General features: G+C 60.4%; 50 protein-coding genes and 2 tRNA genes (1 of these 52 cut by a window edge). 24 read left to right on the forward strand and 28 right to left on the reverse strand.

Going from position 1 to position 56881, the window contains the following annotated elements; genetic code table 11:
• Positions 1–90: 90 nt before the first annotated feature.
• The 3 genes from AACV02_RS00650 to AACV02_RS00660 all read left to right on the forward strand — a co-directional run bounded on the left by AACV02_RS00650 (position 91) and on the right by AACV02_RS00660 (position 1987).
• Positions 91–167 (forward strand) — tRNA-Pro (locus AACV02_RS00650).
• A 166-nt stretch (positions 168–333) separates the two neighbouring features.
• The gene (locus tag AACV02_RS00655; protein ID WP_119736652.1) at positions 334–1068 is read left to right on the forward strand and encodes a cysteine hydrolase family protein; all 735 of its coding nucleotides are present in this window, start codon (positions 334–336) and stop codon (positions 1066–1068) included.
• Between the two features lie 31 nt (positions 1069–1099).
• Positions 1100–1987, forward strand: a complete 888-nt coding sequence (locus tag AACV02_RS00660; RefSeq protein ID WP_177413672.1) for a LysR family transcriptional regulator — start codon at positions 1100–1102, stop codon at positions 1985–1987.
• Positions 1988–2045: 58 nt separating this feature from the next.
• Here the strand turns inward: AACV02_RS00660 and AACV02_RS00665 are convergent, their stop codons facing one another.
• The 3 genes from AACV02_RS00665 to AACV02_RS00675 form a co-directional block, all read right to left on the reverse strand.
• A complete protein-coding gene (locus AACV02_RS00665) occupies positions 2046–3344 on the reverse strand; it encodes an NAD(P)/FAD-dependent oxidoreductase (protein WP_106578600.1) in 1299 nt (432 codons plus the stop codon).
• A gap of 60 nt (positions 3345–3404) precedes the next feature.
• Positions 3405–3578 carry a DUF3094 family protein gene (locus tag AACV02_RS00670; RefSeq protein WP_064450648.1) on the reverse strand — a complete coding sequence of 58 codons (174 nt, stop codon included), beginning with the start codon at positions 3576–3578 and terminating at the stop codon, positions 3405–3407.
• An 89-nt stretch (positions 3579–3667) separates the two neighbouring features.
• Entirely contained in the window at positions 3668–4297 is a 630-nt protein-coding gene (locus AACV02_RS00675) for a DUF1780 domain-containing protein (protein ID WP_106578601.1), read from the reverse strand.
• 100 nt (positions 4298–4397) lie between these two features.
• Between AACV02_RS00675 and AACV02_RS00680 the strand changes: the two genes are divergently transcribed.
• The 3 genes from AACV02_RS00680 (at position 4398) to AACV02_RS00690 (ending at position 5833) form a co-directional block, all read left to right on the forward strand.
• Complete coding sequence (locus tag AACV02_RS00680) at positions 4398–4865, forward strand: FAD/FMN-containing dehydrogenase (RefSeq protein WP_119736528.1); 468 nt, start codon at positions 4398–4400, stop codon at positions 4863–4865.
• Positions 4862–5551, forward strand: coding sequence for an energy-coupling factor ABC transporter permease (locus AACV02_RS00685; RefSeq protein WP_119736530.1), 690 nt, complete (start codon positions 4862–4864; stop codon positions 5549–5551). Before AACV02_RS00680 ends, AACV02_RS00685 begins: the two co-directional genes overlap by 4 nt.
• 66 nt (positions 5552–5617) lie before the next feature.
• On the forward strand, positions 5618–5833 hold the full coding sequence (locus AACV02_RS00690; protein ID WP_003171680.1) for a hypothetical protein: 216 nt from the start codon (positions 5618–5620) through the stop codon (positions 5831–5833).
• Here the strand turns inward: AACV02_RS00690 and yacG are convergent.
• The 4 genes from yacG to AACV02_RS00710 are packed head-to-tail and all read right to left on the reverse strand — an operon-like array spanning position 5830 to position 8718.
• The gene (gene yacG / locus AACV02_RS00695; protein WP_106578604.1) at positions 5830–6030 is read right to left on the reverse strand and encodes a DNA gyrase inhibitor YacG; all 201 of its coding nucleotides are present in this window, start codon (positions 6028–6030) and stop codon (positions 5830–5832) included. The two genes, AACV02_RS00690 and yacG, sit on opposite strands and share 4 nt — an antisense overlap.
• Entirely contained in the window at positions 6027–6650 is a 624-nt protein-coding gene (gene coaE, locus AACV02_RS00700) for a dephospho-CoA kinase (protein WP_119736532.1), read from the reverse strand. Before coaE ends, yacG begins: the two co-directional genes overlap by 4 nt.
• Positions 6647–7513: a prepilin peptidase gene (locus tag AACV02_RS00705; protein ID WP_119736534.1), complete on the reverse strand. Its 867-nt coding sequence runs from the start codon at positions 7511–7513 to the stop codon at positions 6647–6649. Before AACV02_RS00705 ends, coaE begins: the two co-directional genes overlap by 4 nt.
• Positions 7510–8718, reverse strand: a complete 1209-nt coding sequence (locus tag AACV02_RS00710) for a type II secretion system F family protein (protein WP_119736536.1) — start codon at positions 8716–8718, stop codon at positions 7510–7512. The genes AACV02_RS00705 and AACV02_RS00710 overlap by 4 nt, the downstream gene beginning before the upstream one ends.
• Positions 8719–8921: 203 nt before the next feature.
• On the opposite strand from AACV02_RS00710, the gene AACV02_RS00715 reads away from it, so the two are divergent.
• From AACV02_RS00715 to AACV02_RS00725, 3 genes are all read left to right on the forward strand, one after another.
• Positions 8922–9335: a pilin gene (locus AACV02_RS00715; RefSeq protein WP_106578608.1), complete on the forward strand. Its 414-nt coding sequence runs from the start codon at positions 8922–8924 to the stop codon at positions 9333–9335.
• A 64-nt stretch (positions 9336–9399) separates the two neighbouring features.
• Positions 9400–9472 (forward strand) — tRNA-Thr (locus AACV02_RS00720).
• A 153-nt stretch (positions 9473–9625) separates the two neighbouring features.
• Positions 9626–9931, forward strand: coding sequence for a DUF6388 family protein (locus tag AACV02_RS00725; RefSeq protein ID WP_106578609.1), 306 nt, complete (start codon positions 9626–9628; stop codon positions 9929–9931).
• A 43-nt stretch (positions 9932–9974) separates the two neighbouring features.
• Here the strand turns inward: AACV02_RS00725 and nadC are convergent, their stop codons facing one another.
• Positions 9975–10823 carry a carboxylating nicotinate-nucleotide diphosphorylase gene (nadC, locus tag AACV02_RS00730; RefSeq protein ID WP_119736538.1) on the reverse strand — a complete coding sequence of 283 codons (849 nt, stop codon included), beginning with the start codon at positions 10821–10823 and terminating at the stop codon, positions 9975–9977.
• A 247-nt stretch (positions 10824–11070) separates the two neighbouring features.
• Between nadC and AACV02_RS00735 the strand changes: the two genes are divergently transcribed.
• The 5 genes from AACV02_RS00735 to AACV02_RS00755 all read left to right on the forward strand — a co-directional run bounded on the left by AACV02_RS00735 (position 11071) and on the right by AACV02_RS00755 (position 17464).
• Complete coding sequence (locus tag AACV02_RS00735; RefSeq protein ID WP_119736540.1) at positions 11071–13227, forward strand: DUF1631 domain-containing protein; 2157 nt, start codon at positions 11071–11073, stop codon at positions 13225–13227.
• 61 nt (positions 13228–13288) lie between these two features.
• Entirely contained in the window at positions 13289–13852 is a 564-nt protein-coding gene (gene ampD / locus AACV02_RS00740) for a 1,6-anhydro-N-acetylmuramyl-L-alanine amidase AmpD (protein WP_106578612.1), read from the forward strand.
• Positions 13849–14685: a regulatory signaling modulator protein AmpE gene (gene ampE / locus AACV02_RS00745; protein WP_106578613.1), complete on the forward strand. Its 837-nt coding sequence runs from the start codon at positions 13849–13851 to the stop codon at positions 14683–14685. Before ampD ends, ampE begins: the two co-directional genes overlap by 4 nt.
• A gap of 1518 nt (positions 14686–16203) precedes the next feature.
• On the forward strand, positions 16204–16908 hold the full coding sequence (locus AACV02_RS30805; protein WP_372239722.1) for a methyl-accepting chemotaxis protein: 705 nt from the start codon (positions 16204–16206) through the stop codon (positions 16906–16908).
• A gap of 127 nt (positions 16909–17035) precedes the next feature.
• Entirely contained in the window at positions 17036–17464 is a 429-nt protein-coding gene (locus AACV02_RS00755; protein ID WP_119736544.1) for a hypothetical protein, read from the forward strand.
• On the opposite strand, the gene AACV02_RS00760 is transcribed toward AACV02_RS00755, so the two are convergent.
• Positions 17411–18187: a TatD family hydrolase gene (locus tag AACV02_RS00760; protein ID WP_119736546.1), complete on the reverse strand. Its 777-nt coding sequence runs from the start codon at positions 18185–18187 to the stop codon at positions 17411–17413. The genes AACV02_RS00755 and AACV02_RS00760 overlap by 54 nt on opposite strands.
• Positions 18188–18189: 2 nt before the next feature.
• Positions 18190–19185, reverse strand: a complete 996-nt coding sequence (gene cra / locus AACV02_RS00765; protein ID WP_106578617.1) for a catabolite repressor/activator — start codon at positions 19183–19185, stop codon at positions 18190–18192.
• Between the two features lie 294 nt (positions 19186–19479).
• Here cra and ptsP point away from each other — a divergent pair, with 294 nt between their 5' ends.
• The 4 genes from ptsP to AACV02_RS00785 all read left to right on the forward strand — a co-directional run bounded on the left by ptsP (position 19480) and on the right by AACV02_RS00785 (position 26742).
• Complete coding sequence (ptsP, locus tag AACV02_RS00770; RefSeq protein WP_119736549.1) at positions 19480–22338, forward strand: phosphoenolpyruvate--protein phosphotransferase; 2859 nt, start codon at positions 19480–19482, stop codon at positions 22336–22338.
• The gene (pfkB, locus tag AACV02_RS00775) at positions 22339–23280 is read left to right on the forward strand and encodes a 1-phosphofructokinase (protein ID WP_119736551.1); all 942 of its coding nucleotides are present in this window, start codon (positions 22339–22341) and stop codon (positions 23278–23280) included.
• A gap of 11 nt (positions 23281–23291) precedes the next feature.
• Entirely contained in the window at positions 23292–25007 is a 1716-nt protein-coding gene (locus tag AACV02_RS00780; RefSeq protein ID WP_119736553.1) for a PTS fructose-like transporter subunit IIB, read from the forward strand.
• Positions 25008–25200: 193 nt separating this feature from the next.
• The gene (locus AACV02_RS00785; protein ID WP_119736555.1) at positions 25201–26742 is read left to right on the forward strand and encodes an alkaline phosphatase D family protein; all 1542 of its coding nucleotides are present in this window, start codon (positions 25201–25203) and stop codon (positions 26740–26742) included.
• Positions 26743–26874: 132 nt separating this feature from the next.
• Here AACV02_RS00785 and AACV02_RS00790 read toward each other — a convergent pair whose 3' ends face one another.
• Complete coding sequence (locus tag AACV02_RS00790) at positions 26875–29400, reverse strand: PepSY domain-containing protein (protein ID WP_119736557.1); 2526 nt, start codon at positions 29398–29400, stop codon at positions 26875–26877.
• A 136-nt stretch (positions 29401–29536) separates the two neighbouring features.
• Positions 29537–31822, reverse strand: a complete 2286-nt coding sequence (locus AACV02_RS00795; RefSeq protein ID WP_119736559.1) for a TonB-dependent receptor — start codon at positions 31820–31822, stop codon at positions 29537–29539.
• Between the two features lie 207 nt (positions 31823–32029).
• Between AACV02_RS00795 and AACV02_RS00800 the strand changes: the two genes are divergently transcribed.
• Both AACV02_RS00800 and AACV02_RS00805 read left to right on the forward strand, forming a co-directional pair.
• On the forward strand, positions 32030–32710 hold the full coding sequence (locus tag AACV02_RS00800) for a Fe2+-dependent dioxygenase (RefSeq protein ID WP_106578624.1): 681 nt from the start codon (positions 32030–32032) through the stop codon (positions 32708–32710).
• A 1-nt stretch (position 32711) separates the two neighbouring features.
• Positions 32712–33461: a tetratricopeptide repeat protein gene (locus tag AACV02_RS00805; protein ID WP_119736562.1), complete on the forward strand. Its 750-nt coding sequence runs from the start codon at positions 32712–32714 to the stop codon at positions 33459–33461.
• 49 nt (positions 33462–33510) lie between these two features.
• Here AACV02_RS00805 and AACV02_RS00810 read toward each other — a convergent pair whose 3' ends face one another.
• The 5 genes from AACV02_RS00810 to AACV02_RS00830 form a co-directional block, all read right to left on the reverse strand.
• A complete protein-coding gene (locus AACV02_RS00810; RefSeq protein WP_017138295.1) occupies positions 33511–34674 on the reverse strand; it encodes a type III PLP-dependent enzyme in 1164 nt (387 codons plus the stop codon).
• A 477-nt stretch (positions 34675–35151) separates the two neighbouring features.
• The gene (locus AACV02_RS00815) at positions 35152–36309 is read right to left on the reverse strand and encodes an osmoprotectant ABC transporter ATP-binding protein OsmV (protein ID WP_053131666.1); all 1158 of its coding nucleotides are present in this window, start codon (positions 36307–36309) and stop codon (positions 35152–35154) included.
• Positions 36306–36959 (reverse strand): ABC transporter permease, encoded by a 654-nt coding sequence (locus AACV02_RS00820; RefSeq protein WP_027604864.1) that lies wholly within the window; start codon positions 36957–36959, stop codon positions 36306–36308. Before AACV02_RS00820 ends, AACV02_RS00815 begins: the two co-directional genes overlap by 4 nt.
• A gap of 11 nt (positions 36960–36970) precedes the next feature.
• Positions 36971–37867: a glycine betaine ABC transporter substrate-binding protein gene (locus AACV02_RS00825; protein ID WP_106578626.1), complete on the reverse strand. Its 897-nt coding sequence runs from the start codon at positions 37865–37867 to the stop codon at positions 36971–36973.
• Between the two features lie 20 nt (positions 37868–37887).
• Positions 37888–38604 (reverse strand): ABC transporter permease, encoded by a 717-nt coding sequence (locus AACV02_RS00830; RefSeq protein WP_119736564.1) that lies wholly within the window; start codon positions 38602–38604, stop codon positions 37888–37890.
• Positions 38605–38936: 332 nt separating this feature from the next.
• Here AACV02_RS00830 and AACV02_RS00835 point away from each other — a divergent pair, with 332 nt between their 5' ends.
• The 3 genes from AACV02_RS00835 to AACV02_RS00845 all read left to right on the forward strand — a co-directional run bounded on the left by AACV02_RS00835 (position 38937) and on the right by AACV02_RS00845 (position 41392).
• On the forward strand, positions 38937–40520 hold the full coding sequence (locus AACV02_RS00835; protein WP_106578627.1) for a peptide chain release factor 3: 1584 nt from the start codon (positions 38937–38939) through the stop codon (positions 40518–40520).
• A 256-nt stretch (positions 40521–40776) separates the two neighbouring features.
• Positions 40777–41034 (forward strand): hypothetical protein, encoded by a 258-nt coding sequence (locus AACV02_RS00840; protein WP_106578628.1) that lies wholly within the window; start codon positions 40777–40779, stop codon positions 41032–41034.
• A gap of 97 nt (positions 41035–41131) precedes the next feature.
• Positions 41132–41392 carry a hypothetical protein gene (locus AACV02_RS00845; protein ID WP_106578629.1) on the forward strand — a complete coding sequence of 87 codons (261 nt, stop codon included), beginning with the start codon at positions 41132–41134 and terminating at the stop codon, positions 41390–41392.
• Positions 41393–41476: 84 nt separating this feature from the next.
• Here AACV02_RS00845 and AACV02_RS00850 read toward each other — a convergent pair whose 3' ends face one another.
• The 11 genes from AACV02_RS00850 to AACV02_RS00900 all read right to left on the reverse strand — a co-directional run bounded on the left by AACV02_RS00850 (position 41477) and on the right by AACV02_RS00900 (position 56276).
• Positions 41477–42613, reverse strand: coding sequence for a hypothetical protein (locus AACV02_RS00850; RefSeq protein ID WP_119736566.1), 1137 nt, complete (start codon positions 42611–42613; stop codon positions 41477–41479).
• A gap of 254 nt (positions 42614–42867) precedes the next feature.
• Positions 42868–43839, reverse strand: coding sequence for a peptide ABC transporter ATP-binding protein (locus AACV02_RS00855; protein WP_106578631.1), 972 nt, complete (start codon positions 43837–43839; stop codon positions 42868–42870).
• Positions 43839–44807: an ABC transporter ATP-binding protein gene (locus AACV02_RS00860; protein ID WP_106578632.1), complete on the reverse strand. Its 969-nt coding sequence runs from the start codon at positions 44805–44807 to the stop codon at positions 43839–43841. The genes AACV02_RS00855 and AACV02_RS00860 overlap by 1 nt, the downstream gene beginning before the upstream one ends.
• Before the next feature lie 10 nt (positions 44808–44817).
• Complete coding sequence (locus tag AACV02_RS00865; RefSeq protein ID WP_106578633.1) at positions 44818–45729, reverse strand: ABC transporter permease subunit; 912 nt, start codon at positions 45727–45729, stop codon at positions 44818–44820.
• Positions 45730–45739: 10 nt separating this feature from the next.
• The gene (locus AACV02_RS00870) at positions 45740–46750 is read right to left on the reverse strand and encodes an ABC transporter permease subunit (protein ID WP_106578740.1); all 1011 of its coding nucleotides are present in this window, start codon (positions 46748–46750) and stop codon (positions 45740–45742) included.
• 76 nt (positions 46751–46826) lie between these two features.
• Positions 46827–48425 (reverse strand): ABC transporter substrate-binding protein, encoded by a 1599-nt coding sequence (locus AACV02_RS00875; RefSeq protein ID WP_106578634.1) that lies wholly within the window; start codon positions 48423–48425, stop codon positions 46827–46829.
• Positions 48426–48505: 80 nt separating this feature from the next.
• A complete protein-coding gene (locus AACV02_RS00880) occupies positions 48506–49900 on the reverse strand; it encodes an OprD family porin (protein ID WP_106578635.1) in 1395 nt (464 codons plus the stop codon).
• Positions 49901–50070: 170 nt separating this feature from the next.
• A complete protein-coding gene (locus AACV02_RS00885) occupies positions 50071–51615 on the reverse strand; it encodes an ABC transporter substrate-binding protein (RefSeq protein ID WP_371924155.1) in 1545 nt (514 codons plus the stop codon).
• 365 nt (positions 51616–51980) lie between these two features.
• Entirely contained in the window at positions 51981–53609 is a 1629-nt protein-coding gene (locus tag AACV02_RS00890) for an ABC transporter substrate-binding protein (protein ID WP_119736569.1), read from the reverse strand.
• 258 nt (positions 53610–53867) lie between these two features.
• Positions 53868–55469 (reverse strand): ABC transporter substrate-binding protein, encoded by a 1602-nt coding sequence (locus tag AACV02_RS00895; protein ID WP_119736571.1) that lies wholly within the window; start codon positions 55467–55469, stop codon positions 53868–53870.
• 90 nt (positions 55470–55559) lie between these two features.
• Positions 55560–56276: an SIMPL domain-containing protein gene (locus AACV02_RS00900; protein ID WP_119736574.1), complete on the reverse strand. Its 717-nt coding sequence runs from the start codon at positions 56274–56276 to the stop codon at positions 55560–55562.
• 218 nt (positions 56277–56494) lie between these two features.
• On the opposite strand from AACV02_RS00900, the gene AACV02_RS00905 reads away from it, so the two are divergent.
• A protein-coding gene (locus tag AACV02_RS00905) for an ATP-binding protein (RefSeq protein WP_106578640.1) crosses the window boundary here: on the forward strand, positions 56495–56881 show its start. It continues 876 nt past the right edge of the window; the window shows 387 of its 1263 coding nt (coding positions 1–387); it begins with the start codon at positions 56495–56497; its stop codon lies beyond the right edge, outside the window.

Genomic DNA, 56881 nt, shown 5'->3' on the forward strand with positions numbered 1-56881 from the left:
TGAGACCAGTTAACGCTGGGATCAGATCTTAAGATCAGAGGTCAAAAGCCCTGGTCGCAGAAGGCGACTGAAAGGTCGCCTTTTTTTTACCGGGGTATAGCGCAGTCCGGTAGCGCGCCTGCTTTGGGAGCAGGATGTCAGGAGTTCGAATCCCCTTACCCCGACCATATTAAAAATCCTCGTATCGAAAGGTACGGGGATTTTTTTTGCCTGTTGTTTGGCCTCACTTGTGCGAATTCCAAACAGATATTGTGCTGATGGGTGCGTTGGTGCACTGATCGCGGCCTCCTAGACTGGGCCTCGTCAATTCACTCGCCTCAAGGAATCTGCATGATGATCCTCACTCCAACCGCTCTCCCTGTCCGTTCGCTATCTGCTGTACTCAAGTCCACGCTCGTTGGCCTCGGTATGATGGTGGGCCTCGGCCCTTACGCTGTCGCCGCTGAAACAACCACGCACCCGCAGCCGACCATTCGCGCGATGTTGGGGGCAAAGCCGACCGACCGTCTTGACCCGAAAACCACCGCTTTGCTGATCATCGACTTCCAGAATGAATACTTCACCGGCCGCATGCCGATCCCTGACGGCATGAAAGCCCTGGAAAACACCCAGCGTCTGATCAAGTTTGCCGACAAGGAAAGCATCCCGGTCATTCACGTGCAGCACATTGCCCCGGACGACGCGCCGGTCTTCGCCAAGAATGGCAAGACCGTCGATTTTCACCCGCTGATGAAGCCTCGTGCACAAGACAAGCTCGTGCAGAAGACCACGGTCAGCGTGTTTGCCAGCACCGACCTGGATGCGCAATTGAAGAAAGCCGGCGTCAAAACCCTGATTATCAGTGGCCTGATGACTCACGCCTGTGTCGCCGGCGCCGCCCGTGACGCCGCGCCGTTGGGCTATGACGTTGTGGTAGCATCCGATGCCAGTGCCACACGGGCTATTACCCGCGCCGATGGCCGTTCGGTAACCAAGGATGAGTTGCACAACTCGGCACTGGCTGAAATCGAAGACACCTTCGGTTCGGTGCTGACCACCTCGCAAATTATCGCTTTGCCGGTTAACTGATTCCCCTGACCACCTTGGGATCGCTTGCTTGATGAACCAGTTATCTGCCATGCGCGCCTTTCGGTGCATCGTCGAAGCCAAGGGTTTTTCTGCAGCCGCAGAACGCCTGGAGACCACGCATTCGACGATTTCCCGGCAATTGCAGCAATTGGAGATTGAGCTGGGCGCCCAACTGATCAACCGCAACACGCGACGCTTCAGTCTGACGGGGGCCGGGGAGCAGTACTACGCCGCGTGCGTGGATATCCTTGATCGTCTTGACGCTGCATCCCAGGCCATCGCCCACGGGCACCAACGCCCCGAAGGCCTGCTGAGGGTCAGTGTGCCGCTGGTGGTGGGCACACTGGATCTACCGCATTGGCTACCGGGTTTTCAACGACGATATCCGGATATTGAGCTGCAGCTGTGCTGTGATGATCAGTTCGTCGACCTGGTGGCCGACGGGTTTGATGTCGCGATACGCATTGCCAGCGCCCTGGCGGACACGTCATTGATTGCCCGCACGTTGACCCTGTCCAGCCAGGTTCTGGTCGCGTCGCCGAGCTACATCGGCCGCCATGGGTTGCCGCGTTCGGCGCAGGAGCTCAACAACCATCACTTGCTGACTTTCATTGGGGCTTCGTCGGATTGGCAACTGAGCGCGGCGCGTGGCGCGGTGGTTACGGTCACCCCATCGGGGCGGTTCAGCACCAACACCATCAGTGCGTTGCACGCGGCCACGTTGGCGGGGGCGGGTATTGCGTGTTTCACCCAGGCCACTGTGCACAGCGACTTGGCGCACGGTCAGCTTGTGCGAATCCTGCCCAATTATTCATTGGGCGAGCGGCACTATTACGCCCTTTATCCACAGTCCCGGCACTTGGCGCCGAAGGTGCGGGCGTTTGTCGACTACATGGCTGAGTTCTACCAGCAGATTTAGCCCAATAAAAAATCCCCCTATCGTGAGACAGGGGGATTTTTTTCTGCCGTTCAGTCAATCAGTGCAGCTTGAGCCTTGGCTCGGTTCCGCGCCCGATCTTGCTGCCGAGCATCAGCATGGCCGTGCGGAAGAAACCGTACAACGCCATCTGGTGCATGCGGTACAGCGATACATAGAACATCCGCGCCAGCCAGCCTTCCAGCATCACGCTGCCGGTCAGGTTGCCCATCAAGTTACCCACCGCCGAGAAACGTGACAGCGAGATCAGCGAGCCGTAGTCGGTGTACTTGTAGGACGGCAGGTCCTTGCCTTCAATCCGCAGTTTCAGTGACTTGGCCAGCAACGAAGCCTGCTGGTGAGCGGCTTGTGCGCGGGGCGGTACATTGCGGTCGGTGCCTGGTTGCGGGCAGGCGGCGCAGTCGCCAAAGGCGAAGATATTTTCGTCGCGGGTGGTCTGCAGCGTCGGCAACACCTGCAATTGGTTGATGCGGTTGGTTTCCAGACCGTCGATGTCCTTAAGGAAGCCCGGCGCGCGAATCCCGGCGGCCCACACCTTCAAGCTGGCCGGAATGACCTGGCCGCTGCTGGTGATCAGGGCGTCGGCCGTCACTTCGCTGACCGCCGAATTGGTCAGCACGGTGACCCCGAGTTTCTCCAGGGTTTTATGCACCGGCCCGCCAATTCGTTCCGGCAACGCGGGCAATACCCGCGGGCCGGCTTCGATCAGGGTGATGTGCATGTTTTCCGGTTTGATCTTGTCCAGGCCGTACGCTGCCAGCTCGTGGGCGGCGTTATGCAGCTCGGCGGCCAGCTCAACGCCGGTGGCGCCGGCGCCGACGATGGCAACGCTGATCTGTTCAATGGTATCGGTCTGCCCGGCATGGGCGCGCAGGTAGTGGTTGAGCAACTGCTGGTGGAAACGCTCGGCCTGCTTGCGTGTGTCGAGGAACAGGCAGTGTTGCGCTGCGCCCTCGGTGCCGAAATCATTGGTGGTACTGCCGACTGCGATCACCAGGCTGTCATAGCCCAGCACGCGCGCAGGCACCAGTTCGCGGCCTTCTTCGTCAAGGGTGGCAGCCAGCTGAATCTTTTTCTGTTCACGGTCAAGTCCACTCATGCGTCCCAGCTGGAATTCGAAGTGGTTCCATTTGGCTTGGGCGACATAATTGAGTTCGTCTTCAGAAGAGTTCAGCGAGCCCGCAGCCACTTCGTGCAGCAGTGGCTTCCAGATGTGGGTCAGGTTGGCGTCCACCAGCGTAACGCTGGCGGTGCCGCGCTTGCCCAGAGTCTTACCCAGGCGGGTAGCCAACTCCAGGCCGCCGGCGCCGCCGCCGACGATAATAATACGATGGGTCATGGGGATATCTCGCAAGGCTAAAAGAAATCGGAGCAGTTACCCCCGCGAGCGCCAGGCAGCTCATAGCGTCAGGTAACTCAAAAGGCGGCTCAGCAGACCGAGCCCGATCACCGCCACCAGCACCACACCAAGGAGCAGCCACGGCCGGAAAGGCTTGCGCTCGACTCGGTTCTGGGAGAGTTGCAGGTACTCTTCGACATGCTGTTGGTCATCGGGGTTCAGGCGGCTGGTCATAAAGGCCTCGTCAGGTAGACGTTGCAAAAGGGCGCCACGTTACAGTCAGCAGATTGGCGGTGTCGCCACAAGCGTAGCCTGTGCCCGCGTCACAGGCTGATGCCCACGTCGAATACTATGCTGCGGCCCAAGTTGTTGCGCAAGAAATCCGGGGCATCAGGATGAGCGAACAGCACCCGGGCAAAGGTCGGCCCTACCAGCGACAGCGAGCGCCAGCCCTGGCGCAAGTATTCGGTGGGGGGCGGAAAATGGCTGTTGAGGTCCAGCACTTCGCGCTTGAGACTGGTGAAGGCGATGAGGTCCAGCTCGCCCAGGTCAATGCCGCGCTCTTTATAGTTGTGCGCTTTTTTGCGCAGCGTCGGCGCCAGGCGCAACAGGAATTCATGGGCGGGGATACGCCGCGGCTTGGCTTCGCGCCGGACCAACTGGCTCAGGGAAAACGCGCTGCGTCGGCGCAGCAACTCATCGCGCCATTCGTCGTTCAGGCGCCGGCCTTCATCCAATACAAAAAACACCTCGAAACAGGCGTCGCGAAACAACACATCCGGCGGTTCTTGACCGGCGGCATGAAACTCCTCGGCCCGGTAGGGCACATTCAAGCCTTGCAGCAGGCGCTGGCAGACCCAACGCTCACGCTCCCATTTGCGGGCATTGGACAGGAACGCATTGGCTTGTTCGGCCGCTACGGTGAGCAGGCGCAAGTAATCTGAGTCATCCATATTTGCAGCTTAGCGTCCAAATGATGACCGCAGGAAGTCTTGCTTTAAACGGCCGGTGTAGACTGGCTACTCGACCCTCATTCGAATCAAGGAGTCTGCGGTGAAGTTTTTCGTGGTGCTGTTGCTGAGTCTTTTACCGTTGTGGGCCCAAGCCGTTGAGGTGGGTGAGCGCGTGGCGCCATGGACCCTGCTCGACCAGTTCGACCAGGCCTACACCCTGGATGACCAGGCGCAGATTTTGCTGGTAGCCCGCAGCATGGACGCCGCCAAGCAGGTAGATGCCGCGCTGCAAGGCCAGCCCAAGGGCTACCTCGAGGCGCGCCACGCGGTGTTCATCGCCGATATCCAGCGCATGCCCCGGCTCATCGCCAAGCTGTTCGCCGTGCCGGCGATGCAGGCCTACAACTACCGGGTCATGCTGGACCGTGATGCGCGTATTGCCCCGCATTACCCAGGGGCTGTGGATAAAGTGCTGTGGCTGCAACTCGATAGCGGCAAGTTGATTGCGCAGCACGAATACAGCTCCGCCGACGAGCTGCGCCAGGCACTGGAGCAGGTGAAGCCGTGATCAGTGCCGCCGTGCTGGCGCCGGAAACCCTCAGCATCGGCTGGCTGTTGTATGCGCCCGTGGTGATGTGGGCAATCCTGCGCTCGCCATGGGTCGAGCTGTTCGCCGACCGGCGGCGTCAGCATCTGCTGTTTGGTACGGTGTTCGCGCTGTTCATGTTGTGGCTGGTGCGGCGGGATTTCGATACGGGCGTTTCCTACCACTTTATCGGCATGACCGCCGTGACCCTGCTGCTCGACTGGCCTCTGGCAATCGTCGGCGGGTTAGCGGCGCAGTTCGGGCTGGTGCTGCTGGGGCGTCAGGACTTGGCCGCCGTCGGGGTCAATGGCCTGCTGCTGATCGTGTTGCCGGTGCTGGTCACGGAAGGCTGTGCAGTGCTGGTAGAGCGCGCCCAACCCCGCAATCCCTTTGTGTATATCTTCTGCTCGGGCTTTTTCGCCGCCGCACTGTCGGCGCTGCTCTGTTTGCTGGCTGCGCTGGGGTTGCTGTGGTTTGACGGGCGTTTTGCGATGCCGGAGTGGCTGGAAGACTTCATCGGCTACCTGTGGCTGATCATCTTCCCCGAAGCCTTTATCAACGGCATGGTCATCAGCGCTCTGGTGGTGTTTTGCCCGGAGTGGCTTGAGACCTTCAACCGTACGCGCTACCTCTCTGCGCCATGGAAGGACGACGATTCGCGGCGTTGACCCAGATCAAATCCCGGGCGGCCACACAGGCCCATGCTCTGCGAAATTCTTGAAGGAGCGCAGGGCATGAGTGTGTATGAATGGGCACGGCAGGAGTTGCGCAGAAGTCAGGACGCCGCACAGGAAATCGGTTTCGACCCAGGCTTGACCTTGCGCGCCATGCTCAGCGCCGTGGTGCAGCAGAGTAAAGGTGTGCGCAGTTTCGAAGACCTGGCCGACGAGCTGCAATACCTTGCAGAGAACCTCGACGACCAGCAGGAATACGCCTTTATGCGGCCTTAGTGCTTAGGCTGAAAGTCTTCGGAGAACAGGTCGTCTTCGGCATCCGGGCTGACCGGAATCTTGTGCTCCTCTGATGCCCAGGCGCCCAGGTCGATGAGTTTGCAACGGTCCGAGCAAAACGGCCGATTGAGGTTGTCTGTTTTCCATTCCACGGGTGCACCGCAGGTTGGGCAGTCGACGGTCATAGGTTGGCTCATGATCGGCCTCCACACAAAGTAAGGTAAAAGTGGTGCAGTCGCTCGACCTCGCTGTGCAGCCAGGCGAGGTCCTGGTCATTGACCAGCACGTCATCGGCATGGTTCAGGCGGTCTTCACGGCTGGACTGGGCCTTCAGAATCGCCTGCACCTGCTGTTCGCTGATGCCGTCGCGCTGCAGGGTACGCTGAATTTGCAGTGATTGCGGCACGTCAATCACCAGGATGCGCTGGGTCATGCTGTACTGGCCGGACTCGATCAGCAGCGGTGACACCAGGATCGCGTAAGGCGACCGCGCGCGCGCCAGGTGGCTGCGAATCTCCTCGCCAATCAGCGGGTGCAGCAAGGCTTCCAGCCAGCGGCGCTCTTGCGGCACCTCAAAGATCAGTTTGCGCAACGCGGCGCGGTCCAGCTGGCCGTCGGATAACAGCACACCTGCACCGAAGTGCTCGGCGATTTGCTTCAATGCCGGGCGGCCGGGCTCAACCACCCAGCGCGCGGCATGGTCGGCGTCGACCAGGTCGATGCCCAAATCCATGAAGTGCTGAGCGGCCGCGCTTTTGCCGCTGCCGATGCCGCCGGTGAGGCCAAGAATCCAGGGTGTTGCGACAGAAGTGGTCATTTGAAACCGACGGACTGCAAATAGAAGTCGGTTATTTGACCACCCCAGAGCAATGCAATCCAGCCGGCAATCGCCAGACACGGACCAAACGGCATCGGTGCCGACCCCTGGGGCTTGCGCAAGCGCAGCAGGATCAGCCCTGCAAGCACCCCGAGCAACGAAGACATCAGCAGTGTCATCGGCAGAATCTGCCAGCCACCCCAGGCGCCGAGCAAGGCCAATAACTTGAAGTCGCCATAGCCCATGCCGTCCTTGCCGGTGATCATCTTGAACAGCCAGAACACCGTCCACAGGCTTATGTACCCGATGACCGCACCCCAAAGCGCATCCGGCAGCGTTGCCAGCAAGCCCACGCTGTTGAGAATCAGCCCCAGCCATAACAGCGGCAGCACCAGCGCGTCGGGCAGCAGTTGATGATCCACATCGATCAGGCTCATCGCCAGCAACCCCCAGCTCAGCAGCATCACTGCACCGGCTTGCCAGCCGAAGCCGAAATGCCAGGCTACCGCCGCCGAGACCAGCGCGCCGGCAAGTTCGGTGAACGGGTAGCGGGAACTGATAGGTTCACGACAATGGGCACAGCGCCCCTTGAGCAGCAGGTAACTGAGCAGCGGAACATTTTCCCACGCGCGAATCGGATGATTGCACCGGGGGCAGCAGGAATGAGGGCGCACTAGGTTGTAAGCCGGGCCCGCAGGGTCAGCAGGCAAGCCGAGCACTTCCTGGGCCTGGGCGCGCCATTCGCGCTCGAGCATTTTCGGCAGGCGCCACACCAGCACATTGAGGAAACTGCCGACAATCAGGCCCAGCACCAGTGACAGCCCGACAAAAAGCCACGGTTGTTCATTCAGCAACGGGTTCAAAATGCCGACCCCAGCTGGAACACTGGCAGGTACATGGCTATCACCAGTGCGCCAACGATACCGCCCAATACCACCATGATCAGGGGCTCCATCAGGCTGGTGAGGTTATCGACCAGGTTTTGCACATCGGCCTCGTAGTGATTGGCGACTTTTTCCAGCATGCGGTCCAGGGTTCCCGATTCTTCCCCGATGGCCGTCATCTGGATTGCCATACTGGGAAACAGGCGGCTGTTGGCCATGGATTGGTGCAACTGCATGCCAGTGGATACATCGTGACGCATATGCTCGATCGCCTGTTTGAACAACCCATTTCCCACCGCTCCCGCCACGCAATCCAGCGCCTGCACCAACGGCACGCCCGCAGCGAAGGTCGTTGAGAGTGTGCGGGCGTAGCGGGCAACCGCGGTTTTTTTCACCAGTGTGCCTGCCAGGGGCGCGTTCAACAAACCAAGGTCCAGCCAGTGACGAAGACCGGCAGATTCGCGGTAGGCGTGGCGCAGCCCGATAAGTGTCGCGGCCAGGCCCAGTGCCACCATCCACCAGGCATGCTGCAGGAACTCGGACAAGGCTATGACGCTCAGGGTGAAGTCCGGCAGTGTGCCATCGACGCCGGCAAACAGGTTCTGGAACTGCGGCACCACGTGGATCAGCAAGACCGTGCTGACCAGGCCTGCAATCACAATGACGGCGATGGGGTAGGTCATGGCCTTCTTGATGCGCGCCTTGAGCTGCTGGCTTTTTTCCAGATGGATGGCAACGCGCTCCAGCAGCGTTTCCAGGGCGCCGGCGTGCTCGCCGGCGGCAATCAGGTGGCAATACAGGTCATCGAAATAGCGCGGTTGTTTTTTCAGCGCGGCCGCCAGGTTGTTGCCGGCAGCGATTTCCTGTTTCAAGCCCTTGATGAGCTCGCGCATCAGGCGGTTGTCGAAGCCTTCGCCAATGATGTCGAACGCCTGCAACAGCGGTATGCCTGCCTTCAGTAATGTCGCCAGCTGGCGGGTGAACAGGGCAATATCGGCGGGTTTTATCGGCGGGGCGAAGCTTGGCAGGCGTGAGGTTTTCTTGCGGATGCGGCCCGGGCAAATCCCTTGCTCGCGCAGTTGTGCCTTGATCAGCGCCAGGTTCTGGCCTGCGGTTTGCCCGCAGACTCTGCGTCCTTTGCGGTTGATGCCTTCCCAGGCGTAGATCGTTGCAGCGTCATTCATGTCACGTTTCCGCACACAGGTCGTTGAAGATTTATAGCTTAGTCAGGTGAGGGATTCGGACAGGCTGGCGGCGAAGGATAAAATGTCAGATTGTGCGTCTTGCAGGCGATTGGTCGTGCGTGGATGAGTACACTGGCGCCGTTGCACAATGCGGGGCGCAGGACGCGCCTTGTGAGCGATTTTTATTCTGGAGAGTGAATGTGATGCGTCAGAAAGGCTTTACCTTGATCGAGCTGTTGATCGTCGTGGCAATCATCGGCATTTTGGCCACTATCGGTTTGCCCATGTATACCAAGTACCAGGCCAAGGCCAAGTTCACCGCGGGGTTGGCTGAAGTCTCCGCGCTGAAGGCAGGTTTCGAGGACACCCTCAACCAGGGCACCGTACCGACCCTGGCCTTGATCGGCGGCACCAGTCCCACTGCCAATTGCAAGATCGACGTGGCAGGCGATGTGGCCACCGGCGCAGGCTCCATTCGCTGTGAAATTCTTGATGCGCCTGCGCCCGTGCTGGGCAAGACCATCACGTTGACGCGCAGCGCCACCACGGGCTGGACGTGCGCGACCACGGCTGAAGCGCAATACGTTGCCAAAGGCTGCGGCGCCGACGGGGCCTGACGGCCGTCGGGCGGTAGGCGAGTTAGTTGCCGCCTGCCCAATGCGGTGCTAGCTTTAGCCCACCGCCCGTGTAGCTCAGCCGGTAGAGCAGCGCACTCGTAACGCGAAGGTCGCAGGTTCGATTCCTGTCTCGGGCACAAGGCAACACTGTTTTAAAAGGCAACACTGTTTTCAGATGATCCCAGAATGGTTCTGAAGGCCAGACGAGCCAGCATTCATGCTTGCTCTTTCGTATCTGCGCAACCTTGATGACCCAGATGCATCCCCATTCCTCGATCTAAGAGAACAACATGACCACACCAGAAATGACCCAGGAAGCGCGGCACGAAGCAGCCCTCAAAAAGTACGTTGCGGAGTCGCCGGAACTGCTGGATGAGATCAAGGACCTGAGCGCCGATGATCAAAGGGACCAGATCCAATGGTCATTTGAGGATGAGGCCGAGGCCCAGGGCCTGCAGCCATGGGAATTGACCCTCAAGTACACCTCGACGCCGGAAGAGTTCGAGGCTGCACGCCTGGCCTTGCACAAGGAGGCCGCCGAGGTGCTGGGTGTCGACTGGAACGAGTATTGCGGGATGAACAATCTCGCGATCTGAAACACTGTGCAGGCGCCGGCTTGCCGGCGCTTGCATTAAAGCGTCAGATGCTCAGCCGCATCGACAAGTCCACCGCCTTCACATCCTTGGTCATTGCGCCGATGGAGATGTAGTCCACTCCGGTTTGGGCGATGGGCAGCAGCGTGGTTTCATTGATCCCGCCGCTGGCCTCCAGCTTGGCCTTGCCCGCATTCAGGCGCACGGCCTCACGCATGTCATCCAGGCTCAATTCGTCGAGCATGATGATGTCGGCGCCCGCCGCCAGCGCTTCGCGCAGTTCCAGCAGGCTTTCCACTTCGATTTCCACCGGCTTGCCCGGCGCGATCTTGTGTGCGGCGGCAATCGCCTGCGCAATCCCGCCGCACGCCGCGATGTGGTTTTCCTTGATCAGGAATGCGTCATACAACCCGATGCGGTGGTTATGACAACCGCCGCAGGTCACCGCGTATTTCTGCGCCAGGCGCAGGCCCGGCAGGGTTTTGCGGGTGTCCAGCAGCTTGACCTGAGTCGTGGCGACGAAATCCGCCAGGTACTGAGCGCGCGTGGCAACGCCTGACAGCATCTGCAGAAAATTCAGCGCGCAGCGTTCGCCGCTGAGCAGTGAGCGGGCAGGGCCCTCAAGGTGGAACAGCGCCTGGTTGGGACTGACACGCTCACCGTCGGCAACCTGCCAATGCACCGCGACCCGCGGATCGAGCTGGCGGAACACTGCATCGACCCAGGCCGTACCGGCGATGACGGCCGCGTCGCGGGTGATGATCGTAGCCTTCGCCAGCCGTTCGGCCGGAATCAGTTGCGCAGTGATGTCGCCGCTGCCGATATCTTCCAGCAGTGCACGGCGCACGTTGGCTTCGATTTCGGCGGTGAGGTCGGCAAGACGGAGATTCGGCATAACAGGCTCCACAAACAAAGTGCCTCGGATTATAGGGGCAGCGCGGCTGTGAACCCAGACTCAACACTCATTTACACAGCAATGGCAGAGTTTGCTGGCGCAACTACCCTCATTTGCAAGATAATCCCGCGCCTTGCAATTGGCGTCATAGCTTTGACGTCCTGGTGATAACCGGTTTTCGCAGCCCCCATCGGGGCCTGTAGCTGATCGTTCCCCACCCCCAACACCGCCGTTTCAGGAGGCCAGGATGCACATTGACGGAAAGGTGGTGCCAATCAACAAGGCGCACGCCACGCCATCGCCGCTTGCGCGCCTGCCGGTGGTGTTGCTGCAGGTTCGCGACAAGGCTGCCCAACAGTTGCAGCAAGGTCTGCAAGAACTGTTCGATAACGCCGATGACACGCTGTTCGAAATGGCCGACAAGGCTCGCAGTAACGTTGACCATCACATCTTCTTTGAAGCGATGCGTGACTTGCGCCTCAAGCGCAAAAATTTTGAACGCGTGTTCATGGAGCAGCTGTTTGCCGCTTTCGCCAGTCTGGGCCATGCAGAGCCCGGCGAGCCGCATTTGGTGCCGGTGGTGTCGTATGAGGCGGCGCGCGGCACGTCCAGCGACGAACTGGAAAAGGCCGTTGCGCTGGAGGCCATGCTCGGCCGGGTGCGGCATCGCGATGGCCTGGCGCTGGGCCAACTGACCGCGCGCTTGAGTGCATTGCTTGGCAAGCCTCTGAGCGAGCGCGACAACCCGTTGGGTCCGGCGCTGCTGTGTGAATTCTTTTTGCGCGCGGGGCGCAGCCTGGGCGTAGAGATTCGCGTCAAGCTGATCATGCTCAAACTGTTTGAAAAGTACGTGCTCAGTGACGCCGACCAATTGTTCGGCGAAGCCAATCAGTTGCTGGTCGCCACCGGGGTTTTGCCCGAACTCAAGGCGGTGCCCTCGCGTCGGCCTGGCGGGCGTGCCGACCGTGACCAGCAGCGTGAAGGCAACCCGCCAACCATCGACCCGCCTCAGGATGAGAACGGCCAGCAAGCCTTCGCCGCCCTGCAGGTTTTGTTGGCGGCGGTGCGTGGCAGCGTGGCGCCTACCCTGGAAGCCTGCGCCGAACCGCAACCCATTGCCTCGCGCGACCTGCTGCGCCTGCTCTCGCACTTGCAACAATATGTGCCAGAACCTGAAGCCGAAGACGATTTCGACCTGCGTAACCAGCTTGAACAACTGTTGACCCGCGTCAGCGTCAAGAGTGGCAAGTCGCGTGTGGTGGAAGGCGCCGATGAAGATGTGATCAATCTGGTCGCCTTGCTGTTCGAGTTCATCCTCAACGATCGCACCGTGCCTGATGCGTTCAAGGGCTTGATCGCGCGCTTGCAGATTCCGATGTTGAAAGTGGCGGTGCTGGACAAGAGCCTCTTCAGCCGCGCCAGCCACCCGGCACGTCGACTGCTTAATGAAATCGCCTCGGCTGCCATGGGCTGGAGCCCGCACGATGGCTATCAGCGCGACAGCCTGTACCTGCATATTGAGCAAGTGGTGCAGTGTTTGTTGAATGACTTCGTCGAAGACCTGACGATTTTTTCCCAACTGCTGGCGCAGTTCACTGCGTTCACCTCGGATGAACAACGCCGTAGCGCGTTGCTTGAACAACACACCCGTGAGGCCGAAGAAGGGCGCATACGCACGCAAGCCGCACGTGAACGTGTGGCCGATCTGCTCAATCGGCGCTTGCTCGGCAAGGTCTTGCCGCAATCGGTGGTGCGGTTTCTGCAGCAGGCGTGGAGCCAGGTGCTGTTGTTGGCCAGCCTCAAGCACGGCGAACAATCGGTGCAGTGGCAGGCGGGCGTGCGGACCATGGACGAGTTGATCTGGAGTGTGGGCCTGCAGACAGACACCGAGGCCGGCCGGCACCTGCTGGAGCAACTGCCCGGGCTGCTCACGGCGTTGCGCAACGGCTTGACCAGCGCGGCGTTCGACCCTTTCAGCACCCGTGAGTTTTTTGTTCAGTTGCAAGCCATGCATGTTCAGTCTGCCGAAGGCGAATGCATCGACGCGCTGATCAAAGTGCGTGAGCCGTTTTCGTTCAGTGTCGGGTTGCCTGATTCACTGCAACCCTTGCCGAGCGATGACCCGGACCTGCTCAAGGCTCACCAGCTGCGCGTTGGTGGCTGGTTTGAGTTCCAGCAGGACGAAACCACAGCGTTGCGCTGCAAGTTGACGGCGATCATGGCGCCGGCCAACAGCTACATTTTTGTCAGCCGTACCGGGCTCAAAGTCCTGGAGAAAAGTGCCGACCAGTTGGCCATGGCGTTCAAGCGCGGAGCCCTGCGTACCCTGGACGACGGGCTGCTGTTCGACCGCGCGTTGGCGTGCGTGGTGGGCAACCTGCGTCAACTCAATCGCGGCAAGTGATCGCAACCGCAGGCCTGAACGCGGCATACTGGTAACACCTCGTCTCAATCAAGGAACCCGTATGCAGTTGGACCCCACCAGCGGTTGGTGCCAGGGCATTCGCCATTGCCCTTCGCCCAACTTCAACGAGCGCCCCGCCGGCGAGATCTCACTGTTGGTGGTGCATAACATCAGCCTGCCACCGGCACAGTTTGCCACCGGCAAGGTGCATGAGTTTTTCCAGAATCGCCTGGATGTCACGCAACATCCTTACTTTGAAGGCATTGCCGACCTACGGGTGTCTGCGCATTTTCTGATTGAGCGCGACGGCAGCGTGACGCAATTTGTGTCGTGCCTGGACCGCGCCTGGCATGCCGGGATATCGAGCTTCGAGGGGCGCGAGGTGTGTAATGACTTTTCCCTGGGAATCGAGCTGGAAGGGACGGACGAGCTACCGTTTACCGAGGCTCAGTATGTTTCGCTGATTGACCTCACACGACAGCTGCTGGCGGCTTATCCAGACATCACCCGGCAGCGTATTTGTGGTCACAGTGATATCGCACCGGGTCGCAAGACCGACCCGGGCCCGGCTTTTGATTGGACGCGCTTTCGCAGCGCCCTGCAGGATGGAGGACACGCACGATGAGTTTCCTGGTGTTGGTGTTGGCGGTTTGGATCGAGAAGTTCTCGGCCTTGCGTCAGCGGTTACAACGCGACGGTGGATGGTTGCGTGAGCTGGCCAAGCTGGAATCCAGCCCGCGTATGGGGAAGCGGCCCTGGCTGATTCTTGTCCTGCTGGTGTTACTGCCGGTGGCCTTGCTGGCGTTGTTGCTGTTGGTGCTGGAACCAGTGGCTTATGGCCTGCTGGCGCTGCCGGTGCATCTGCTGGTGGTGATTTACAGCCTCGGGCGCGGCGATCTGCTGGCTGGGCTTGGGCCATTTCGCGATGCATGGCGACGCGGTGACCTGCAGGCCGCCGAGCATGTGGCCGAACGAGACCTGAAGGTGGTGGCTGACAATGGCGAGCAACTGCTGGAGCGCGTTCAAGGCCATTTGCTATGGCAGGCCTATCAAAGCTTTTTTGCAGTGATCTTCTGGTACTTCCTGTTGGGGCCGGTGGCGGCGTTGGCGTATCGCCTATTGGCTTTGGCTAGCGAATACAGCCAGAACCCGCAAGTCGCCGAGCGTGCCGGGCAATTGCGTCACGCGTTTGACTGGGTGCCGGTGCGCCTTCTGGCGGCAAGTTTTGCCCTGGTGGGTAACTTTGTCGCGGTTGGGCGCGTGATGTTGCATGAGTTGTTGAGCTGGGACATCAGCGCTGCACAACTGGTAGAAAAAGTCGGCCTGGCGGCGGCTGAAATCCCACCGCCCGTGGTGGGGCCTGAGGGTATCAACAGCCTGGATCGGCTGTGGGAACTGCTGCTGCGCGCGGCGGTGCTGTGGTATGCCGGGTTTGCGATCTGGACCGTACTGCCGTAGCTGGCCAGACGACCGGGTTTTTGTGGCGAGGGACTTTGCTGCCACGCCACAAAAAACCGCTCACCACAGGTCGTTAACCTTACGTTACAAAACTCCCTTTCAAATTGAGCTATACAGACAGAGCGCCAAATAGTGGCTATCTGCCGCTGCGCCCCTGCGCCTCAATAAAAATAATAGAAAGGGAGTTCACCTGTGAAGAGCTTGCTCTATCCCGCCGTCGCGCTGATGAACCGCTTGAGTTTCGGCATGAAATTCAGCCTGATCAGCGTGCTGTTCCTGCTGCCGATGCTGGCCACCAACTATTTCCTGGTGCGTGATTCCTGGTCGCAATGGCAGGGCACTCGCATCGAACTGCAAAGCCTCGATCTGCTCGGCCGCAGCCTGACGCTGCGCCGTGACCTGGAAACCCTCAATAACCAGGTGCAGATCAACGCGGTGCTGGGGCAGTCCGGCAAGGCCGGTGATCTGGAGGGCAAGATCAGTGCGTTGGAACAGAGCGTGTTGAGCCGCCTGCAAGGCCTCAACGCGATGACCGGCGACCCTGAACACACGCGTGTTTTTGATGGCAAGCGCGACGAGATGATCGCCGTATTCAAGGCTCAGCAACAGGAAACCTCGCTGCTGAGCAAAAGCGCGCTGATTGGCAAATTGCTCAACAAGGCCCAGATGCTCAGCCAGATCATCGCCAGCCAGTCCGGCTTGAGCCGTGACCCTCAGGGCGATTTGCGCCAACTCAGCGAGCTGGTCACCAGCGTTACCCCGCAAGTCACCCAAACCCTGGGTGAAGGGCGGGCCATGGGCGCGTACTCCTTGGGCCAGGGGTTTCTGAATTCATCGTCCAGTACGCGCTTTGATGAACTGCTGCAGCAACTGGAAAAACTCCAGGCCGAGTACGCCCTGAAGTTGCAGGACGCACTGGGCGCCAGCACCGCCGCGCATACGGCGCTCGACCCGCTGGCGACGGCCAGCAGCGCGAGTCTCAAGCACGGCAGCGAGTTGTTTGAAGAGCAGGTGGTGATGGCCGAAACCCTCGATGCGCCGTGGCAGGGTTTTTATGAAAGCGTCAGCCAGTTGATGGCTCAAACCTACCAACTCAATGAAACGACCCTGACGTTTCTCGAACGGCAACTTGAGCAGCGTCTGGCTCAAAAACGCACGCACATGGTGGTGCTGATCTCGGCGCTGGTGGCGGTGTTTGTGCTGATCTTTTATTTGTATGCCGGTTTCTATGCGTCGACCCGCACCACATTGCGTCGCCTGGGGGCGATGATGGACAAGGTCGCGGGCGGCGACATGACCGTCAGCTTTGTTGCCCACAGCCGCGACGAACTCGGGGAGTTGGGCCAGGTATTCAACGGCACGGTGGCCAGGATTCATGACTTGATCGAGCGCGTCGGTCACACCGTCTGCCAGGTCGAGTGGCAAGCCGGTCAAGTGCAAGCCGTGTCGGCCCACAGCAACCAGGCGGTTTCCGGGCAGCGCAGCCAGATCGAGCAGGTGGCGACGGCCATGAACCAGATGTCGTCCACCGCCCAGGAAGTGGCGCGCAGTGCGGCGGCGGCGGTCAGCAGTGCCCACAGCGTCAACGACGAAACCGTCAGCGGCCGGGGCCTGGTGCAATCCCAGCAGGGCAGCATCGCGAGCCTGGCGTCAGAGATAGAGGCGTCAGTGCAGGTCATCAACCAATTGGCCACCGACAGCCAGTCGATCAGTGGCGTGCTCGAGGTGATCAAGAGCATCGCCGAACAAACCAACCTGCTGGCGCTGAATGCCGCGATTGAGGCGGCGCGCGCCGGCGAGCAGGGCCGCGGTTTTGCCGTGGTGGCCGACGAGGTGCGCACCCTGGCCCGACGCACCCAGCAGTCCACTGAAGAAATCGAACAGATGATCAGCCGACTGCACAGCGGTGTCGGCGCGGCCGTCAAGGCCATGGGCACCAGCCATGCCATGGCCAATGGCACAGTGGGGCAGTCGGAAAAGGTCCAGCAAGCCCTGGAAAATATCCTGGGCGCCGTCGGTATGATCGTCGATCAGAACCAGCAGATTGCCGCGGCCGTGGAGCAGCAAACCGCCGTTGCCCACGATATCGACCAGAACATCGTTGCCATCAATCGTGCGGGCGAGCATGCCGCCGAGGGCGCGCATCAGACCGAAACGGCCAGTCGGCTGCTGTCGGTGCAAGTCGTCGAGTTGAAGCAATTGATCGGCGCGTTTCGTGTGTAGGGCAGGCGCGTAGGACTTGGCCTTTGTGGGCCGTGGTGCCTGTCCTGATTTCTGTGTGTGCCTTTTTTGAATGCCTGAATGGGTGAGAATTTGTTTCAACCCGTCACGGTTCAAGGGAGGCACAGCGATGGCCACTGCCATGGGGATCAAAGGGCATTGCGCCCATTGCGACATCACGTTTGAACTCAAGCCCTGGCAAGTGAATGCGATTGCCATCCACGAGCCCTTCGAATGCCCCTATTGCCAGCGCACCCTGCAGTTGATATGCCCCAGGCAGTTGCGCCAGTTCAAGGCGCTGGACCACTGGGCCATGGTGGCCCCGAGCATGGTGGTATTGACCTGCTCGGTGCTGATTGTGGCGCTGGTGGCTGAGTGGGTCGGGATGCTCAGCGTTGTCGGGCAGCTCAACGTTTCGCTGGTGGCGGTGCTGATGCACTTTCTCGTGTTGCGTTACGCCCGCCATCGGCAACGGCTGACATTGAACTTGCAGGCGGTCAAACCGCTACCAGTTGAACAGCTCGCGCGCATTGCGTGTGCTCGTCTCGGCCAGCAGTAATGGGCTGATCCCCATGCGTTCGGCCAAGTCGGCGCAGATGTCCGGCAGGTGTTGCGGGCTGTTGCGCTGGCCCGGGTACATGGCGGGCGCCATGTCGGGCGAGTCGGTTTCCAGCACCACCGCGTCTAGGGGCAATCGCGCGAGTACTTTGTGCATGCGCAGCGCCTGTGGCCACGTGGCGGCACCGCCCAGGCCGAGTTTGAAACCCAGCTTGATGTACTCGCGAGCTTCCTCAAAACTGCCGGCAAACGCATGGATGATGCCGCCGCGTGGCAGGCGAATGCGCTTGAGGGTAGCGATCACTGCTGCATGGCTGCGGCGTACGTGCAGCAACGCCGGGAGCTGGAAGTCCACCGCCAGTTTCAGCTGCGCTTCAAACAGGCGCTGCTGGCGCTCGCGGTCCAGCTGTTCGAGAAAGTAATCCAGGCCGATTTCACCGACGGCGCACAGTTGCCGGTGGCCCTTCAAGCGCGTCAGCCAGTCGCCCAGCTCTGTCAGGTCGGCGGGGCGATGCTCATCGAGGTACACCGGGTGCAGGCCGAAGGCGGCGAACAAGCCTTCGTCTTCCTGCACCAGATTCCACAGCCGTTGCCAGTTTTGCTGATACACGCCCAACACCACCATGCGCTGCACGCCGAGTTGGCGGCTGTGGGCGAGGACTTGCCGGCGATCATGGTCGAAGTCCGGGAAATCCAGGTGGGTATGGGTGTCGATCAGCTCCACGCTCAAGCCTCGTGAATACGCTGCTTGAAGGTTCGGCCGATGGCGTGCACGCCCGGTTGGTACTGTTCTTCCTCGATGGCGGCCAACGCCAGGCGCAGGGCAGTGTCGGCAATCAGCTGATGTTGCTGGGCCATGGCGTTGACCGGCAGCGGCAGGAAGTCCAGCAACTGGGTGTCACCAAAAGTGCCCAGGCGCAGCGGCCGGGATTTGAGCGGGAAGTCGTGCAGCGCGTCGAACACACCTTGCAGCAGCACGTATGAAGTGGTCACCAGCGCGTCAGGCAAATGCCCCAGTTGTTGCAGAAGTTGCTCCATCAGCTGTCGGCCACAATCTCGGCTGAAGGCCTCGCCCTGTTCGACGATGACCTCACCCGTGAAGCCTTTCAGCGCTTCATGAAAACCGGCGGCGCGCTCCTGGCTGATGCCCAGCTCGGGACGCGCACCGATCAATACGATCTGTTTGGGCAACGGTTGCAGCAGGCTGCTGGTCAACTGCTGGCAGGCCTGGCGGTCATCACTGACCACCGAGCAAAACTGCTCCGTTTCCATCACCCGGTCGATCGCAATCACTGGCAGGCCTTTGGCTTGCAGCTCACGGTAGCTGTCATCGCTGGCCGGCAGGCAACTGGCCACAAACAGCGCATCGCAGCGCCGCGCGCGGAACAGCTGCAGCAATTGGCGCTCGCTCTCGGCCTCATCGTCGGAGCTGGCGATCAGCAACTGATAGCCGCGCGCCCGTGCGCCTTGTTCCAACAATTTGGCGATCCGTGCGTAACTGGGGTTTTCCAGGTCCGGCAGGATAAAGCCCAAGGTGCGCGTGTGCCGACTGCGCAGCCCGGCCGCCTGAGGGTTTGGGGTAAAGCCATGGGCTTCAACCACCGCGCGCACCCGTTCGACGGTTGCGCTGCTGATGCGTTGTTGCGCGGCCTTGTCATTGATGACGTAGCTTGCGGTGGTCACGGACACACCGGCCAGACGTGCGATATCACTGAGTTTCAAACCGGGATTTCCTTGTTTTTTAGAGCTTGCCCCGACATTTTGTCCAATCGTAACCGATTACTGAACACGACTATTGGCTGAGCTCAAGCGCCGAGTGGCGCTTCAAGCTTGCATAATTAGCGCGTAATCTGCCATAAATTCTAGATTAAACGTTTCAGCCAGCGTATTTTTACGACGTTCGCGACTGAGTGGCTACTGCCAATTGACCACTCAGACAGCTATTTTTGAACGCAGCCCCGCTGATTTATTCAAAACAATACCTAGTGCGCCCACCGCACTAACTAGGAGAACGGCATGCTTGAGCTCACTGTAGAGCAGATATCCATGGGCCAGGTGGCTGTGGATAAATCTGCTGCCTTGCACCTGCTCGCTGACAAACTGGTGGCCGACGGCCTGGTCGCCGAGGGTTACCTCAGTGGCTTGCAAGCGCGTGAAGCCCAAGGCTCGACCTTTCTCGGCCAAGGCATTGCCATCCCTCACGGCACCCCCGAAACCCGCGACCAGGTTTTTTCCACCGGCGTGCGCCTGCTGCAGTTCCCCGAAGGGGTGGACTGGGGTGATGGCCAGATCGTCTACCTGGCCATCGGCATTGCCGCCAAATCCGATGAACACCTGCGTTTGCTGCAATTGCTGACCCGCGCCCTCGGTGAAACCGATCTGGGCCAGGCGCTGCGCCGTGCCGGTTCGGCTGACGCCTTGCTGAAGCTGCTGCAAGGCGCGCCGCAGGAACTGGCGCTGGACGCGCAAATGATCAGCCTTGGCGTGTCCGCCGATGACTTCGAGGAGCTTGTCTGGCGAGGCGCGCGTCTGCTGCGCCAGGCTGATTGCGTGAGCAATGGTTTTGCTGCCGTGTTGCAGCAGGTCGACGCGTTGCCGCTGGGCGATGGCCTGTGGTGGTTGCACAGCGAGCAGACGGTCAAGCGTCCGGGCCTTGCGTTCGTCACGCCGGACAAACCCATGCGTTACCTCGGCCAGCCGCTCAACGGTTTGTTTTGCCTGGCCAGCCTCGGCGAAGCGCACCAGAATTTGCTCGAACGCCTGTGTGCGTTGCTCATTGAAGGGCGCGGCCAGGAACTCGGCCGTGCCACCAGCAGCCGCGCGGTGCTCGAAGTGCTCGGCGGCGAACTGCCGCCTGACTGGCCCAGCGTGCGCGTCACCCTGGCCAACGCCCATGGCTTGCATGCGCGGCCGGCGAAGATCCTCGCGCAATTGGCGAAAGGTTTTGACGGCGATATTCGCGTGCGCCTGGTGGATGGCCCGGTGGGCGCCGTGTCGGTGAAAAGTTTGAGCAAGTTGCTGAGCCTTGGCGCCCGTCGCGGCCAGGTGCTGGAGTTTGTCGCTGACCCGACAATTGCCGGCGATGCATTGCCCGCGTTGCTCGCGGCGGTAGAAGAGGGTCTGGGCGAAGAGGTCGAGCCACTGCCGACCGTAAGTGCCCAGCCCGCCACCGTCGACATCGAACCGGCCATCAGCGCGCCCGCAGCCGGCAGCCAGATCCAGGCCATCGCTGCCGCGCCGGGCATTGCCATCGGGCCTGCACATATCCAGATTCAGCACGTCTTCGATTACCCCCTTCGCGGCGAGTCCTCGGCCGTTGAGCGCCAGCGCCTGCAGAGCGCCCTGGCCGATGTGCGCCGCGATATCCAGGGCCTGATCGAACGCAGCCAGGCCAAAGCCATCCGCGAGATCTTCATCACCCACCAGGAAATGCTCGACGACCCGGAACTGACCGACGAAGTCGACACCCGCCTCAAGCAGGGCGAGAGCGCCGAAGCGGCGTGGATGAGCGTGATCGAGGCCGCCGCCAAACAGCAGGAGTCGCTGCAGGATGCCTTGCTCGCCGAGCGTGCCGCCGACCTGCGCGACATCGGCCGTCGGGTACTGGCGCAATTGTGCGGCGTCGAGACCGCCCAGGAGCCGAGCGAACCCTACATTTTAGTGATGGACGAAGTCGGCCCCTCCGACGTCGCGCGTCTGGACCCGGCCCGTGTCGCCGGCATTCTCACCGCGCGTGGCGGCGCCACGGCGCACAGCGCCATCGTCGCGCGGGCCCTGGGCATTCCCGCCTTGGTAGGCGCGGGCGCGGCGGTGTTGCTGCTCGCGTCCGGCACGCCATTGTTGCTCGATGGCCAGCGCGGTCGCCTGCATGTCGACCCCGATGCCACCACCTTGCAACGCGCCGGCGTTGAGCGCGACACCCGCGAACAGCGCCTGCAAGCGGCTTCGGCGCAGCGCCACGAACCGGCGTTGACCCGTGACGGTCATGCCGTGGAAGTGTTCGCCAATATCGGCGAGAGCGCCGGTGTTGCCGGCGCGGTGGAGCAGGGCGCCGAAGGCATCGGCCTGCTGCGCACCGAGCTGATTTTCATGGCTCACCCACAAGCGCCGGATGAAGCCACTCAGGAGGCCGAATACCGCCGCGTACTCGACGGCCTGGGCGGCCGCCCGCTGGTGGTGCGCACCCTCGATGTTGGGGGTGATAAACCGCTGCCGTATTGGCCGATCGCCCAGGAAGAAAACCCCTTCCTCGGTGTGCGCGGTATTCGCCTGACCTTGCAACGCCCACAGATCATGGAAGCGCAATTGCGTGCGCTGCTGCGCTCGGCGGACAACCGACCGCTGCGCATCATGTTCCCCATGGTCGGCAGCGTCGATGAATGGCGCGCGGCCCGGGACATGACCGAGCGCCTGCGCCTGGAAATTCCGGTCGCCGACTTGCAGCTGGGCATCATGATCGAAGTGCCGTCCGCCGCCTTGCTCGCGCCGGTACTCGCCAAGGAAGTCGACTTTTTCAGCGTCGGCACCAACGACCTGACCCAGTACACGCTGGCTATCGATCGCGGCCATCCGACGCTGTCGGCCCAGGCCGACGGCCTGCACCCGGCGGTGTTGCAACTGATCGACATCACCGTGCGTGCTGCCCACGCCCATGGCAAGTGGGTCGGCGTGTGCGGCGAATTGGCGGCGGACCCGCTGGCAGTGCCGGTGCTGATCGGGCTGGGGGTAGATGAGTTGAGCGTGTCGGCCCGCAGCATTCCTGAAGTGAAGGCGCGGGTACGCGAATTCAGTCTGAGCGAGGCCCAGAGCCTGGCGCAAAAAGCCCTTGCGGTGGGTTCGCCCGCGCAAGTGCGAGCCCTAGTGGAGGCCGTGTAAATGGCAAAGATTCTGACCCTGACGCTGAACCCGGCGTTGGACCTTACGGTACGCCTGGCACGCCTGGAGCCGGGGGCGGTCAACCGCAGCGAAACCCTGCTGACCCACGCCGCCGGCAAAGGTGTGAATGTCGCCCAAGTGTTGGCGGACCTTGGCCATCACGTCACCGTCGGCGGCTTTCTCGGTGAAGACAATCCGCAAGCTTTCGAGGCGTTGATTGCCCGGCGTGGTTTTGCCGACGCGTTTATTCGCGTACCGGGCGAAACCCGCAGCAACATCAAGATCGCCGAGCAGGACGGCCGGGTCACCGACGTCAATGCGCCGGGGCCGCAGGTCAGTGAGCAGGCCCAGCAGGCGTTGCTCAATCAACTGACGCTGATTGCGCCGGGGCACGACGCGGTGGTGGTTGCCGGCAGTTTGCCGCGCGGCATCAGCGCGCAGTGGTTTCAGGGCCTGCTGGTACACCTGAAAAGCCTCGGTTTGAAAGTCGCCCTCGACACCAGCGGCGAAGCCTTGCGCGCCGGTTTGCAGGCGGGCCCGTGGCTGATCAAGCCCAACACTGAAGAGTTGGCCGAGGCCTTGGATTGCGCCACGGACTCCATCGCGCAACAGGCCCAGGCCGCCGAGCGGTTGCACGCTCAAGGCGTGGAACATGTGGTGGTGTCCCACGGTGCCGACGGCGTGAACTGGTTCAGCCCGGGCACCGCGCTGCACGCCACGCCGCCCAAGGTCAGCGTCGCCAGTACGGTGGGCGCCGGCGATTCGCTGCTGGCCGGGATGCTGCACGGTTTGCTCAGGGTTGATCTGCCGCAAACCACCTTGCGGCGCGCCACGGCAATTGCCGCGATGGCCGTCACACAGATCGGGTTTGGCATCAGCGATGACGCGCAGTTGGCGCGTCTCGAAAGCGGCGTCCATGTGCGCGCGCTGACAGAACAATAAGAGGGTTTGTGATGAAGTTAGCCATTGTTACCGCCTGCCCGAACGGCATGGTCACCAGTGTGCTGTGCGCCCGCTTGTTGGACGCCGCCGCGCAGCGCCAGGGCTTGCACACCAGCGTCGAAGTGGTGGACGTGCAGCACCCGGAGCGCCAGTTGTCCCAGGCCACGCTCGATGACGCCGATTGGGTGTTGCTGGTCAGCAGCACGCCGGTGGAGATGCAGCGGTTTGTCGGCAAGCGCGTGTTCCAGAGCACGCCGGCCCAGGCGTTGGCGGATGTAGACGCAGTATTGCGTCGCGGCGCCGCAGAGGCTGAGGTCTATGTGGCGACGCAGCAGGCAGCCAGCACCGCGCCGCGTATCGTCGCGGTCACTGCCTGCCCCACCGGCGTAGCGCACACCTTTATGGCTGCCGAAGCCTTGCAGCAAACCGCCAAGCGCCTGGGCTACGACTTGCAGGTCGAGACCCAAGGCTCGGTGGGCGCGCGCACGCCGTTGAGCCCGGAGGCCATCGCCAATGCCGACGTGGTGTTGCTGGCGGCCGACATTGAAGTGGCCACCGAGCGCTTCGCCGGCAAGAAGATTTACCGCTGTGGCACTGGCATTGCCCTCAAGCAATCCGAAGCCACGCTCAACAAAGCCTTGGCCGAAGGCACAGTGGAAAGCGCGGCCGGCAGCGCGGTGGCGAAAAAATCGGAAAAGACCGGCGTGTACAAACACCTGCTCACCGGCGTGTCGTTCATGTTGCCGATGGTGGTGGCCGGCGGGTTGCTGATCGCCTTGTCGTTTGTGTTCGGCATTCATGCCTTTGAAGAAAAAGGCACCTTGGCGGCGGCACTCAAAACCGTCGGCGACCAGGCCTTTATGCTGATGGTGCCGCTGCTGGCGGGCTATATCGCCTACTCGATCGCCGACCGCCCCGGCCTCGCGCCGGGCATGATTGGCGGCCTGCTCGCGGGCACGCTGGGCGCGGGGTTTATCGGCGGGATTTTCGCCGGTTTCCTCGCGGGTTATTGCGTCAAGTTGATCACCCGCGCGGTGAAATTGCCGCAGAGCCTGGAGGCGCTCAAGCCGATCCTGATCATTCCATTGCTGGCGAGTTTGTTTACCGGCCTTGCAATGATTTATCTGGTTGGCCCGCCGGTCGCACGGCTGCTCACCAGCCTGACCGACTTTCTCAGCACTATGGGCACCACCAATGCGGTGCTGCTGGGCATCCTCCTGGGCGGCATGATGTGCGTCGATTTGGGTGGGCCGATCAACAAGGCGGCGTATGCGTTTTCCGTCGGCTTGCTGGCCGCTTCCAGCGGCGCGCCCATGGCCGCGACCATGGCCGCTGGCATGGTGCCGCCGATTGGCATGGGCATCGCCACGTTCCTGGCGCGGCGCAAGTTCGACCAGACCGAACGCGAAGCCGGCAAGGCCGCGATGATTCTGGGCCTGTGCTTTATTTCCGAAGGCGCGATACCGTTTGCGGCCAAAGACCCGCTGCGCGTGATCCCGGCCAGCATCGCCGGTGGCGCCTTGACCGGCGCGCTGTCGATGTACTTCGGCTGCAAACTGGCGGCGCCTCATGGTGGCCTGTTTGTGCTGGTCATTCCGAATGCGATGAACCATGCCCTGCTGTACTTGCTGGCGATTGTTGCCGGCAGCCTGCTGACTGGGTTGGTGTATGCGTTGATCAAGCGCCCTGAGGCGGTGGAACTCACCGTAGCTGCAGGAAAGGCCTGACACCGGTCAAAAATGTGGGAGCGGGCTTGCTCGCGAAAGCAGTGTGTCGGTCAATGCAGTCGTTGGTTGACACTGCGCTTTCGCGAGCAAGCCCGCTCCCACATTTGGCGCTCCGCAATTGCCGAGTCGGTGTCACATCCGCTTCATCCCCGCGTGCTTTAGTTGACCTTTTGATACTCAAGAGGGCACCTGCATGAGCCACTTCGATCTCGGCCGTCGCCGCGTGATGCAAGCCGTCGGCGCCGGCCTGCTGCTGCCGGGCCTGGCGCCGGCGGTGATCGCGTCGGTCAAGGACCGGCCGCAACTCACCGATGGCGTGCAGTCCGGCGACCTGCTGGGCGACCGCGCGATGATCTGGAGCCGCAGCGACCGCCCGGCCAAGATGGTGGTGGAATGGGACACCCGCAGCGTGTTCAGCAACCCGCGAAAATTCATCTCGCCACTGGCCGACAGCCGCACCGACTTTACCGCCCGCGTCGAACTCACCGGGTTACCGCTCGACCAGGCGATCTTTTACCGCGTGCATTTTGAAGACGCCCAGACCGGCGTCGCCAGCGAGCCGTGGTTCGGCCACCTGCGCAGCGTGCCGCAACAACGCCGTGACATCCGTTTTGTGTGGAGCGGCGACACCGTCGGCCAGGGCTTTGGTATCAACCCGGACATTGGCGGCATGCGCATCTACGAAGCGATGCGCCTGCGCCTGCCGGACTTCTTTATTCACAGCGGCGACACCATCTACGCCGACGGCCCGGTGCCGGCGCAGTTGAGCGTTGAAGACGGGCGCATCTGGCGCAACATCACCACCGAAGCCAAGAGCAAAGTCGCCGAAACCCTGGATGAGTACCGCGGCAATTACCGCTACAACCTGCTCGACGAAAACGTGCGCCGCTTCAACGCCGAGGTGCCGCAGATCTGGCAGTGGGACGATCACGAGGTGGTGAATAACTGGTCGCCGAGCAAGCAACTCGATGAGCGCTATCAGACCAGGGACATCGACACGTTGGTGGGCCGCGCACGTCAGGCCTGGCTGGAGTATTCACCGATGCGTCGGCAAAGCGCCGATGGCGGCGGGCGGATCTATCGCAAGCTCAGTTACGGCCCGTTGCTGGATGTGTTCGTACTGGACATGCGCAGTTACCGTGGCCCCAACGACGACAACCTGGGAGGCGAAAAACCGTTCATGGGCCGTGAGCAACTGGACTGGCTCAAGCGCGAACTCAAGGCCTCAACGGCGCAATGGAAGGTCATCGCCGCCGACATGCCCATCGGCCTTGGCGTGCCTGACGGCGAGGTCAGCCCTGGCGTGCCGCGCTGGGAAGCGATTGCCAACGGCGACCCTGGCCCGGCCCAGGGCCGTGAGCTGGAGATTGCCGAACTGTTGGGGTTTTTGCGTGCCCAGCAGGTGCGTAACCATGTGTGGCTGACGGCGGATGTGCATTATTGCGCGGCGCACCATTACCACCCTGACCGGGCGGCGTTTCAGGATTTCGAGCCGTTCTGGGAGTTTGTGGCCGGGCCTTTGAATGCAGGGAGTTTTGGGCCCAACCCGTTGGATAAAACCTTTGGTCCGCAGGTGGTGTTCGAGAAGGCGCCGCCTGCGCAGAACACCTCGCCGCTGGCCGGGTTTCAGTTTTTTGGTGAGGTGCAGATTGATGGGCAGACGGCGGAGTTGACGGTGATTTTGCGCGACTTGGATGGGGTCTCTGTGTTTGAGCAAAAACTGCAGCCGGCCTGATCTGCAATGCACTTAAAAACGGTGGGAGCTGGCTTGCCTGCGATTGCATCACCCTGGTGTCACTGATACACCGAGGTGCCTGCATCGCAGGCAAGCCAGCTCCCACATTTGATCCTCGGTGTTTATGAGGGCTTAGTACACATCCCGGCGATAGCGCCCTTGCTCGATCAGGCGCTCGACTGCTTCGCTGCCCAGCACCTCATGCAACACCTGGTCCACGCCCGTTGCCATGCCCTGCAAACTGCCGCAGACATAAATGGCCGCGCCGTCTGCCAGCCATCGACGCAGCACGTCCGCCGACTCGCGCAGGCGATCCTGTACGTAGATTTTTTCTGGCTGGTCGCGCGAAAACGCCAGGTCCAGCAGGGCCAGATCGCCGCTGGCCAGCCAGCCTTGCAGCTCGTCCTGGCACAGGTAGTCGTGGGCAATATTGCGCTCGCCAAACAGCAGCCAGTTGCGCTGCTGGCCAGCGGCAATGCGTGCCTTGAGCAAGCTGCGCAGGCCGGCAAGGCCGGTGCCGTTGCCCAAAAGGATCAGCGGCACTGGCGCCTCTGGCAGGTGGAAACCACTGTTGCGACGCAGGCGCAGGCTGATGCTTGAGCCGAGGGCGGCGTGTTCGGTCAGCCAGCCGGAACCCAGGCCCAGGCTGCCGTCGGGGTGACGTTCCTGGCGCACGATCAACTCCAGCACGCCGTCGCTGGCAATCGAGGCGATGGAGTATTCGCGCATGCCCAGGGGCACCAGGGCGTTCACCAGTGCCTGGGCGTGCAGGCCGACCAAGTGCGCGCGGTTGTCCGGCAGTTGGCGGGTGGCCAGGGCTTGGTTGAGGGTTTGCGCAAGGCCGTCGATCAACACGCCGTCGCTGCCGGCCAGGCCCAGGCCGGCAAGGAAGTGTTCGATGGCCCACGGGCAATTGCGCGGCAGTATTTCCACCAGGTCGCCGGCCAGCCAGGTGTGTGACGAAGGCGGTGTGAGGCCGAGCAAGTAAATGTCCGAGCCGACGCTGTCGCGGTTGAGCAGGGTGCGTCGGGTCAGGGTCCAGTTTTCGTACTGGGCGGTCTGCCAGGCGGATGCCGGCGCATGCCCGGTGAGCTGGCCCAGTTGCTGTTGCCAGGTCAGCAGCGCTTCGGTGTCGCCGCTGTCGACTTCCACAGGCGCGAACAACGGGTTGCCGCCTTGATGGGTCAACCAGAAATGCAGGCGCCGGGCAAAGCCGCAGAAGTGTTCGTACTGGCGGTCACCCAGGGCCAGCACCGAGTAGTTAAGGCCTTTGAGCGACAGGTCCTGGCCGAGCACGCTGCGCTCGAAACCACGGGCGCTGTCGGGCGCTTCGCCGTCGCCGAAGGTGCTGACTACAAACAGTGCATGTTCTGACTCACACAGGTCTTGCTGGCTGACACTGCCCAACGGCTGCACCTTCACCGGCAGGCCGGCGGCCTGTAATTGCCCGGCTGTCTGCCATGCAAGCTGTTCGGCAAAGCCGCTTTGGCTGGCAAAGCCGATCAGCCACGCCGGGGCGTCGCTGTGGCTGGCGCCGAGGCCTTTGCGGGCATCGCGGACCTGGCGTTTTTTACGGCGGCGGTCGAGGTAGAGCAGCCAGCCGGTAATAAAGAACAGCGGCATGCACAGCGCACTGACGGTCAGAATGATGCGGCCTACCAGCCCGAAGTAGCTGCCGGTGTGCAGCGCGTAGACACTGGTGAGCAATTGCGACTTGAAGGTCTTGCTCGCGTAGCGGTCATGGGACTTGACCTCGCCGGTGGCCGGGTCGAGGTTGATCTGGTTCAGCGCGCGGTCGTGCGGCGATGTTTTGAGCAGGTAATACACAATGGCCGGCTGCCCGGCGACGGCCGGCATACGGATGTTGTAGGCGCTCAAGCCGGGGCCGGCGTTGGCGTAGATGCTGCTCCAGATCGCGTCGTAGTTGGCCACGGGCGCCGGGCCTTCGGGCGGCGGGCCGCGCTTGCGCATGCGTTCATTTTGCGGGGCGTCGGAGAGCAGTTTGGTTACGCCCTGGTTGTACCAGTCATACGACCAATACAGGCCGGTGAGCGCGGCCAATAGGTAAAACAGCAGGCACCAGGTGCCGAACACCGAGTGCAGGTCCCAGTTGAAACTGCGGCCCTTTTTGCGCCAGTCCAACGTCAGCCAGGCGCGCCAGCTTGCCACCTGGCGCGGCCAGCGCAGGTACAGGCCCGACAGGCAGAAGAACACCAGGATCAGCGTGCAGGCACCGGTGATTTGCCGGCCGGTATCGCCAGCCGCCAGGAAGCGGTGCAGCTGCAAGATGAAACCGAACACGTCCTGGCCGACGGCGTCGCCCATGTAGTTGCCGGTGTACGGGTCGAAGTAGCGCATCTGGCCACGCCGCTCGCCCGGTGGTGCGGTGAAGAACACGCGCGCGGCGTTGCCGCTGTCGCTTTCTACCCACAGCATCGACACGGTCTTGCCTTCGGTGGCCTCCAGCTTGCGCACCAGTTCGGCAGGCGGCAGCACGCCGGCTTCGCGTTTTTCGACGCTCAAGACGGTCGGATTGAGCGCGCGCAGAATTTCATCCTGAAACGAGACCGCAGCCCCGGTGATCCCCATCAATGCCAGCACCAGCCCGGCGGTAATGCCGAAGAACCAGTGCAACTGGAACAGGGTTTTCTTCAACACGTCGGACCGCCTCGCTCATCTGGATATATAAGTCACGGCGCGCATTATGCCGTGGGCTAACGAGAAATATTCTGTTTTACACGCAAAAGCCCCACGCATCCGATGCGTGGGGCTTTGGGCCAGAAGTTGGCCGCGTTTAGAAGTGGAAACTGGTGGTCAACAACGCCGTACGACCGGCCGCCTGGTTGGCGAAGTGCGCCGCGTAAGCTTTGTCGTAGTAGGTCTTGTCGGTCAGGTTTTGCACGTTCAGTTGCAGGTCGACGTTCTTGGTCAGCTTGTAGCTGGCCATGGCGTCGTAGCGCGTGTACGACGGCACGTAAACGGTGTTGGCCGCGTCGCCGTAAACCTGGTCGACGTAGAACGCGCCGCCGCCGATGGTCAGCTTTGGCGTGATGTCATAGGTGGTCCACAGGCTGAAGGTGTTTTTCGGCGTGTTGGGCATTTGGTTGCCCTTGTTGGAACCGGCAGTGACGACACCCTGGCGGTTGCCGTTTTTGCCGGGGTCAACCAGCTCGCTTTTCAGGTAGCTGTAGCCGGCGAACACTTGCCATTGTTCGGTGAGCTTGCCGCTGGCGGACAGTTCGATGCCGTCCACTCGCGATTCGCCCGCGGTTTCGTAGGTGTTGGAGTCCACCAGAATGCGCGTGTTTTTCTTCTCGGTACGAAAGATCGCGCCGGTCAGGGACAGGCGGTTGTGGAACAGGTCCCACTTGGTGCCCAGTTCGTAGTTGACGGTTTCTTCGGGTTTCAGGTCGCTGGTGTTGATGCCGGTAACGAAGCCGTTGGTTTCCTGGCCTTCACCGACCATGCCGCCGGCAGGCGATGCCGAGGTGGCGTAGGAGGTGTAAATGCTGCCGTTCTCCAGCGGCTTCCAGACCAGGCCCGCCTGCCAGTTGAAAAACTGGCTGTCGTCCTTGATTTTGCTGCGCCCCGCGGCGGCGTTGGTGTTGGCTTCGGTGTCGAAGGTGTCGTAGCGCAGGCCGAGGTTCAACAGCCATTTCGGGTCCAGCTCAAGGGTATCGAACACGTAGGCGGCGCGGCTGGTGGCCTTGGTGTTGGTGCCGTAGTAGTTGCGCGCGACGCTGCCGGTCCAGGCGTCATCCGGCGTCGGGTTGCTCAGCGAGGTGCACTGCCCGCCCAGGCTGCCTTTGGCCACGGTGCAGGTCGGGTTGGCGTTCGGGCTGACTGTGTAGCCGCTGACGCGGGTTTCTTCGCCGGTGAATTCCAGGCCGGTGGAGTACGAGTGCTTCATGCCCGCCAGTTGGAAACTGCCGAACAGGTCGGTCTGGTTGGTGGTGGTGTCGGTGGTCGACACTCGCGTGTTGGCACGGCGCCACACGGTGCCGAAACGGCTGACGTTGCGCTGGCTGTCGTCCGGCTGAGTGAGCACGTAGTCCTGGCCGGTGCTGCCATGGCGCAGGGTGTTTTTCAGCGTCATGTTGTCGTTCAGGTCGTGCTCGATGGAGAACGTGCTGATATCGGCGCGGGTCTTGCGGAAGTCGCGGTCTTTCAAGCCGTAGAAGTTGTTGCTGTCGCCGCCATCGGTGGGTTTGTCGTGCCCGTGGGCAGTGGCGGTCGGCGAGCTGTAGCCGTAGGGAATGCCCGAGTCCGGCAGGTCGTTGCTTTCCATGTGGTAGTAGCTGAAGTTGACGCGCGTCGGCGTGCCCAGGCCGAAGGTCAGCGACGGCGCAACACCCCAGCGGTCATAGTCGATGACATCGCGGCCAGCCACGTTCTGCTCGTGGCTCATCAGGTTCAAGCGGAACGCGGCGTTGTCGAGGAACTGGCGGTTCACGTCGAGCACGTAGCGGCGGGTCTGGTCGGAGCCGTAGGTGAAACCACCGTTGGTGAAGTCGCGCGCCTGTGGCGTTTTGCTCACCAGGTTGATGCTGCCGCCAGCCGAACCCCGACCGCCGAACGAGGAGTTCGGGCCTTTGCTGACTTCGATCGATTCGATGTCGAAGATCTCGCGGCTCTGGCCGCCGGTGTCGCGCACGCCGTCCAGGTAAGTGTCGCCCTGGGCATCAAAACCGCGAATGAACGGACGGTCGCCCTGAGGGTTACCGCCTTCACCGGCACCGAAAGTAATGCCCGGTACAGTGCGCAAGGCGTCCTGCAACGAGGTGGCGGCGGTGTCCTTGAGCACTTGTTGCGGCACCACGGTCACCGAGCGCGGGGTGTCTACCAGTGGCGCGGTGTACTTTTGCGAAGCGGCTTTTTCCACCTGGTAGGACGTGTTGTCCTGCTCCTGGCCGGTAATACTGGTGGCGCCCAGGGAGATGCTGTTGCGCTCGCCTTTCTGTTCAGTGCTTTCGGCCGCTTGCGCCAATTGGGCGGCAGAGCTGGCGCTGAGTGCTACGCCGATGGCCGAAGCCAGCATGCGTGGTGAACTGGCTGATGTTTTTAGCAGTGTGCGCGACATTGACGTGTCCCTTCCCCAAGGTTGTAAGGCCGCGGAATATAGGGTCAACAAGAGTTTCTATCAATTGCGATACATTACTATTCGCACTGAATTTACATTCTTTACACTTTTTGCTTACGGTTTTTACGAACTCGTTCGTCTCCCGCGTTTTACAGGGCGGATAAGAATCAATACCATTGGCGCCTCTCTGCCTTCAGGTACCGCCCCATGCTGCTGCACATTCCCGGCCTGTTCTCTCGCGAGGAAGTGCTGCGCATTCGCCAAGCCTTGGAAAACACCGAGTGGGCCGACGGTAAAATCACCGCCGGGCATCAGTCCGCCAAAGCCAAACACAACCTGCAATTGCCCGAGGGCCACCCGCTGGCCAAGGAAATTGGCGCGGCGATGCTCGAGCGTTTGTGGAAAAACCCGCTGTTTATGTCAGCGGCGTTACCGCACAAGGTCTTTCCGCCTTTGCTCAATTGCTACACGGCCGGTGGCAGTTTCGACTTCCACATCGACAACGCCGTGCGCCAGGCGCGGGGCAGCCATGAACGGGTCCGGACCGATCTGTCGTCCACACTGTTTTTCAGTGATCCGGATGAATACGACGGTGGCGAGCTGGAGATCCAGGACACCTTTGGTCTGCAGCGGGTCAAGCTGCCGGCCGGCGACATGGTGCTGTACCCAGGTTCGAGCCTGCACAAAGTCAACGCCGTAACCCGTGGCGCGCGTTACGCTTCGTTCTTCTGGACCCAAAGCCTGGTGCGTGAAGACAGCCAGCGCACCTTGCTGTTCGAGATGGACGGCGCCATCCAGCAACTGACCCGCGATGTTCCTGACCATCCAGCGCTGATCCAGCTCACCGGCACGTACCACAACCTGTTGCGCCGCTGGGTCGAGGTCTGACATGGGCTTTTTTTTGCGCCGTGAAGAAGTGCTCAACGTCGAGCAACTGCAAAGCATGCTCGACGATTCCCCGGTGCGCGCCGCCCAGGCGATTTTGATGGCAGCCAAGGCGGGCGTGGTTGATGCCCAGGCCTTGCTGGGACAAATCCTGCTGGAAGGGCGCGGCATTGCGCGCGATGAAGCGCTGGCGCTGCGCTGGTTCCGGATCGCCGCCAACGGCGGGCAGTTGATGGCACGCAATATGGCCGGGCGTTGCCTGGAACATGGCTGGGGCTGCGCCGTAGATGAGGTGGCAGCTGCGCGAGAGTATCGCCTGGCGGCAGAGGCCGGGTTGGATTGGGGCCAATACAACTATGCCAACCTGCTGGCCACCGGTCGTGGTGTCGACGAAGACCGACCGCAAGCGCTGGGCTTTTATCGGCTGGCTGCAGAGCAGGGCCACGCCAAGTCGATGAACCTTGTGGGGCGTTATTTGGAAGACGGCCACTATTGCCCGAGGGATTTTGAGGCGGCTGTCGAGTGGTATCGGCGCTCAGCCGAAGGCGGGGATTTTCGCGGGCAGTTCAGTTATGCCGCGATAGTGGCTGACCGAGGCCGAATCGACGAGGCATTGGCGTGGCTGCGCAAGGCGCTGGCGGGCGGCAATCTGAAGTTTTTGCGAACGGCCCACGCTGCGTTGGCCGCAGCCACTGACCCACAGGTTCGTGCAATGGCCGAGGCCTACCAACAGCGCGCCGCGAGCCTTTGCTGACCGATAAAAAAACCCATGACATGTCATGGGTTTTTTGTGTGCGAATTGCTTACACGTAGTAAGACTTCAACGGTGGGAAGCCATTGAATTCCACGGCGCTGTAGCTGGTGGTGTACGCACCGGTCGACAGCCAGTACAAACGGTCACCAATCGCCAGGTTCAGTGGCAGGCCGTACTTGTAGTTCTCGTACATGATGTCGGCGCTGTCGCAGGTAGGACCGGCGATGACCACTTCTTCCATCTCGCCTTTCTTCTCGGTCCAGATCGGAAACTTGATGGCTTCGTCCATGGTTTCGATCAGGCCGGAGAATTTGCCCACGTCGGTGTATACCCAACGCTCGACGGCGGTGCGGGATTTACGCGCAACCAACACCACTTCGCTGACCAGGATCCCGGCGTTGGCGATCAACGAGCGGCCCGGCTCCAGGATGATTTCCGGCAGGTCGTCGCCGAAATCTTCCTTGAGGAAGCGGATGATTTCTTCGGCGTAGGTTTCCAGGCTGTTGGTGCGGGTGATGTAGTTGGCCGGGAAGCCACCGCCCATGTTGATCAGCTTGAGGTGGATGCCGTCTTCTTCCTTCAGGCGTTCGAAGATCACTTTGACCTTGGCAATCGCCGCGTCCCACACGCTGATGTCGCGCTGCTGCGAGCCAACGTGGAAAGAGATACCGTATGGCACCAGGCCCAGGTCGCGGGCGAGGATCAGCAGGTCCATGGCCATGTCGGTCTGGCAGCCGAATTTGCGCGACAAAGGCCAGTCGGCCGTGGTCGAGCCTTCGGTGAGGATACGCACATAGACTTTCGAGCCCGGCGCGGCCTTGGCGATGTTGCGCAGGTCGGCTTCGGAGTCGGTGGAGAACAGACGCACGCCCTTATCAAAGAAGTAGCGAATGTCCTTGGATTTTTTGATGGTGTTGCCGTAGCTGATACGGTCGGGGCTGACGCCACGGTCCATGACCTTGTCCAGCTCGTAGATCGAGGCGATGTCGAAGCTCGAACCCTTGTCTTTCAACAGGTCGATGATCTCGACGGCAGGGTTGGCCTTGACCGCGTAATAGACTTTGGCGAATTCGAAACCGGCGCGCAGGTCATCGTAGGCCTGGCTGATCATCGCGGTGTCGATCACCACGAACGGGGTTTCTTGCTTGTCGGCGAACGCCTTCATTTTGTCAAAAGTGGCGCGCGCGAAATAATCTTCGACGTTGATCGACATGCTGGGAACTCCTAAGGGCAAACTAATTTGATCAATGGGTGCAAATGAACGTCCTCCGTATCCCCACTTTGGTTCGCCTACTTCCCAAGGCATGTCGCCGAAAGCAAAAAGGCCATGGGAATAAACGCTTCCCTTGGCCTTGCTGTCTCGTCGTCAGTACTTGAGCCGGATGGATCGTTTCCAGCATGGACGTTCGGCGCGAACTTTAGGACGTGAGGGGCCATAGATCAACTAAAAATGTCGCGTTTTTGCACGCGTTCGTCGCAGGACCGCGTGCAGCTACTTATGTAACCGACCGGTGTGACGGATTGATGTTCCCCGGGAGGACCAAATCGGTGGGATTTCCCTGACTCACCAACGAGCAAATGTGGGAGGGGGCTTGCCCCCGATGGCGGTGTGTCAGTCACTTCATCAGTCACTGATCCACCGCTATCGGGCGCAAGCCCCCTCCCACCTGTTGCACTGTGTTATTTCAGGTCAGGCCAGCGCAGTCTCGGCAGGCGAGACAATACTGGTCTTGCCCCCACGCGACTTACCGGAACTCAAGTACTCGGCAATCGACTCCTGGGTCACTTCACCGAGGAACACGCGCTCCGCGTCCATCACCGGCAACCACGAGCGGTTGAACTCGTACATGCGCGACAGCAGGATGCGCAAGTGCTCGTCGTACGCCGCCGTGGCGTTGAACTCGCGCAGGTACTGGCCGCACGTACCGGTCTGACGGTGCAGGTCGCGACGTCGTACATAACCCAGCGCCTTGTTCTCGGCACAGGTGACCACCACGTAGCGACGGTCCGTTTCGTCCATCAGCTCCAGGGCCTCGGCCACCGGGGTTTCCGGGCTCACCGACGGGGCGTTGTCCGCCGCGTCTTCGGCTTTCACCAGCAGCAGGCGCTTGAGGGTGCTGTCCTGGCCGACGAAGTTGCTGACGAACTCGTCAGCCGGATGCGCCAGCAGCGTGTCCGGGTGGTCGATCTGCAGCAGCTTGCCGGCACGGAAGATCGCAATCTTGTCGCCCAGCTTGATCGCTTCATCGATGTCGTGGCTGACCATGATCACGGTCTTGTTCAGCGCGCGCTGCATCTCGAAGAATTCGTTCTGGATCATCTCGCGGTTGATCGGGTCGACCGCGCCGAACGGCTCGTCCATCAGCAGCAGCGGTGCATCGGCCGCCAGCGCACGGATCACACCGATGCGCTGTTGCTGGCCGCCCGACAGTTCACGCGGGTAGCGATGCAGGTATTGCTTGGGTTCCAGCTTGATCATGCTCATCAACTCGCGGGCGCGGTCGTGGCATTTCTGCTTGTCCCAGCCGAGCAGCTTGGGCACCACCACGATGTTTTCCTCGATGGTCATGTTCGGGAACAGGCCGATCTGCTGGATCACATAACCGATGTTGCGACGCAAGGTCACCTCATCCAGGTCGGTGGTGTCTTCGCCGTTGATCAGGATCTTGCCCGAGGTGGGCTTGATCAGGCGGTTGATCATTTTCAGCGTGGTGCTTTTGCCGCAACCCGAGGGGCCGAGGAACACGCAAATCTCGCCTTCATTGACGGTCAGGCTTACGTCGTTCACGGCAGATACGGTTTTGCCGTTGCTTTGAAAAGTCTTGGTCAGGTTTTGAAGTTCGATCATTTGAGCAGTCCTTTTGGAGTCAGCGAGCGTTGCAGCCATTGCAGAAGCAGGTCGGCGAAGATGGCCAGAAGACTGACCAGCACGGCGCCAACGATCAGCATCGACATGTCGCTGCGGCTGATGGAAGCCAGAATAAGTACACCCAGACCACCGGCGCCGATGGTGGCGGCAATGGTCATTACGCCAATGTTCATCACCACGGCGGTGCGCACACCGGCGAGGATCACCGGCACGGCGATGGGCAGTTCAACCATGCGCAGGCGCTGGCCGAAGGTCATGCCGATGCCTTTGGCGGCTTCGCGAATGCCCGGTTCCACGCCCGTCAGGGCCAGGTAGGTGTTACGCATGATCGGCAGCAGCGAGTAGAGGAACACCGCGGTGATCGCCGGCATTGGCCCCAGGCCCTGGCCGAACTTGGAGTAGAAAGGCAGCAGCAGGCCGAACAGCGCGATCGACGGCACGGTCAGCAGCACGGTGGCGCTGGCTTGCAGCGGGCCGGCCAGGGTCGGGAAGCGCGTCATCAACACGCCCAGCGGCACGCCCACGACGATTGCCAGAATGACGGCAATGCCGACCAGGGTGATGTGCTGCCAGGTCAGGTGCAGGACCTGGGCCCAATCAAGATGGGAAAAGGCGTTCAGAAATTCCATGTCTTCTCCTCTTATTGGCTGATGGGATGTTGGCGCAGGAAGTCTGCGGCCACGGCGGACGGGCTTTCATGGTCCACGTCGACCCGCGCGTTCAGCTGGCGCATGGTTGCGTCGTCGAACAGCGCGGCCAATGGTTTCAGGTCGGCGGCCAGTTCAGGGTGAGCGTCGAGATAATCCTGACGCACCACCGGCGCGGCGGTGTAGTCCGGGAAGTAGTGTTTATCGTCTTCCAGCAGCTTCAATTTGAAAGCGTTCAGGCGACCGTCGGTGGTGTAGACCAACCCGGCAAACACCTGGCCATTACGCAGCGCGGTGTAGACCAGGCCGGCGTCCATCTGCCGGGTGTTTTTGCGCGTGAGGTTCATGTCATACAGCTTGACCATGCCGGCCATGCCGTCGGAACGGTTGGCGAACTCGGTGTCCAGGGCCACCAGGCGCGTGCCTTTGGTTTTCTCGGCCAGGGCTTGGGTCAGGTCGCTGATGCTGTTGATCTGCGGGAATTCCTTGGCCACGTTTTCCGGCAACGCCAATGCGTAGGTGTTGCTGAATTTCGACGGAGAGAGCCAGACCAGGCCTTTTTTCGCATCGAGTTCTTTGACTCGGGCGTAAGACTGTTCGCTGTCGAGCTTCTCGTCCACATGGTTGTAGGCCACCAGCGACACGCCGGTGTATTCCCAGATCAGGTCCAGTTGCCCGCTTTCCTGGGCACTGCGCGCCAGGTTGCTGCCCAGGCCGCCGGTCACGCGGGTGTCGTAACCCTTGGTGCGCAGGTACTGGGAGGTGATTTCGGCGAGCAGCGTCTGTTCAGTGAACACGCGGGCGCCGATGCGGATGACGGGTTTTTCGGCGGCTTGCGCAACACCTGCCAACAGCAGGACGCAGCCTAATATCAAGCTTAACTTTTTCATGTCGATTCCTTTGCCAAGCCTTAAGACGGACGCAACCCGCGTTCCAGCCAGAGGCGGCTGGCCATGGTCACCAGACCGTCAAGCAGCAATGCCAGCAGCGCGGTGCACGCGGCGCCGAGCAGCAATTGCGGCTGATTGTTCAGGGCGATGCCGGGGAAGATCAGGCTGCCCAGGCTGTTGGCACCAATCAGGAACGCCAGCGGTGCGGTGCCGACGTTGATCGCCAGGGCCACGCGCACACCGCCGATGATGATCGGCACGGCGTTGGGCAATTCCACGCGAAACAGCACCTGGCGCGGCGTCATGCCGATGCCGGTGGCGGCTTCTTTCAACGAGCCTTGAACGTTTTTGATGCCTTCGTAGGTGTTGCGCACAATGGGCAGCAACGAGGCGAGGAACAACGCGAAGATGGCCGGGCCACTGCCGATGCCGAGGACGCCGAGGGCGATGGCCAGTACGGCCAGGGGCGGGACGGTGTTGCCGATGTTGAAGATCTGCATGAAGCGTTCTGCGCGCCCGACCATGTTCGGTCGGCTGAGCAGGATACCGGCGGGGATGCCTACAACGAGGGCTGCCAGCATGGAGACAAGAACGAGGATCAGGTGTGCTTGCAGGTAAAACAACAAATCGTCGCGGTACAGTTCGATCGTGTTGATGCCGATCCAGTGGACCAGCAGGGCCAGGAGAGCGACGACAACCGCTCCTCCTATCAGCCCTTTGCCATAGCGAATAGCCACAGGCGGACTCCTTTTTTTCTTCTGTCGGCGTCCACATTTCCGAGCGGCAATGCCATTCCTGGCTGTCGGCGAATGTGGTCGCGAAATGCAGCTTGCCAATGCCGGTTAGACGACATGAGGTCAAGCCATGAGCGCAGCCTCGTCAGGCTAACTTGCTGATTTTTCAGCCCCTGGTACGAGTGCGATAGCAGGGGAGTGGACGTCTCTACCTTTTAAAAGGTTCCACACTTGGCAGCATTTAGCCACCCCCAATCGGGTGAACGGTGGTCTGGCTCCCTGGGTTTGCGCTATACTCGCCGCCCTTTTTTGACTCACCTGCCAGGCGATTTCCCATGACCCACCAGGCCGCCGAAGTCGCGAAACGCCGCACTTTCGCCATTATTTCCCACCCCGATGCCGGTAAAACCACCATCACCGAGAAGCTCCTGCTGATGGGCAAGGCAATCGCAGTGGCCGGCACGGTGAAATCCCGCAAATCGGACCGCCATGCCACCTCCGACTGGATGGAAATGGAAAAACAACGGGGTATTTCCATTACCACGTCGGTCATGCAGTTCCCGTATCGCGACCACATGGTCAACCTGCTCGACACCCCGGGCCACGAAGACTTCTCCGAAGATACCTACCGCACCCTGACGGCGGTGGACTCGGCCTTGATGGTCCTCGACGGCGGTAAGGGCGTTGAGCCACGTACCATCGCGCTGATGGACGTTTGCCGCCTGCGAGACACGCCGATCGTCAGCTTCATCAACAAACTCGACCGCGATATCCGCGACCCGATCGAGTTGCTCGATGAAATCGAAGCCGTCCTGAAGATCAAGGCTGCGCCGATCACCTGGCCGATCGGTTGCTACCGCGACTTCAAGGGTGTGTACCACCTGGCCGACGACTACATCATTGTCTACACCGCCGGCCACGGCCACGAGCGCACCGACGTCAAGATCATCGAGAAGCTCGACTCTGACGAAGCCCGCGCCCACCTGGGTGACGAGTACGACCGCTTTGTCGATCAACTGGAACTGGTGCAGGGCGCCTGCCACGCGTTCAACCAGCAGGAATTTCTCGACGGCCAACTGACCCCGGTGTTCTTCGGTACGGCGTTGGGCAACTTCGGTGTCGACCACGTACTCGACGCCGTCGTGAACTGGGCGCCGAAGCCTCTGGCCCGGGTTGCCAATGAGCGCACGGTGGAACCGGTTGAAGAAAAATTCACCGGCTTTGTGTTCAAGATCCAGGCGAACATGGACCCCAAGCACCGCGACCGTATCGCCTTCATGCGTATCTGCTCCGGCAAATACGAAAAAGGCATGAAGATGCGCCACGTGCGCACCGGCAAGGACCTGCGCATCGGCGATGCCCTGACGTTCTTCTCCTCCGAGCGTGAACAGCTCGAAGAAGCCTACGCCGGCGACATCATTGGCTTGCATAACCACGGCACCATCCAGATCGGCGACACCTTCACCGAGGGCGAAGTGCTGGGCTTCACCGGTATCCCGCACTTCGCCCCGGAACTGTTCCGCCGCGTACGCCTGCGCGACCCGCTCAAATCCAAGCAACTGCGCCAGGGCCTGCAGCAATTGGCGGAAGAGGGCGCCACCCAGGTGTTCTTCCCCGAGCGCAGCAACGACATCATCCTCGGCGCCGTCGGCGTGCTGCAGTTCGATGTGGTCGCCAGCCGCCTGAAAGAGGAATACAAGGTTGAATGCTCCTACGAGCCAATCACCGTGTACTCCGCGCGCTGGATCGATTGCAGCGATAAGAAGAAGCTGGAAGAGTTCTCCAACAAGGCTGTGGAAAACCTGGCAGTGGACGGCGGTGGTCACCTGACCTACCTGGCCCCGACCCGGGTGAACCTGGCGTTGATGGAAGAGCGCTGGCCGGATGTGAAATTCCGCGCGACCCGTGAGCACCATTAAGGTCTGAGCGGTACAAAAAGGGCGAAGCTATCATGGCTTCGCCCTTTTTTGTGGGCGCCGATATTCTAAGTGTGGGAGCGGGCTTGCTCGCGAATGCGGTGTATCAGTCAACATATTCAGTGACTGACACTCCGCATTCGCGAGCAAGCCCGCTCCCACATTTTGATCTCCACAAGGCGATGAATTGGCGAGATATCCGCATCCGGTCTAGCGTTTCAAATAATTCACCCATTCACCGACGGATCTGGAGGCTACCTTGCGTATAACTCAACGGGCTATCTGGTTGGTGCTTTTTGGCACCCTGGGTGTGTCCACCGCCTTGGCATGCACCTCGGCGCTGGCCGACACCGGCACGCCCCAATGGAAAGACACCGGCCCGGTGACCAAGAAAAAGCAGAACGAGGTCAACTCCGGCAGTTGGCAACCCCAAGCCCAGCCCGCGCCCAAGGAGGATGCGGAAAACCCCTATAACGAAGGCGAGGACAGCGACACCTACGACGATGGCGACACCTGAAGCCTGGCGCAAACCCGGCATTGGGACTAGCTTCTAACCTGGCGACGGTAAAACGCTGTCGTGCAGGATTCATCTACTGACTGGACGGAAATCGACCATGAGTATTTTTCAACGTGTAGTGCTGTTGATAAAAGTGCTGGTGCTGTTGTCGTTGGGGATGTCGACGGCCTGGGCGCATAACCCGGTGCAGGGCAGTCAGACGGGCTTTTCGGCGGTGCAGACAGCGCAGGGCAAGGGACTGCAACTGGCCAAGTCGGAAGCCGAGCCAGGCGATGAGGACCAAGGCGGTTCCAAGGATGATGACGACCAGCAAGCCCCGGATGACGATGATAGCGATCAAGGTGACAGCGATACCTGAGTCGGCCTGAAGTACAGTCCCACCCGTCAGGTATGCACCGCCTGACGGGAAGGCTGTATACCGTTAAACCCGCCCCCCTTTGAATCATGCGATATCGTTGAAGTAGTCGCTGTTCACTATCTTGTCTATTGAAAGTCCCTTTCCTGGCAGGTAATCGGTACTGCTCGCTGCGGTGAATTTCATATCACTGCTGCCCTTGGTAATGCTGCGCTCACCGGCTGTGGACGTACGGGTGGTGTAGACCGTATTTCGCATCGCCACGTACCCGCTCAAATCATTATTCATTTTGGTAAGACGGTCATTAATCTGACCGGGCGTGAGGTTGAGTTTCTTTTCCAGGCGCACCCCCCATCGCGTCAGGCAAGTTTCTGCAAAGTGACGAACAATCTCGCCGGGTTCGGCATATACCTTTGCACCCTGGTTTCCGTCGGGGGCTGCATTACCCACCAAGGTCGCGTGGCGCCCGGGCATTGGATAGATATGAACATGGGTGTTTGTATCAAAGGTGGGTACGACACAGGCGAATCCGGAGGATCGCTCGTCCCTGGCGTAAAAACCGACGTACTCTTTAACGTTGCTGCCGAGCGTTACTCGACTGCTCTGGAAGTTCAAGAGCCCGGGAACCGGGTCGACAGCGAAGATATTGACCGGCACATTCTTCAAGACGCTGTCATTGAGCATGGCGTTGGCCAGCATGTGGCAGCTGATCCCGCCGCGGCTCCAACCGACCAGGTTGACGCGCGTGGGAATGATCCCGTCTTTTCGAAAGGTCTTGATGATCTGCTCTTGCAACTGTTGCTGCGTTACTTTGCGCGTACCGTAATCGTAAGTGCGCCAATACCAACTGCCGGTGACTTTGACGTCTTCAATTGGAATGCCGGCTTTTTGCAGTTGGGTGTAGTTTTCCTCAGTCAGTTTTTCGCGCTGCCAGGTAAACGTGCCCTTCATGATGTTAACCGCGTGAGCCACATTTTCTTCCCAGCCAGAGCCCAGGGCGGTGCCCTTTAACTGAAGATAATTGCCAGACTCGGAGAACATTTCATCGGCTTGCAAGTTGCCGCTGCCGGGGCCGTCGATAACAATCCATTCGGCAAACTCCTTACTGACGCTTTGAGTGTTTTGCGCCAGCGTGGAAATCAACTCACCGTTCCAATAACTGGCGTGAGTATCGTCAAACTTGGTTGAGCCAGTGCCGCAGAAAAAAACAGTGAATGTTGTCATGAGCGATTACCCGTCCATTGGATAAAGGGGGTGAGCTCATAACAATGCAAAAGGCCGTGGCTGGCTACTGTGAGAACTGACAGGCAGTTAGATTGGTTTCGAATACTGAAGGGGATTTGTTGATCAAATGCGGGTGGTGATCAGCCAAAAAAAAGCCCCTCCCAACAGGCTGATGCGCAACCTGATGGGAAGGGCTTGTAGAACACCTGTCATGCCCTGGCGTTATCGCCAGGGCATTTTTGTTGCATGCAGGCTCAGGCCACGAACTGCTCCGCGTAGTGGCAAGCCACTTGGCGGTTATCCAGCGGCCGCAACAGCGGCTCCTCGCTGCTGCAACGCGCTGTCGCGTACGGGCAGCGCTTGTGGAACGCGCAGCCAGATGGCGGGTTCAGCGGGTTGGGCAGTTCGCCGACGATCTTGATCTTCGGCTTGTTCGGGTCTGGGTGGATGGTCGGGGTGGCCGACAGCAGCGCCTGGGTGTACGGGTGCAGCGGACGAGCGTAGATGTCTTCCTTGGGGCCCACTTCCACCGGGCGGCCGAGGTACATCACCATCACGTCGTCGGCAACGTGTTGCACCACTGCCAAGTTGTGGGAAATGAACACGTAGGCGGTGTTGAATTCCTGCTGCAGGTCCATGAACAGGTTAAGTACCTGGGCCTGGATCGATACGTCGAGTGCCGAGGTCGGTTCATCCGCCACCAGCACTTTAGGTTGCAGCATCATGGCGCGTGCCAGGGCAATACGCTGGCGCTGGCCACCGGAGAACATGTGCGGATAGCGCTGATAATGCTCGGGGCGCAGGCCCACTTGCTTCATCATCGCCTGCACTTTTTCGCGGCGTTCGGCGGCGGACAGGTTGGTGTTGATCAACAGCGGCTCGCCGAGTTGATCACCGACTTTCTGCCGAGGGTTCAGCGAGGCGTACGGGCTCTGGAACACCATCTGCACGTCTTTGCGCAATTGCTTGCGCTGGGCCTTGTCGGCACCGGCGACTTCCTGGCCGGCGATTTTCAACGAGCCGGACGACGGCTCTTCAATCAGCGTCAGCGCGCGGGCCAGGGTGGATTTGCCGCAACCCGACTCGCCTACTACGGCGAGGGTCTTGCCAGCTTCCAGTTCAAACGACACACCATTAAGCGCGCGTACCAGCGCGTGGCCCTTGAACAGGCCACGGGAGACTTCGTAGTGACGGGTCAGGTCGCGGGCGGTAAGAACGACGGCCATTACGCCACCTCCTGGTTCAAGGGGTAGAAGCAGCGCGCGAGGCTGTTGCTTTTCGGGTCAAGGCCAGGCCGCTGGGCACGGCAGGATTCCTGCACATACGGGCAACGTGGCGACAGCAGGCAACCCTGCGGGCGGTCATAACGACCGGGAACGATACCCGGCAGCGTGGCCAGGCGCGTGGCGCCCAGGCTGTGCTCGGGGATCGCCTTGAGCAGCGCTTCGCTGTACGGGTGCGCCGGGATGTCGAACAGTTGCGGCACCTGGCCGACTTCCACGGCCTGGCCGGCGTACATCACGCACACGCGCTGTGCGGTTTCAGCCACCACGGCCAGGTCGTGGGTGATCAGCACCAGGCCCATGTTCTGCTCTTTCTGCAGGGCCAGCAGCAGCTCCATGATCTGCGCCTGAATGGTCACGTCCAGCGCAGTGGTCGGTTCGTCAGCGATCAGCAGTTTCGGCTCGCCGGCAATTGCCATGGCGATTGCGACACGCTGGCTCATACCACCGGACAGTTGGTGCGGGTAGGCATCCATACGGCTGGCCGCGCCCGGAATTTCCACTTTTTCGAGCAGTTCGATCGCACGTTTGCGCGCTTGCTTGCCGGACATTTTCAGGTGCAGGCGCAGCACTTCTTCGATCTGGAAACCCACGGTGTAGCTGGGGTTCAGCGCGGTCATCGGGTCCTGGAACACCATCGCCAGGTCTTTGCCGACGATTTGGCGGCGCTGACGGTTGCTCAGCTTGAGCATGTCTTTGCCATCAAAGTTCAGGGCGTCGGCGGTGACGATGCCCGGGTGCTCGATCAGGCCCATCAGCGCCATCATGGTCACGGATTTACCCGAGCCCGACTCGCCAACGATCGCCAGTACTTCGCCTTTGTCGACGGAAATGTCGAGGCCATCGACCACCGGCACGGCGGTCGCGTCGCCAAAGCGTACGTTGAGATTCTTGATTTCTAACAGTGACATGGGAATCTCCTCAGGCGGCGTTCTTGAGTTTCGGGTCCAGCGCATCGCGCAGGCCGTCACCCATCAAGTTGATTGCCAGCACGCTGAGCAAAATGGTCAAACCCGGCAGGCTCACGACCCACCAGGCGCGTTCGATGTAGTCACGGGCCGAAGCCAGCATGGTGCCCCACTCAGGGGTTGGCGGTTGTACGCCAAGGCCAAGGAAGCCCAGGGCCGCGGCATCGAGAATCGCCGAGGAGAAGCTCAAGGTGGCCTGTACGATCAGCGGCGCCATGCAGTTGGGCAGCACGGTGATGAACATCAGGCGTGGCAGGCCGGCGCCAGCGAGGCGGGCGGCCGTCACGTAGTCGCGGTTCAGTTCGCCCATCACCGCAGCGCGGGTCAGACGCACATACGAGGGCAGCGACACGATCGCAATGGCGATCACGGTGTTGATCAGGCCAGGGCCGAGGATTGCGACAATGGCGACAGCCAGCAGCAACGACGGCAGGGCCAGCATGATGTCCATCAAGCGCATGATGGTTGGGCCGAGCATGCGCGGGAAGAACCCGGCGAACAGGCCCAGCAGGATGCCCGGGATCAGCGACATCACGACCGACGACAAGCCGATCAGCAAGGACAGGCGCGAACCCTGGATCAGGCGCGAGAGCAGGTCACGGCCCAGTTCGTCGGTGCCGAGCAGGAACTGCATCTGCCCGCCCTCCAGCCAGGCTGGAGGGGTGAGCAGGAAGTCGCGGTATTGCTCGCTTGGGTTATGCGGCGCAACCCAAGGGGCGAAGATCGCGCAAAACACCACCAGCAACATGAACAGCAGGCCGGCAACGGCGCCTTTGTTCTTGGAAAAGGCTTGCCAGAATTCTTTGTACGGGGACGGGTACAGCAGGCTTTGATCGACTGCTACCGCGGAAGTAGGTGTGGTCATGGTCATGATCTCAGCGCTGGTGACGGATGCGTGGGTTGGCGAAGCCGTAGAGGATATCCACCACGAAGTTCACCAGAATCACCAGGCAGGCGATTAACAGGATGCCGTTTTGCACCACGGGATAGTCCCGAGCGCCAATGGCTTCGATCAGCCATTTGCCGATGCCGGGCCACGAGAAGATGGTTTCGGTCAGGACCGCACCGGCCAGCAGCGTGCCCACTTGCAGGCCGACCACGGTGAGTACCGGGATCAGCGCGTTACGCAGGCCGTGGACGAATACCACGCGCGCCGGCGACAGGCCTTTGGCCTTGGCGGTACGGATGTAGTCTTCGCGCAGGACTTCGAGCATCGACGAACGGGTCATCCGCGCGATCACCGCCAGCGGGATGGTGCCGAGCACGATGGCCGGCAGGATCAAGTGGTGCAGGGCGTCGAAGAACGCATCGGGCTCGTCAGCCAGCAGCGTGTCGATCAGCATGAAGCCGGTGCGCGGCTCGATGTCGTAGAGCAGGTCGATACGCCCGGAAACCGGGGTCCAGCCCAGGCTGACCGAGAAGAACATGATCAGGATCAGGCCCCACCAGAAGATCGGCATCGAATATCCCGCGAGGGAGATGCCCATCACCCCATGGTCGAACAGGGATCCTCGTTTCAAGGCCGCGATCACCCCGGCCAACAGGCCCAGGACACCGGCGAACAACAGGGCGGCCATGGACAGTTCCAGGGTCGCAGGGAAGAGGGCGGTGAATTCGGTCCACACGCTGGTGCGCGTGCGCAGTGACTCACCGAGGTCGCCGTGGGCGAGTTTGCCTACGTAGTCCAGGTATTGCGCGTACAGCGGCTTGTTAAGGCCGAGGCGTTCCATTGCCTGTGCGTGCATCTCGGGGTCGACTCGTCGTTCGCCCATCATGACTTCGACAGGGTCGCCGGGGATCATGCGAATCAACGCAAACGTCAGCAACGTGATGCCGAAAAACGTGGGGATCAATAACCCCAATCGGCGGGCAATAAAACTAAACATCTTGTTGTGTACCTCAATCAGCCGGTTAGGCAGGTTCGGCACCGTCAATGGCGACGGTGCCGAGCGTCTTCTCTTATTACTTCACCTGGGTGGTGGCGAAGTTATTGGTCGTCAGAGGGCTTTGGGTATAACCCTCGACGTTTTTGCGCATGGCGGTGAACATTTTCGGGTAAGCCATGGGAATCCACGGTTGATCCTTCTCGAAAACGTCCAGTGCTTGTTCATAGAGTGCAGCGCGCTGGGCCGGTTCAGCGATAGCGCGTGCCTTGTCGATCAAGTCTTGAAACTCTTTGTTACACCAGCGGGCGTAGTTTTCGCCGTTTTTGGCTGCATCGCAACTCAGGTTTGGTGTGAGGAAGTTATCCGGGTCCCCGTTATCCCCCGCCCAACCGGCGGACACCATGTCGTGCTCACCGTTTTTGGCGCGCTTGAGCATTTCGCCCCATTCCATGACCTTGATGTTCACTTTCAGGCCGATCTGCGCCAGATCCGCCTGCATGCGCTGGGCGCCGAGCATCGGGTTGGGGTTGGTCGGGCCGCCGCCGTTACGGGTGAACAGGGTGAACTCAGTGCCTTCCGGCACGCCGGCTTCCTTGAGCAGGGCGCGGGCCTTGTCCAGGTCGCGCGGTGGGTTTTTCAGCTTGTCGCTAAAGCCCAGCAGCGTTGGCGGGTACGGGCCGGTGGCGTCGACAGCGTTGCCTTTGCCGTACAGGGACTCGTTGTAGCCTTTTTTGTCGAACGCGATGTTGATCGCGTGGCGCACGCGCGCGTCGCTCATGTACTTGTGGGTGGTGTTCAAGGCGGTGTAGCTGGTGGTCATCGCCGCCAGTTCCGCGACTTTCAGGTTGGGATCAGCCTTGGCGCTCGGCACATCATCGGGCTTGGGGTACAGCGCGATCTGGCATTCGTTGGCCTTGAGCTTTTGCAGGCGCACGTTGCTGTCGGTAGTGATGGCCAGGATCAACGGGTCAGCCGGCGGCTTGCCACGGAAGTAGTCCGGGTTGGCCTTGAAGCGCACCTGGGCGTCTTTGGCGTAACGGTTGAAGATGAACGGGCCGGTGCCGATGGGCTTGGCGTTCAGGTCATCGGTCTTGCCGGACTTGAGCAACTGGTCGGCGTATTCGGCGGAGTGAATCGAGGAAAACGCCATGGCCAGGTCGGACAGGAACGGTGCTTCAGGACGGGTCAGGGTGAAGACCACGGTGTGGTCATCGGTCTTCTCTACGCTCTTGAGCAGTTCCTTGAAGCCCATGCTTTCAAAGTACGGGTAGCCCACGTTGGACTTGTTGTGCCACGGGTGATTCGGGTCCAGCTGGCGCTGGAAGCTCCAAAGCACGTCGTCGGCATTCATGTTGCGCGTGGGTTTGAAGTAATCGGTGGTGTGGAACTTGATGTCGTCACGCAGGTGGAACGTGTAGGTCAGGCCATCGGCGCTGATTTCCGGCAGGTCTTTGGCCAGGGCAGGCACGACTTCGGTGGTGCCGGGCTTGAAGTCCACCAGGCGGTTGAACATGGTTTCTGCCGCGGCGTCAGCGGTGACGGCGGTGGTGTACAGGACCGGGTCAAAACCTTCCGGGCTGGCTTCGGTGCAGACCACCAACGGTTTGGCCGAAACGCCGATCGCAACGCTCAATAGCGCAGCGGCAATGGCAGCTTGTAACGGGAGCATTTTCATTCAGAGCCCTCTGCAATCGAGTGAACCAGACAAGCGTAGACAGCGGGCCCGTCCTGAGCCCGCCGTTTACCTGGCGCTAATTAAAGAATGTTGAACGGGATGGTGGTGACCAGGCGGAACTCACGCAGGTTGCCGTCAGCCTGGTTGGCGCTGGCGCGGTGAGTCACGTAGGTACCACGAATGGTGGTGGCCTTGAGTGCACCGCTCTGGATGGCGTACGAAGTACCTACGCCGTATTCCTGGTGTTTCTCGCCGTCTTGGGTCTGGATACCGTTGTAAGCAAAGCCTTTCACGCCGCCGTCGCCGGTGTAGTGAGTGCCGTCGATGCCCCAGCCGCGAGCCGAGTAGATGTTGAACTTCAGGCCTGGCACGCCGTATTCGGCCATGTTGATGCCGTAGGCGATCTGGAACGATTTCTCGTTCGGGCCGTTGAAGTCGGACGTCAGGGAGTTGGCCAGGTAGATGCCGTTGGTTTCGTGCAGGTAGTCGAAGTACTCGTTACCGTTCACTTCCTGGTACGAGAAGGTCAGGCTGTGAGCCTGGTGAGTCAGGCCGAGCGACAGCGAGTAAGTGTCGTTGTCGATCTTGCCCATCAACTTTTTGCCTTCGTCGACGGTTTTGTAGTAGTTCAGGCCAGTGGTCAGGCTCAGTTGCTGGCTGTCACCCAGTTCATGGGTTGCGCCGAAGTAGTACTGGTTCCAGAAGTCTTTGACTTGAGCGCCGAAGAAGCTGGTTTTCAGGCTCTTGAACGGCTGGTAGTTCACACCGGCGGTGTAGACGTGATCCGCTTCCTGGCCATTGCCGTATTCGCTGCGGAATTTCGACAGGCTCTGTTCGGTACGTGGCGACACGCGGTCGAAGTAAGCGCCCTGGAACGACAGGTTGCTGAACTCTTCGCTGTTGAGGGCAAAACCTTCAAAGCTCGACGGCAGTGCGCGGTTGCCGATGGTGTCGATAATGCCGCTGCTGAAGTTCTGGCGACCGGCGGTCAAGGTGGTGTTGGACACACGGAACTTGACGTTGGCCAGGCCCAGTTTGCTCCACTGGCCTACGGCATCGCCGTCGGAGTCGGCCAGGGTACGGTTGGAACCGCCCTTGATGTCACGCTTGCTCTGGTCGAGCGCGATGACGTTGTAACCCGCTACTTCGGTTGCTACCCCAACAGTGCCTTGGGTGAAGCCCGAGGAGTAGTTAAGGATGGTGCCTTGCAGCCAGTTGGTACGGTAGGCGTCGGTGCGAGCCTCGCCGTGCTTCTGGTAAGTGAACTTGCTACCACGGAAACGCTGCTCGTTGGAAAACCAGTTACGGGTAGTACCGCCCAGGCTTTGACCGTCGATAAAGCCTTTGGCCTCGCTTTGGGCGCTGGTGCCGGCCAATGTGGTCGGAACGAAGTCCTGGCTCTGGGTTTCAGCGAAGGCGGTCGCCGTGATGCTGCTGATGGCCAGGGCCAGAAGCGCTTTGCTGCTCAGTTTCATGGGTGGAGCTCCTTTGGTTCTCTTTTTAATGCCGGTCTTTTTAGGTGAACCGGCTATTGGGTGTGTAACTCGTTCAAGCCTTTGCAAACGTTTGCCGTAGGAAATTTCCCAACAAAAGGCTGCACGTTTGCCAGGGAGCCAACATCGCTCCCTGCAATCCGGTTATTTTTTTATGGGTTGATACTGACGCCCGAGAACACGTTGCGGCCGAAGGGGCTCACTTTAAAACCTTCGACTTTGGCGCTTAACGGCTGGTTGACCGTCGAGTGGGCGACGGGCGTGATCGGCACCTGCTGCTTGAGCAGTTGCTGCGCCTGTTTGTACAGAACAGTCCTTTGTTCGCGGTCGGTCACGACCTTGGCTTGCTTGATCAGCTTGTCGTACGCCGGGTCACACCACATCGAGTAGTTGTTCCCGCCGATGGCGTCGCAGCTGTAAAGAGTGCCCAGCCAGTTGTCCGGGTCACCGTTGTCGCCGGTCCAGCCGATCAGGCTGATGTCGTGCTCACCGTTCTTGGTGCGCTTGATGTACTCGCCCCATTCGTAGCTGACGATCTTGACCTTGAGGCCGATCTTGGCCCAATCGCTTTGCAGCATTTCGGCCATCAGCTTGGCATTGGGGTTGTAAGGCCGTTGCACCGGCATCGCCCACAGGGTGATCTCGGTACCTTCCTTGACGCCGGCGGCCTTGAGCAATTCCTTGGCTTTTTCCGGGTTGTAGGCAGCGTCCTTGATGGTGTCGTCGTAGGACCACTGGGTCGGCGGCATGGCGTTGACTGCCAGTTGGCCGGCGCCCTGGTACACGGCGTTGAGGATGCTTTGCTTGTTCACCGCCATGTCCAGCGCCTGACGCACTTCGAGCTGGTCGAAGGGTTTGTGGCGCACGTTGTAGGCGATGTAACCCAGGTTGAAGCCGGGTTTGGTCAGCAGTTGCAGGTTCGGGTCGGCCTTGAGGGCGTCGACGTCGGCCGGGCGCGGGTGCAGCGTGATCTGGCATTCACCGGCCTTGAGCTTCTGTACCCGCACCGACGCATCGGTGTTGATGGCGAAGATCAGTTGGTCCAGCTTGACCCGGCTTGGGTCCCAGTACTGTTTGTTACCCACGTAACGGATCTGCGAGTCTTTCTGATAACGCTGGAACACAAACGGACCAGTGCCAATCGGCTTCTGGTTGATGTCGCTGGGCTTGCCTTCCTTGAGCAACTGCTCGGCGTACTCGGCCGACAGAATCGAGGCAAAGCTCATGGCGATATTTTGAACGAACGCAGCGTCGACCGTATTCAAAGTCATCACCACGGTGTGCGGGTCGGTTTTCTCGACCTTGGCAATGTTCTTGTTCAGGCTCATCCCGTTGAAGTACGGAAACTCGGTGGGGTAGGCCTTGCGAAACGGGTGGTCGGGGTCAAGCATGCGGTTGAAGGTGAACAGCACGTCGTCGGCGTTGAAGTCGCGCGTCGGCTTGAATTCCTTGTTGCTGTGGAATTTCACCCCTTCACGCAAGTGAAAGGTGTAGGTCAGGCCGTCTTCGGAAATATCCCACTTGGTTGCCAACCCAGGTACCACATTGGTCGCGCCTTTTTCGAACTCAACCAAGCGGTTGTACAGCGGCTCGGCCGCATCGTTGTCGGTGGCGGTGGTGTACTGCGCGGTGTCAAACCCGGCCGGGCTGCCTTCAGAGCAGAACACTAGGCTCTTCTTGTCGGCGGCTTGGCCCATCGTGGCCACAGCCAGCAGGCTGGTGCCAAAAATTGCGGATAGAACAGTGGTATGGCGCATGACGATCCCGATCCTTGTTTGTAGTTGTCATCAGCGAGCAATCACCCAGGCTCGAAGCCTGGGAGACATCACTGATCCCACATACGGCAGGTGCCTTTCCGATATTGGTGCCTCTGCTGTCGTACGACGGTATGGGCCGTAGACTTCGCAGTAAATGCGCCAAAACGGATTGACCTTGTAGGCAACAGACGCACCTATCGCAGTTCGTTGCCGTAGGACGGTAACGGTTGCAAAGGTGGTCTGATTCCTACGGTCCAGGCGGATGCAATAACGGCGACGTTATGAAACGTCGCCGTTATTAATCCTTACTTGCCGCTTACGCTCACGCCGTAGAAGGAGTTCAAGCCAAACGGGCTGATCTTGAAGTCCTGCACGGTGTTGCGCATGGGTTGATACACCGTCGAGTGCGCGATAGGTGTGTAAGGCAATTCATGTTTCAGGAGTTGTTGCGCCTGCTTGTACAGTTCGGTGCGCTTGGCCACATCAGTGGTCGACTTGGCCTGACTGATCAGGTCGTCATACTGCTTGTTGGTGAACTTGGAGAAGTTGTTACCGTTCAAGGCCGAGGAGGCAAAGAGGGTACCCAACCAGTTGTCCGGGTCACCATTGTCACCGCTCCAGCCGATGATCATCGCCTGGTTCTCGCCGCCTTTGGAGCGCTTGATGTACTCGCCCCACTCGTAGCTGACGATGTTGACCTTCAGGCCGATCTGTTTCCAGTCGCTCTGCAGCATCTCAGCCATCAGTTTGGCGTTCGGGTTGTACGGACGCTGAACCGGCATGGCCCACAAGGTGATCTCGGTGCCTTCCTGGATACCGGCTTCCTTGAGCAGTTCCTTGGCTTTGGCCGGGTCGTACTTGGCGTCTTTGATGGTGGTGTCATACGACCATTGGGTCGGCGGCATGGCGTTGACGGCCAGTTGTCCTGCGCCCTGATACACGGAGTCGATGATCTGCTGCTTGTTGACCGACATGTCCAGCGCCTGGCGAACCCGCAGGTCTGCCAATGGGTTTGGCGTGGTCTGGCCCTTGAGCACAGGCATGACGTTGTAAGCGATATAACCCAGGTTGAAACCCGCCTGGTGCGGCATCTTCATGTCCTTGTCCGCTTCCAGTGGCTTGATGTCCGCTGGGCGAGGATAGGCCGTGATCTGGCACTCATTCTTCTTGAGTTTTTGAATGCGTACCGAGGCGTCAGTGGAGATCGAGAAGATCAGGTTATCAACCTTGACGTCTTCAGGCTTCCAGTAGTCCTTGTTGCCGGTAAAGCGGATGTTGGAGTCTTTCTGGTAGCTCTTGAAGACGAACGGACCGGTGCCGATTGGCTTCTGGTTGATGTCGCTGGCTTTGCCTTCCTTCAACAGCTGGGCAGCGTATTCGGCCGACTGGATCGACGCGAAACTCATTGCCAGGTTCTGGATGAAAGCCGCGTCCACGGTGCCAAGGGTGAACTTGACGGTGTGGTCATCGACTTTTTCGATGTTCTTGATGTTCTTGTCCATTTCCATGTCCGAGAAGTACGGGAACTCGGTTGGATAGGCTTTACGGAACGGATCGTCCTTGTTGATCATGCGATTGAACGTGAACAGCACGTCATCGGCATTGAATTCACGAGTCGGCTTGAAGTACGGGGTGGTGTGGAACTTGACGCCTTCACGAAGGTGGAAGGTATACGTCAGGCCATCCGGGGAAACGTCCCAACTGGTGGCCAGGCCAGGAACAACGGCGGTGCCGCCACGTTCAAATTGGCTCAGGCGGTTGAACACGGTTTCGGCCGAGGCATCGAAGTCTGTTCCGGTGGTGTACTGGCCTGGGTCAAAACCGGCCGGGCTCCCTTCGGAGCAGAACACCAGGTTAGTCGCCGCTTGGGCGAAAGGGGCTGCGGCCATAAGGCCAGCGCTAACTAAAAGCGGAAGGACTGCGTGTTTAAGCATGTTGGCCTCATGATTTGTTGTCATTTTTGGTGTTGAGGGCGACCTCGTGAGTCGGCCTGCGGATACTTATGCAGGGGCCATACCCATTGCAAGATGCTGAACCGTCGTGAGGGCCAAACAGTGGTACGAACGTACAGGAATGTCGCATTTATGAAAGTTTGTACATAAATGCATATATATAGAGGGTTTTTTCGGTGCATTTGACGCACCAAAAAAGCCCAACCGAGGCGTCTGGCGCACTCGGTTGGGGCGCAGCTGTTACTTATCTAGACTGACACCATAAAACGGCGTCAGGCCAAAAGGACTGATCTTGAAGTCCTGCACTTCTTTTCGAATTGGCTGGAAAACCGTCGAGTTTGCGATAGGCGTTATAGGTACTTGTTCCTTAAGTATTTTTTGTGCCTGTTGATACCACTTGATGCGCTGGTCGCGGTCACTGCTGACTTTGGCTTGCTGCACAAGCTTGTCGTAGGCCGGGTTACACCATTTGGCGTAGTTGCTGCCTTTGACCGCGGCACAACTGTAGAGCACGCCGAGCCAGTTATCCGGGTCGCCGTTGTCCCCGGTCCAGCCGTAAATCATCGCGTCATGTTCGCCATTTTTCGCGCGTTTGATGTATTCGCCCCATTCGTAGCTGACTATGTTGGCTTTGATACCCACCTTTTCCCAATCCTGCTGAATCATCTGCGCCGACATTCGCGCGTTTGGATTGGAGGCGCGCTGCACGGTCATCGCCCAAAGATTGATGGTGGTACCTGGTGCAACCCCTGCTTCTTTTAGTAGCGCCCGCGCCTTGGTCGGGTCGTAGGGAGCGTCCTTGATGGTGGGGTCATAAGACCACTGTGCGGGTGGCAATGCGTTCTGCGCCAATTGCCCGGCGCTCTGGTACACGGCCTTGATAATCGCCGGTTTGTCGATGGCCATATCCAGGGCCTGGCGCACTTTGAGTTGGTCAAGCGGCGGGTGAGTCACGTTGTAAGCAAGAAAGCCCAGGTTGAAACCGGCTTGTTGCAGCACGCGCAGGTGAGGGTCCTGTTTCATCACTTCGATATCGGCCGGGCGTGGGTAACCGCTGACCTGGCATTCGCCGGCCTTGAGCTTCTGCAAGCGCGAAGCAGCGTCCGGAGTGATGGCAAACACCAGGTTGTCGAGCTTCACATCCTCGGGTTTCCAATACTGTTTATTGGCGACGTAACGGATCTGCGAGTCTTTCTGGTAGCGCTTGAACACAAACGGCCCGGTGCCGACGGGTTTCTGGTTGATGTCTTCAGCCTTGCCCTCTTTCAACAGCTGGGCGGCGTATTCGGCTGACTGCACCGAGGCAAAACTCATGGCCAGGTTCTGCACGAACGAAGCATCGACATTATTCAGGTTGAAACGCACGGTGTGATCGTCGAGTTTTTCGACGTTTTTGATCGTGGTGTTCAACCCCATGTCGGTGAAGTACGGCGACTCGGACGGGTAAGCCTTACGAAATGGGCTGTCGGCATCCAGCAGGCGGTTGAAGGTAAACAGCACGTCATCCGCGTTGAAGTCGCGGGTAGGGATGAAGTAGTCGGTGGTGTGGAACTTGACGCCATCGCGCAGATGGAAGGTGTAGCTCAGGCCGTCATTGGATACCTCCCAGCGCGTTGCCAGGCCGGGTTCGACTTCGGTGCCGCCACGCTTGAACTGGGTCAAGCGGTTGAACACGGTTTCGGCGGAGGCATCAAAATCGGTGCCGCTGGTGTACTGACTGGGGTCGAAGCCGGCAGGGCTGGCTTCAGAGCAGTAGACCAGGGTGCTGGCCGCCTGGGCCATCGGCATGAACGCCAGCAGGCTTGCGGCCAGGAGTAGCGGTTTGAAAGCGGTTCTTTCCATGGAAACTCCTGAAGTGGCAGGCCTATACAGCCGCCCAAACGAAAACGGCGGCAACCGAGGTTACCGCCGTTCAGGTTTGTCAGGTAGAGGTCACTGCATCTGTACTTCGATCACGCCGTCTGCGCTCATGTTGACCTGGCTGGTGCCGGCTTCCACTTGCGGGGTAGGTGCCGAATCCGCCATGGCCGCTTTCATCATCATCCCGCCGTTGCGGGTGTAAGGCATTGGGTAGCCATTGGTGTTGAAGTTCAGGTTGACGATCTTGTAGCCCTTGCCGCCCAGTGCATCGGTGGCCAGTTGCGCACGCGCCTTGAAGGCGGCGACCGCGTCTTTAAGCAGTGCATCTTCGCTGGACTTGCGCGTGGCGTCGGCAATGGCGAAGTCCATGTTTTCCATTTTCAGGGTGTTCAGCAAATCGCCGGTGAGCTTGGACAGCGCCGGGAAATCCGCGCTTTCCAGGCGCAGTTCGGCACGCTCGCGCCAGCCGGTGATCTTCTGGTTCTTGTTGTCGTAGATCGGGTAGCTGTTGCGGCTGCCCTGGCGCAGGGTCACGCCTTTGACTTCGCGAGCTTCGCCCAGGGCCTTGTTCAGGGTGGTGGTGATTTCGGCGGCGAGCTTGGCCGGGTCGGTGTTTTGTGACTCGGTATAAAGGGTGACGATCATCTTGTCGCGAGCCACTTCCTGGCTGACTTCGGCACGCAGGGAGATCTGGTTGTAATGCAGTTCATCGGCGGCCATGGCCGGCAGGCTGGCCAGGGCGCTGGCGCTGAGAGTGAGGACAGCTGCGCTGCGAGTGAAACGAGACATGGAAGCTCCTTGGGATGGTCGTGTTGGGATAGCCGTGTTCGGTAAGACTGTAGACGGTGCTATCGGGTTCTTCGGGTTTACACATTCGCTACAAGTGGCCGAGTGCCGACGAACGGTCATCTGCCCGGCCTGCGTCAAAGAGCCACACGCGCCGTGCCAGCGGGTCTGCTTCGTTTATACTCCTGCCGATCCGCCTGCAGCGCTCACCGGGAGAGCTCATGCTCGCCGCCGTAAAACTGACTTCCGCCACCCGCCAGAACCTCTGGCGCCTGACGTTCATTCGTACCTTGGTACTGGCCGCACAGGCCGGCTCCGTCGGGCTCGCGTATTGGTTCGACCTGCTGCCGCTGCCGTGGCTGCAGTTGGCCGTGACCCTGGGTTTTTCCATCGTGCTGTGTGTGTTCACCGCCATTCGGCTGCGCACCACGTGGCCGGTGACAGAGCTGGAATACGCGCTGCAGTTGGCCTGCGACCTGTTCATCCACAGTGTGTTGCTTTATTTCTCCGGTGGTTCCACCAACCCGTTCGTTTCTTACTACCTGGTGCCGCTGACCATTGCCGCCGTGACGTTGCCATGGCGCTATTCGGTGGTGCTGTCGGGCATC

The organism is Pseudomonas sp. Larv2_ips, from assembly GCF_963879675.1.
Lineage (GTDB): Bacteria > Pseudomonadota > Gammaproteobacteria > Pseudomonadales > Pseudomonadaceae > Aquipseudomonas.

What these genes read in the sequence shown, in the direction of transcription:
- AACV02_RS00755 (WP_119736544.1), top strand. Translation starts at nt 17,036, where the DNA reads ATGGCCACTGCCATGGGGATCAAAGGGCATTGCGCCCATTGCGACATC.
- AACV02_RS00875 (WP_106578634.1), bottom strand. Translation starts at nt 48,425, where the DNA reads ATGAAAATGCTCCCGTTACAAGCTGCCATTGCCGCTGCGCTATTGAGC.
- AACV02_RS00855 (WP_106578631.1), bottom strand. Translation starts at nt 43,839, where the DNA reads ATGGCCGTCGTTCTTACCGCCCGCGACCTGACCCGTCACTACGAAGTC.
- AACV02_RS00810 (WP_017138295.1), bottom strand. Translation starts at nt 34,674, where the DNA reads ATGTCGATCAACGTCGAAGATTATTTCGCGCGCGCCACTTTTGACAAA.
- AACV02_RS00890 (WP_119736569.1), bottom strand. Translation starts at nt 53,609, where the DNA reads ATGCTTAAACACGCAGTCCTTCCGCTTTTAGTTAGCGCTGGCCTTATG.
- ampD (WP_106578612.1), top strand. Translation starts at nt 13,289, where the DNA reads ATGCAGTTGGACCCCACCAGCGGTTGGTGCCAGGGCATTCGCCATTGC.
- AACV02_RS00665 (WP_106578600.1), bottom strand. Translation starts at nt 3,344, where the DNA reads ATGACCCATCGTATTATTATCGTCGGCGGCGGCGCCGGCGGCCTGGAG.
- AACV02_RS00820 (WP_027604864.1), bottom strand. Translation starts at nt 36,959, where the DNA reads ATGGAATTTCTGAACGCCTTTTCCCATCTTGATTGGGCCCAGGTCCTG.
- ptsP (WP_119736549.1), top strand. Translation starts at nt 19,480, where the DNA reads ATGCTTGAGCTCACTGTAGAGCAGATATCCATGGGCCAGGTGGCTGTG.
- AACV02_RS00805 (WP_119736562.1), top strand. Translation starts at nt 32,712, where the DNA reads ATGGGCTTTTTTTTGCGCCGTGAAGAAGTGCTCAACGTCGAGCAACTG.
- pfkB (WP_119736551.1), top strand. Translation starts at nt 22,339, where the DNA reads ATGGCAAAGATTCTGACCCTGACGCTGAACCCGGCGTTGGACCTTACG.
- AACV02_RS00835 (WP_106578627.1), top strand. Translation starts at nt 38,937, where the DNA reads ATGACCCACCAGGCCGCCGAAGTCGCGAAACGCCGCACTTTCGCCATT.
- AACV02_RS00895 (WP_119736571.1), bottom strand. Translation starts at nt 55,469, where the DNA reads ATGGAAAGAACCGCTTTCAAACCGCTACTCCTGGCCGCAAGCCTGCTG.
- AACV02_RS00670 (WP_064450648.1), bottom strand. Translation starts at nt 3,578, where the DNA reads ATGACCAGCCGCCTGAACCCCGATGACCAACAGCATGTCGAAGAGTAC.
- coaE (WP_119736532.1), bottom strand. Translation starts at nt 6,650, where the DNA reads ATGACCACTTCTGTCGCAACACCCTGGATTCTTGGCCTCACCGGCGGC.
- AACV02_RS00870 (WP_106578740.1), bottom strand. Translation starts at nt 46,750, where the DNA reads ATGTTTAGTTTTATTGCCCGCCGATTGGGGTTATTGATCCCCACGTTT.
- AACV02_RS00845 (WP_106578629.1), top strand. Translation starts at nt 41,132, where the DNA reads ATGAGTATTTTTCAACGTGTAGTGCTGTTGATAAAAGTGCTGGTGCTG.
- AACV02_RS00675 (WP_106578601.1), bottom strand. Translation starts at nt 4,297, where the DNA reads ATGGATGACTCAGATTACTTGCGCCTGCTCACCGTAGCGGCCGAACAA.
- AACV02_RS00780 (WP_119736553.1), top strand. Translation starts at nt 23,292, where the DNA reads ATGAAGTTAGCCATTGTTACCGCCTGCCCGAACGGCATGGTCACCAGT.
- AACV02_RS00655 (WP_119736652.1), top strand. Translation starts at nt 334, where the DNA reads ATGATCCTCACTCCAACCGCTCTCCCTGTCCGTTCGCTATCTGCTGTA.
- AACV02_RS00795 (WP_119736559.1), bottom strand. Translation starts at nt 31,822, where the DNA reads ATGTCGCGCACACTGCTAAAAACATCAGCCAGTTCACCACGCATGCTG.
- AACV02_RS00880 (WP_106578635.1), bottom strand. Translation starts at nt 49,900, where the DNA reads ATGAAACTGAGCAGCAAAGCGCTTCTGGCCCTGGCCATCAGCAGCATC.
- AACV02_RS00865 (WP_106578633.1), bottom strand. Translation starts at nt 45,729, where the DNA reads ATGACCACACCTACTTCCGCGGTAGCAGTCGATCAAAGCCTGCTGTAC.
- ampE (WP_106578613.1), top strand. Translation starts at nt 13,849, where the DNA reads ATGAGTTTCCTGGTGTTGGTGTTGGCGGTTTGGATCGAGAAGTTCTCG.
- AACV02_RS00660 (WP_177413672.1), top strand. Translation starts at nt 1,100, where the DNA reads ATGAACCAGTTATCTGCCATGCGCGCCTTTCGGTGCATCGTCGAAGCC.
- AACV02_RS00800 (WP_106578624.1), top strand. Translation starts at nt 32,030, where the DNA reads ATGCTGCTGCACATTCCCGGCCTGTTCTCTCGCGAGGAAGTGCTGCGC.
- AACV02_RS00785 (WP_119736555.1), top strand. Translation starts at nt 25,201, where the DNA reads ATGAGCCACTTCGATCTCGGCCGTCGCCGCGTGATGCAAGCCGTCGGC.
- AACV02_RS00885 (WP_371924155.1), bottom strand. Translation starts at nt 51,615, where the DNA reads ATGGGCCAAGCCGCCGACAAGAAGAGCCTAGTGTTCTGCTCTGAAGGC.
- AACV02_RS00850 (WP_119736566.1), bottom strand. Translation starts at nt 42,613, where the DNA reads ATGACAACATTCACTGTTTTTTTCTGCGGCACTGGCTCAACCAAGTTT.
- nadC (WP_119736538.1), bottom strand. Translation starts at nt 10,823, where the DNA reads ATGCCGAATCTCCGTCTTGCCGACCTCACCGCCGAAATCGAAGCCAAC.
- AACV02_RS00860 (WP_106578632.1), bottom strand. Translation starts at nt 44,807, where the DNA reads ATGTCACTGTTAGAAATCAAGAATCTCAACGTACGCTTTGGCGACGCG.
- AACV02_RS00715 (WP_106578608.1), top strand. Translation starts at nt 8,922, where the DNA reads ATGCGTCAGAAAGGCTTTACCTTGATCGAGCTGTTGATCGTCGTGGCA.
- AACV02_RS00710 (WP_119736536.1), bottom strand. Translation starts at nt 8,718, where the DNA reads ATGAATGACGCTGCAACGATCTACGCCTGGGAAGGCATCAACCGCAAA.
- yacG (WP_106578604.1), bottom strand. Translation starts at nt 6,030, where the DNA reads ATGAGCCAACCTATGACCGTCGACTGCCCAACCTGCGGTGCACCCGTG.
- AACV02_RS00735 (WP_119736540.1), top strand. Translation starts at nt 11,071, where the DNA reads ATGCACATTGACGGAAAGGTGGTGCCAATCAACAAGGCGCACGCCACG.
- AACV02_RS00825 (WP_106578626.1), bottom strand. Translation starts at nt 37,867, where the DNA reads ATGAAAAAGTTAAGCTTGATATTAGGCTGCGTCCTGCTGTTGGCAGGT.
- AACV02_RS00725 (WP_106578609.1), top strand. Translation starts at nt 9,626, where the DNA reads ATGACCACACCAGAAATGACCCAGGAAGCGCGGCACGAAGCAGCCCTC.
- AACV02_RS00690 (WP_003171680.1), top strand. Translation starts at nt 5,618, where the DNA reads ATGAGTGTGTATGAATGGGCACGGCAGGAGTTGCGCAGAAGTCAGGAC.
- AACV02_RS30805 (WP_372239722.1), top strand. Translation starts at nt 16,204, where the DNA reads ATGTCGTCCACCGCCCAGGAAGTGGCGCGCAGTGCGGCGGCGGCGGTC.
- AACV02_RS00815 (WP_053131666.1), bottom strand. Translation starts at nt 36,309, where the DNA reads ATGATCGAACTTCAAAACCTGACCAAGACTTTTCAAAGCAACGGCAAA.
- AACV02_RS00900 (WP_119736574.1), bottom strand. Translation starts at nt 56,276, where the DNA reads ATGTCTCGTTTCACTCGCAGCGCAGCTGTCCTCACTCTCAGCGCCAGC.